Source organism: Bacteroides sp. OM05-10AA (genome assembly GCF_003439055.1).
In the GTDB taxonomy this organism is placed as follows: domain Bacteria; phylum Bacteroidota; class Bacteroidia; order Bacteroidales; family Bacteroidaceae; genus Bacteroides; species Bacteroides intestinigallinarum.
The window spans coordinates 1-51,572 of sequence record NZ_QSUR01000040.1; the positions used below are offsets into that span (position 1 = coordinate 1).

Annotated in this window: 38 protein-coding genes, 1 tRNA gene and 1 pseudogene; 30 read left to right on the forward strand and 10 right to left on the reverse strand. The window is 43.5% G+C overall.

The features are described 5' to 3' along the window. Positions 1–360: 360 nt before the first annotated feature. The 14 genes from mraZ (at position 361) to DXB58_RS23120 (ending at position 16,834) form a co-directional block, all read left to right on the forward strand. Positions 361–831 carry a division/cell wall cluster transcriptional repressor MraZ gene (mraZ, locus tag DXB58_RS23055; RefSeq protein WP_122138410.1) on the forward strand — a complete coding sequence of 157 codons (471 nt, stop codon included), beginning with the start codon at positions 361–363 and terminating at the stop codon, positions 829–831. Then, entirely contained in the window at positions 818–1,732 is a 915-nt protein-coding gene (gene rsmH, locus DXB58_RS23060; RefSeq protein WP_122138409.1) for a 16S rRNA (cytosine(1402)-N(4))-methyltransferase RsmH, read from the forward strand. Before mraZ ends, rsmH begins: the two co-directional genes overlap by 14 nt. A 6-nt stretch (positions 1,733–1,738) precedes the next feature. After that, on the forward strand, positions 1,739–2,095 hold the full coding sequence (locus DXB58_RS23065) for an FtsL-like putative cell division protein (protein ID WP_008649240.1): 357 nt from the start codon (positions 1,739–1,741) through the stop codon (positions 2,093–2,095). A 77-nt stretch (positions 2,096–2,172) separates the two neighbouring features. Further along, positions 2,173–4,299: a penicillin-binding transpeptidase domain-containing protein gene (locus DXB58_RS23070; RefSeq protein WP_122138387.1), complete on the forward strand. Its 2,127-nt coding sequence runs from the start codon at positions 2,173–2,175 to the stop codon at positions 4,297–4,299. A gap of 29 nt (positions 4,300–4,328) precedes the next feature. Next, the gene (locus tag DXB58_RS23075; RefSeq protein ID WP_122138388.1) at positions 4,329–5,777 is read left to right on the forward strand and encodes a UDP-N-acetylmuramoyl-L-alanyl-D-glutamate--2,6-diaminopimelate ligase; all 1,449 of its coding nucleotides are present in this window, start codon (positions 4,329–4,331) and stop codon (positions 5,775–5,777) included. A gap of 90 nt (positions 5,778–5,867) precedes the next feature. Beyond that, the gene (locus tag DXB58_RS23080) at positions 5,868–7,136 is read left to right on the forward strand and encodes a phospho-N-acetylmuramoyl-pentapeptide-transferase (RefSeq protein WP_004307345.1); all 1,269 of its coding nucleotides are present in this window, start codon (positions 5,868–5,870) and stop codon (positions 7,134–7,136) included. 141 nt (positions 7,137–7,277) lie between these two features. After that, positions 7,278–8,612, forward strand: coding sequence for a UDP-N-acetylmuramoyl-L-alanine--D-glutamate ligase (murD, locus tag DXB58_RS23085; RefSeq protein WP_004298208.1), 1,335 nt, complete (start codon positions 7,278–7,280; stop codon positions 8,610–8,612). A 32-nt stretch (positions 8,613–8,644) separates the two neighbouring features. Beyond that, complete coding sequence (locus DXB58_RS23090; protein WP_122138389.1) at positions 8,645–9,973, forward strand: FtsW/RodA/SpoVE family cell cycle protein; 1,329 nt, start codon at positions 8,645–8,647, stop codon at positions 9,971–9,973. Positions 9,974–10,004: 31 nt separating this feature from the next. After that, positions 10,005–11,123 (forward strand): undecaprenyldiphospho-muramoylpentapeptide beta-N-acetylglucosaminyltransferase, encoded by a 1,119-nt coding sequence (gene murG, locus DXB58_RS23095; RefSeq protein WP_122138411.1) that lies wholly within the window; start codon positions 10,005–10,007, stop codon positions 11,121–11,123. Between the two features lie 91 nt (positions 11,124–11,214). Next, positions 11,215–12,591: a UDP-N-acetylmuramate--L-alanine ligase gene (gene murC / locus DXB58_RS23100; RefSeq protein WP_122138390.1), complete on the forward strand. Its 1,377-nt coding sequence runs from the start codon at positions 11,215–11,217 to the stop codon at positions 12,589–12,591. A gap of 70 nt (positions 12,592–12,661) precedes the next feature. Then, a complete protein-coding gene (locus DXB58_RS23105) occupies positions 12,662–13,399 on the forward strand; it encodes a cell division protein FtsQ/DivIB (RefSeq protein WP_004298212.1) in 738 nt (245 codons plus the stop codon). Between the two features lie 80 nt (positions 13,400–13,479). Next, the gene (gene ftsA, locus DXB58_RS23110; protein WP_008998126.1) at positions 13,480–14,931 is read left to right on the forward strand and encodes a cell division protein FtsA; all 1,452 of its coding nucleotides are present in this window, start codon (positions 13,480–13,482) and stop codon (positions 14,929–14,931) included. Between the two features lie 57 nt (positions 14,932–14,988). After that, positions 14,989–16,299 (forward strand): cell division protein FtsZ, encoded by a 1,311-nt coding sequence (ftsZ, locus tag DXB58_RS23115; RefSeq protein ID WP_122138391.1) that lies wholly within the window; start codon positions 14,989–14,991, stop codon positions 16,297–16,299. Positions 16,300–16,384: 85 nt separating this feature from the next. Then, positions 16,385–16,834, forward strand: a complete 450-nt coding sequence (locus tag DXB58_RS23120) for a GatB/YqeY domain-containing protein (RefSeq protein ID WP_004298215.1) — start codon at positions 16,385–16,387, stop codon at positions 16,832–16,834. Between the two features lie 419 nt (positions 16,835–17,253). Here the strand turns inward: DXB58_RS23120 and DXB58_RS23125 are convergent, their stop codons facing one another. From DXB58_RS23125 to recO, 3 genes are all read right to left on the reverse strand, one after another. Continuing rightward, positions 17,254–18,483: an acyloxyacyl hydrolase gene (locus DXB58_RS23125; RefSeq protein ID WP_122138392.1), complete on the reverse strand. Its 1,230-nt coding sequence runs from the start codon at positions 18,481–18,483 to the stop codon at positions 17,254–17,256. After that, entirely contained in the window at positions 18,476–19,420 is a 945-nt protein-coding gene (locus DXB58_RS23130; protein ID WP_122138393.1) for a hypothetical protein, read from the reverse strand. Before DXB58_RS23130 ends, DXB58_RS23125 begins: the two co-directional genes overlap by 8 nt. Positions 19,421–19,584: 164 nt before the next feature. Next, positions 19,585–20,313: a DNA repair protein RecO gene (recO, locus tag DXB58_RS23135; RefSeq protein ID WP_122138394.1), complete on the reverse strand. Its 729-nt coding sequence runs from the start codon at positions 20,311–20,313 to the stop codon at positions 19,585–19,587. A 141-nt stretch (positions 20,314–20,454) separates the two neighbouring features. On the opposite strand from recO, the gene DXB58_RS23140 reads away from it, so the two are divergent. From DXB58_RS23140 to DXB58_RS23200, 12 genes and pseudogenes are all read left to right on the forward strand, one after another. Continuing rightward, the gene (locus tag DXB58_RS23140) at positions 20,455–21,414 is read left to right on the forward strand and encodes a tyrosine-type DNA invertase cluster 3b (RefSeq protein WP_122138395.1); all 960 of its coding nucleotides are present in this window, start codon (positions 20,455–20,457) and stop codon (positions 21,412–21,414) included. Positions 21,415–21,764: 350 nt separating this feature from the next. Then, on the forward strand, positions 21,765–22,436 hold the full coding sequence (locus tag DXB58_RS23145) for a DUF3575 domain-containing protein (RefSeq protein ID WP_117932390.1): 672 nt from the start codon (positions 21,765–21,767) through the stop codon (positions 22,434–22,436). Between the two features lie 25 nt (positions 22,437–22,461). Then, entirely contained in the window at positions 22,462–23,493 is a 1,032-nt protein-coding gene (locus DXB58_RS23150; protein ID WP_117932392.1) for a DUF3868 domain-containing protein, read from the forward strand. Between the two features lie 12 nt (positions 23,494–23,505). Continuing rightward, positions 23,506–24,075 (forward strand): annotated as a pseudogene (locus tag DXB58_RS23155) (DUF3575 domain-containing protein). A gap of 11 nt (positions 24,076–24,086) precedes the next feature. Further along, positions 24,087–24,278 (forward strand): hypothetical protein, encoded by a 192-nt coding sequence (locus tag DXB58_RS23160; RefSeq protein ID WP_158570829.1) that lies wholly within the window; start codon positions 24,087–24,089, stop codon positions 24,276–24,278. A gap of 48 nt (positions 24,279–24,326) precedes the next feature. After that, positions 24,327–25,742 (forward strand): DUF3868 domain-containing protein, encoded by a 1,416-nt coding sequence (locus DXB58_RS23165; RefSeq protein WP_122138412.1) that lies wholly within the window; start codon positions 24,327–24,329, stop codon positions 25,740–25,742. A 24-nt stretch (positions 25,743–25,766) separates the two neighbouring features. Beyond that, complete coding sequence (locus DXB58_RS23170; RefSeq protein WP_122138397.1) at positions 25,767–27,260, forward strand: Mfa1 family fimbria major subunit; 1,494 nt, start codon at positions 25,767–25,769, stop codon at positions 27,258–27,260. 31 nt (positions 27,261–27,291) lie between these two features. Continuing rightward, positions 27,292–28,266, forward strand: coding sequence for a FimB/Mfa2 family fimbrial subunit (locus tag DXB58_RS23175; protein WP_122138398.1), 975 nt, complete (start codon positions 27,292–27,294; stop codon positions 28,264–28,266). A gap of 531 nt (positions 28,267–28,797) precedes the next feature. Further along, positions 28,798–28,869 (forward strand) — tRNA-Glu (locus DXB58_RS23180). Positions 28,870–28,911: 42 nt separating this feature from the next. Continuing rightward, entirely contained in the window at positions 28,912–29,166 is a 255-nt protein-coding gene (gene rpsT / locus DXB58_RS23185) for a 30S ribosomal protein S20 (protein ID WP_004298235.1), read from the forward strand. 198 nt (positions 29,167–29,364) lie between these two features. Continuing rightward, positions 29,365–31,323, forward strand: a complete 1,959-nt coding sequence (gyrB, locus tag DXB58_RS23190) for a DNA topoisomerase (ATP-hydrolyzing) subunit B (RefSeq protein ID WP_117610775.1) — start codon at positions 29,365–29,367, stop codon at positions 31,321–31,323. Between the two features lie 210 nt (positions 31,324–31,533). Beyond that, entirely contained in the window at positions 31,534–31,743 is a 210-nt protein-coding gene (locus tag DXB58_RS23200; protein WP_004298238.1) for a hypothetical protein, read from the forward strand. Here DXB58_RS23200 and DXB58_RS23205 read toward each other — a convergent pair. Genes DXB58_RS23205 through gpmI form a run of 3 tightly spaced genes read right to left on the reverse strand, consistent with a single transcriptional unit; the run spans position 31,740 to position 34,274 of the window. After that, a complete protein-coding gene (locus tag DXB58_RS23205) occupies positions 31,740–32,321 on the reverse strand; it encodes a DUF3109 family protein (protein WP_122138399.1) in 582 nt (193 codons plus the stop codon). The two genes, DXB58_RS23200 and DXB58_RS23205, sit on opposite strands and share 4 nt — an antisense overlap. Positions 32,322–32,369: 48 nt before the next feature. Next, entirely contained in the window at positions 32,370–32,735 is a 366-nt protein-coding gene (locus DXB58_RS23210) for a four helix bundle protein (RefSeq protein ID WP_122138400.1), read from the reverse strand. A 24-nt stretch (positions 32,736–32,759) separates the two neighbouring features. Continuing rightward, positions 32,760–34,274 (reverse strand): 2,3-bisphosphoglycerate-independent phosphoglycerate mutase, encoded by a 1,515-nt coding sequence (gpmI, locus tag DXB58_RS23215; RefSeq protein ID WP_122138401.1) that lies wholly within the window; start codon positions 34,272–34,274, stop codon positions 32,760–32,762. Between the two features lie 172 nt (positions 34,275–34,446). On the opposite strand from gpmI, the gene DXB58_RS23220 reads away from it, so the two are divergent. Next, positions 34,447–36,897, forward strand: a complete 2,451-nt coding sequence (locus tag DXB58_RS23220; protein ID WP_122138402.1) for a thioredoxin-like domain-containing protein — start codon at positions 34,447–34,449, stop codon at positions 36,895–36,897. 230 nt (positions 36,898–37,127) lie between these two features. Next, positions 37,128–38,057: a magnesium transporter CorA family protein gene (locus tag DXB58_RS23225; RefSeq protein ID WP_122138413.1), complete on the forward strand. Its 930-nt coding sequence runs from the start codon at positions 37,128–37,130 to the stop codon at positions 38,055–38,057. Between the two features lie 127 nt (positions 38,058–38,184). On the opposite strand, the gene DXB58_RS23230 is transcribed toward DXB58_RS23225, so the two are convergent. The 4 genes from DXB58_RS23230 to DXB58_RS23255 form a co-directional block, all read right to left on the reverse strand. Further along, positions 38,185–39,726 (reverse strand): DUF5723 family protein, encoded by a 1,542-nt coding sequence (locus tag DXB58_RS23230; protein WP_122138403.1) that lies wholly within the window; start codon positions 39,724–39,726, stop codon positions 38,185–38,187. Positions 39,727–39,906: 180 nt separating this feature from the next. Then, positions 39,907–40,509, reverse strand: a complete 603-nt coding sequence (locus tag DXB58_RS23235) for a ribonuclease HII (RefSeq protein WP_122138414.1) — start codon at positions 40,507–40,509, stop codon at positions 39,907–39,909. Positions 40,510–40,598: 89 nt separating this feature from the next. Then, complete coding sequence (locus DXB58_RS23240) at positions 40,599–42,803, reverse strand: sodium-translocating pyrophosphatase (protein WP_008998147.1); 2,205 nt, start codon at positions 42,801–42,803, stop codon at positions 40,599–40,601. A gap of 865 nt (positions 42,804–43,668) precedes the next feature. Then, positions 43,669–46,497 (reverse strand): two-component regulator propeller domain-containing protein, encoded by a 2,829-nt coding sequence (locus DXB58_RS23255; protein WP_122138406.1) that lies wholly within the window; start codon positions 46,495–46,497, stop codon positions 43,669–43,671. Between the two features lie 242 nt (positions 46,498–46,739). On the opposite strand from DXB58_RS23255, the gene DXB58_RS23260 reads away from it, so the two are divergent. Together DXB58_RS23260 and DXB58_RS23265 are read left to right on the forward strand one after the other, a co-directional pair. Next, positions 46,740–49,109 carry a TonB-dependent receptor gene (locus DXB58_RS23260; RefSeq protein ID WP_122138407.1) on the forward strand — a complete coding sequence of 790 codons (2,370 nt, stop codon included), beginning with the start codon at positions 46,740–46,742 and terminating at the stop codon, positions 49,107–49,109. 82 nt (positions 49,110–49,191) lie between these two features. Then, a complete protein-coding gene (locus DXB58_RS23265) occupies positions 49,192–51,381 on the forward strand; it encodes an alpha-galactosidase (protein ID WP_122138408.1) in 2,190 nt (729 codons plus the stop codon). Positions 51,382–51,572: the final 191 nt, after the last annotated feature.

Genomic DNA, 51,572 nt, shown 5'->3' on the forward strand with positions numbered 1-51,572 from the left:
TACACCCATTAGAGTATAACTAAAAAATAAAGTTGTGCAACAGGCACCACATACAACACCCGGGTCTCAACCTATCTAACACCCGGGTGTCGGGTGCACTGAGACCCGGGTGTCAGATAAACCTCTATTGCATGAAAAAGAATCTCCCCCACCACATTATTTAAATTTTACCTATACAGACATTTTTTTCGTTCTGCGCCCACGGGCTCCCCACCAGTAAAGCATTCTCGGAGGCACATCATTTTCAAGCAAATAGACATTTAACATTCTGTTGAAAACTTCTCTGAAAGTTTTTTATGGAAAGTTGTGGGGAATTGTGGGGAATTTCATACTTTTACGGTCGCTTATTATAATAAGGTAATGATACGTTTTTTAGGAAATATTGAAGCCAGGGCGGACGCCAAAGGAAGGGTGTTCATACCCGCCACCTTCAGGAAGCAATTACAAGCCGCTTCCGAAGAGAGGCTTATTATGCGTAAAGACATATTTCAAGACTGTTTAACCCTATACCCCGAGAGCGTGTGGAACGAGGAGTTGAACGAGCTACGTAGTAGACTTAACAAATGGAATAGCAAACACCAACTTATTTTCAGGCAATTCGTGAGCGACGTTGAAATAGTGACACCTGATAGCAACGGGCGCATATTAATTCCGAAACGGTATTTACAGATTTGCAGTATCCATGGGGATATTCGCTTTATCGGCATCGATAACAAGATAGAGATCTGGGCGAAAGAACGGGCAGAACAGCCTTTCATGTCACCCGAAGAGTTCGGTGCAGCATTAGAAGAAATTATGAACGATGATAATAGACAAGATGGAGAAAGATGAATTGACATATCACGTACCTGTATTGCTGAAAGAGAGCGTTGACGGTATGAATATCCAACCGGATGGAACGTATGTAGACGTTACATTCGGAGGAGCGGGACATTCGCGCGAGATCCTTTCACGGCTCGGAGAAGGCGGACGCCTGCTGGGATTCGACCAGGACGAGGATGCTGAACGGAACATTGTCAACGATACTCATTTCATCTTCGTGCGCAGTAACTTCCGCTATCTGCACAACTTCCTGCGTTATCACGACATCGAGCAGGTAGATGCGATCCTGGCCGACCTCGGCGTATCTTCCCATCATTTCGATGATAGCGAGCGTGGCTTCTCCTTCCGTTTTGACGGGGCACTGGATATGCGTATGAACAAGCGTGCCGGTATGACAGCAGCAGATATCGTGAATACTTATGATGAAGAACGTCTCGCAAACATCCTCTACCTGTACGGGGAACTAAAGAATAGCCGCAAACTGGCTTCTGTCATCGTTAAAGCCAGAAGCGGACAGCATATCCGGACCATCGGTGAGTTTTTGGAAATCATCAAACCGCTCTTCGGTCGTGAACGTGAAAAGAAAGAGCTGGCAAAGGTGTTCCAGGCACTGCGAATTGAAGTAAACCAAGAGATGGAAGCGTTGAAAGAGATGTTGCTGGCTGCTACGGAGGCATTAAAGCCGGGCGGCAGACTGGTGGTTATCACCTATCATTCGCTGGAAGACCGCATGGTGAAAAACATCATGAAGACAGGCAATGTAGAAGGAAAAGCGGAAACCGACTTCTTCGGCAATCTGCAAACGCCTTTCCGCCTTGTCAACAATAAGGTAATCGTTCCCGACGAGGCAGAAATAGAACGAAACCCGCGGTCGAGAAGCGCCAAATTACGAATTGCAGAAAAGAAATAAAAAGATATGGAAGAAGAAGTAGTAAACAAGAAAGCAGAAGAGGACAAGAAGAAAAAACGTACCTCACTGAAGAGTATTCTGGGTGGAGACATTCTGGCTACCGATTTTTTCCGCCGTCAAACGAAGTTGCTGGTACTTATCATGGTATTCATCATCTTCTACATTCACAATCGTTATGCCAGTCAACAACAACAGATCGAGATAGACCGGCTGAAACAAGAATTGATAGACATTAAATATGACGCGCTGACACGCAGCTCGGAACTGATGGAAAAGAGCCGCCAGTCGCGCATTGAAGATTATATATCGAGTAAAGAAAGCGATTTGCAGACATCGACAAATCCTCCCTACCTTATTAAATAGGTGAGAGTGGATAGTTGATAAATGATAGTTAAGAGTTTTAAAGGACAAATGCTGTGGCAGTTAATAAAAAGAACATAATGACCCGTTACTTCTTCGTCATCCTGTTGATGGCGTTGATAGGAGTAGCTATTGTTGTAAAAGCAGGCATCACCATGTTTGCCGAACGACAATACTGGCAGGATGTGGCTGATCGTTTCGTAAAAGAAAATGTGACGGTGAAACCTAATCGTGGAAACATTATTTCTTCTGATGGTAAACTAATGGCCAGTTCTCTGCCCGAATACAGAATATATATGGACTTTATGTCCGGTGAAAAGGATGAAAAACGCAGACAGAAAGATCAGGCACGCCGGGATTCTATCCTCAACGCAAACATGGATTCTATCTGTATCGGACTTCACAAGATATTCCCGGACAAGAGCGCGGCACAATTCAAGGCACATCTCAAAAAAGGACGCCAGGCAAAAAGCCGCAATTATCTGATTTATCCGAAACGTATCTCCTATATACAATATAAAGAGGTAAAGAGACTGCCTGTGTTCTGTTTGAACCGTTATAAAGGCGGATTCAAAGAACAGGCTTACAATCAGCGTAAGAAACCGTTCGGTTCACTGGCTGCCCGTACACTGGGAGATGTGTATGCAGACACAGCCAAAGGAGCGAGAAATGGTATCGAGCTTGCTTTCGACACCATCCTGAAAGGACGGGACGGATTGACACACCGTCAGAAGGTGATGAACAAATACCTGAACATTGTCGATGTGCCACCGGTTGACGGTTGCGATCTGATTAGTACTATCGACGTAGGTATGCAGGATATTTGCGAGAAAGCGTTGGTGGATAAACTGAAAGAGTTGAATGCCAGTGTGGGCGTGGTGGTATTGATGGAGGTAACTACCGGAGAAGTGAAAGCCATCGTCAACATGATGCAAGGCAAAGACGGTGAGTACTACGAAATGCGCAACAATGCCATCAGTGATATGCTCGAGCCGGGGTCTACTTTCAAAACTGCCTCTATCATGGTAGCTCTTGAAGACGGAAAGATCACGCCGGACTATGTGGTAGACACCGGCAACGGACAGATGCCGATGTACGGACGTGTCATGAAAGACCACAACTGGCATCGCGGAGGATATGGAAAACTGACTGTTACAGAAATCCTAGGGGTTTCGTCCAATGTGGGTACCTCTTATATTATAGACCATTTCTACGGCAGCAACCCGCAGAAGTTTGTAGACGGGTTGAAACGGATGAGCATCGACCAGCCGCTACATCTGCAGATTGCGGGAGAAGGAAAACCGAATATACGCGGTCCGAAAGAACGTTATTTTGCAAAGACAACTTTGCCGTGGATGAGTATCGGCTACGAAACACAGGTTCCACCGATCAATATTCTCACATTCTATAATGGGATAGCCAACAATGGAGTCACCGTGCGTCCGAAGTTTGTCAGAGCTGCCATGAAGGACGGGGAAGTAGTGAAAGAATATCCGACAGAGGTAATCAATCCCAAGATTTGTTCGGATAAGACTTTGGCACAGATCCGTGAGATTCTCCGGAAAGTGGTTGGTGAAGGACTTGCCAAACCTGCGGGAAGCAAGCAGTTCCACGTTTCAGGAAAAACAGGAACGGCGCAAATTTCACAGGGAGCAGCCGGATATAAAACGGGAAGAACGAATTATCTGGTTAGTTTCTGCGGGTATTTCCCGTCAGAGGCACCTAAATACAGTATGATTGTCTCTATCCAGAAACCGGGATTACCGGCTTCGGGAGGTTTGATGGCAGGTAGTGTGTTCAGCAAGATTGCAGAAAGGGTGTATGCCAAAGACCTGCGGTTACCGCTGACCAATGCGATTGATACTAATTCCGTAGTCATTCCGAATGTAAAAGCCGGAGAGATGCGCGAAGCGCAACGGGTATTGGAAGAGCTGCAGATTAACGTACAAGGCAAAATCGCTGATTCGGGCAAAGAGGTTTGGGGAAATACCCATTCTGCCCCACAAGCTGTGGTTTTTGAGAGCCGGAGCAATATGCAGAATTTTGTACCGAGTGTGATAGGTATGGGAGCGAAAGACGCTGTGTACTTGTTGGAAAGTAAAGGATTGAAAGTCAATCTGGTCGGCGTGGGCAAAGTTAAAAGCCAGTCGATAGCCAACGGAACGATTGTTAAGAAGGGACAGACAGTGACGCTTACGCTTAATTAAAAATTAAAGATTAAAAATTGAATAGAGTGATGTTATTAAATGAGTTACTGAAAGCAATCCAACCGGTAGAGGTAGCCGGAGATTCAAACATAGAAATCACCGGTGTCAACATCGACTCCCGTCTAGTGGAAGCCGGACAGCTATTCATGGCAATGCGTGGCACACAAGCCGACGGCCATGCTTATATACCTGCTGCCATCGCAAAAGGAGCAATCGCCATCCTTTGCGAGGATATGCCGGAAGAACCTGTAGCGGGGATTACCTATGTACAAGTAAAAGACAGCGAAGATGCGGTAGGAAAGATTGCCACTACTTTCTATGGAGACCCGACTTCCAAATTGGAACTGGTCGGCGTTACCGGAACGAACGGAAAAACAACGATCGCTACCTTATTATATAATACATTCCGTTATTTCGGATATAAGGTGGGATTGATTTCTACCGTTTGCAATTACATCGATGATGAACCGATTCCGACAGAACATACTACTCCTGATCCAATCACGTTGAACTGTCTGTTGGGACGGATGGCAGATGAAGGATGCAAATATGTTTTCATGGAAGTCAGCTCCCACTCGATTGCACAGAAACGTATCAGTGGACTAAAGTTTGCAGGAGGGATCTTTACCAATCTGACCCGCGACCATCTCGACTATCATAAAACAGTAGAGAATTATCTGAAAGCGAAGAAAAAGTTCTTTGACGATCTGCCGAAAAATGCATTCAGCCTGACCAATCTGGACGATAAAAACGGACTGGTAATGACGCAGAACACACGTTCGAAGGTCTATACTTATTCATTGAGAAGTCTTAGCGACTTTAAAGGACGGGTATTAGAGTCTCATTTCGAAGGGATGCTGCTCGACTTCAACAATCATGAACTGGCAGTTCAGTTTATCGGAAAGTTCAATGCTTCCAATTTGTTGGCGGTATTCGGGGCGGCAGTTCTGTTAGGCAAGAAAGAGGAAGAGGTGCTTGTAGCTCTTAGCACACTTCATCCGGTAGCCGGACGCTTCGATGCGGTCCGCTCACCGCAGGGAATTACGGCGATTGTAGATTATGCACATACCCCGGATGCTCTCATTAATGTACTGAACGCTATTCATGGAGTGCTTGAAGGAAAAGGAAAAGTGATTACCGTGGTAGGCGCCGGCGGTAACCGCGACAAGGGCAAACGCCCCATCATGGCAAAGGAAGCTGCCAAAGCGAGTGACCGCGTCATCATCACTTCCGACAATCCGCGCTTTGAAGAGCCGCAAGACATCATCAATGACATGCTTGCCGGACTGGATGCGGAAGATATGAAGAAAACACTAAGCATTGCCGACCGTAAAGAAGCAATTCGCACGGCTTGCATGCTGGCAGAGAAAGGAGATGTAATTCTCGTTGCCGGAAAAGGACATGAGAATTACCAGGAGATAAAAGGAGTGAAACATCATTTTGATGACAAAGAAGTACTCAAAGAAATTTTTAAATAATGAATAGACTGTGCTAATATGCCGACCGGCTTCGTTATCTATCCGACAGCAACCGGCATAACAACACATCAATAAATTGGCAAATTATTTATGTTATACTATCTATTTGAATGGCTACATAAGCTCAATTTTCCAGGAGCGGGAATGTTTGGATATACTTCATTCCGTGCTTTGATGGCGGTTATCCTCGCGTTACTGATTTCAAGTATCTGGGGAGACAAGTTCATCAACCTACTCAAAAGGAAGCAAATCACAGAAACGCAGCGTGATGCTAAAACCGACCCGTTCGGCGTCAACAAGGTGGGCGTACCGAGCATGGGTGGCGTTATCATCATTGTAGCCATCCTGATACCTTGTTTACTGTTAGGTAAACTGCATAATATATACATGATACTGATGCTAATCACTACTATATGGTTGGGATCACTCGGATTTGCAGACGACTATATCAAAATCTTCAAAAGAGACAAGGAAGGTTTGCATGGTAAATTCAAAATCATCGGGCAGGTTGGTTTAGGTTTAATTGTCGGCATGACTTTGTACCTAAGTCCGGACGTAGTGATCCGTGAGAATATCGAAGTGCATAATCCGGGAAGGGAGATGGAAGTGATACACGGAACGAATGACCTGAAATCTACCCAGACAACGATTCCTTTTTTCAAGAGCAACAACCTTGATTATGCCGATCTGGTTTCGTTCATGGGAGAACATGCGCAAACAGCCGGATGGATATTGTTCGTCATTGTCACAATCATTGTAGTTACCGCCGTATCAAACGGTGCCAACCTGAATGACGGTATGGACGGAATGGCGGCCGGGAACTCGGCAATTATCGGTGCAACGTTGGGGGTACTGGCCTATGTATCATCGCATATCGAATTTGCAGGCTACCTGAACATCATGTATATTCCGGGCTCGGAAGAACTCGTAATCTATATCTGCGCCTTTATCGGTGCACTGATCGGTTTCTTATGGTACAACGCCTATCCGGCACAAGTATTTATGGGAGATACAGGCAGTCTTACTATTGGCGGTATTATCGCAGTGTTTGCCATCATCATCCACAAAGAGTTGCTGATACCGATTCTTTGCGGTGTATTCCTGGTAGAAAACCTGTCGGTAATCCTGCAACGGGCTTATTATAAGGCGGGAAAACGAAAAGGTGTGAAACAGCGATTGTTCAAGCGCACACCGATTCACGATCACTTCCGCACTTCGATGAGCCTGATTGAACCGGGATGCACGGTGAAATTCACCAAACCCGACCAACTGTTTCATGAATCAAAGATTACCGTCCGGTTCTGGATTGTAACGATTGTATTGGCAGCAATAACGATTATAACGCTTAAAATAAGATAACCGGCAAGGTGCCGGAGCCAAGTTTCCATACGGGAAACATGTTTTATAGATAGAGAGTATTAACCCGATTATTAACTTTTAAAGATGTGCACAGCTAATAGATAAATCAATCAATTAGAAAATAAGGGCACATTATTGTAGATGAAAAGAATAGTAATTTTAGGAGCTGGCGAAAGCGGCGCAGGTGCAGCCGTACTCGCTAAAGTCAAAGGATTTGAGACGTTTGTTTCGGACATGTCCGCTATCAAGGACAAGTATAAGGAACTTCTCGACAGCCATCAGATTGCCTGGGAAGAAGGACACCATACCGAAGAACTCATTCTGAATGCCGACGAGGTAATCAAAAGCCCCGGTATCCCGAATGACGCCCCGATCATCCTGAAACTGAAAGCTCAAGGCACACCGGTGATCTCCGAGATAGAGTTTGCCGGACGCTATACTGATGCCAAAATGATCTGTATTACAGGTTCTAACGGGAAAACCACAACAACTTCCCTGATCTACCATATTTTCAAAAGCGCAGGTCTGAACGTAGGTTTGGCAGGCAACATCGGCAAAAGCCTTGCTTTGCAGGTAGCCGAAGATTACCACGATTACTATATTATCGAACTTAGCTCTTTCCAGCTGGATAATATGTATAACTTCCGTGCGAACATCGCCGTATTGATGAACATCACTCCGGACCATCTTGATCGCTACGACCATTGTATGCAGAATTACATCGACGCTAAATTCCGCATCACCCAAAACCAAACACCGGACGATGCTTTCATCTTCTGGAACGATGACCCTATCATCAGACAGGAACTGGCAAAACATGGTCTGAAAGCTCACTTGTATCCTTTTGCCGCTGTAAAAGAGGATGGAGCAATTGCATACGTAGAAGATCACGAAGTGAAAATCACCGAACCGATTGCCTTCAACATGGAGCAAGAGGAACTGGCCCTGACAGGACAACACAACCTGTACAACTCTTTAGCCGCCGGTATCTCGGCAAACCTTGCCGGCATCGCCAAAGAAAACATCCGGAAAGCCCTCTCCGATTTCAAGGGAGTGGAACATCGGTTGGAAAAGGTGGCACGTGTGCGCGGAATTGATTTTATTAACGACTCTAAAGCCACGAATGTCAACTCCTGCTGGTATGCCCTGCAAAGCATGACTACCAAAACGGTATTGATTCTCGGTGGTAAAGATAAAGGAAACGACTATACTGAAATTGAAGACCTGGTACGCGAAAAGTGTTCAGCACTGGTATATCTGGGACTTCATAACGAAAAGCTTCACGAATTCTTCGACCGTTTCGGTCTGCCGGTAGCCGATGTGCAAACCGGCATGAAAGATGCCGTAGAAGCAGCCTATAAACTGGCAAAGAAAGGTGAAACGGTATTATTAAGTCCTTGCTGCGCTTCTTTCGACCTCTTCAAGAGTTACGAAGACCGTGGCGACCAATTTAAAGAATGTGTCCGTGCCCTTTAATTTCTAATTATTAATTTTTAAATTCTGCAAGATTGGATTTATTAAAGAACATATTCAAAGGTGACAAGGTAATCTGGATTATCTTCCTCTGTCTCTGCCTCATCTCGATCATCGAGGTGTTTTCGGCAGCGTCGACGCTGACTTACAAAAGTGGCGACCATTGGGGGCCGATTACGCAACACTCCATCATCCTGATGGTGGGAGCTGTGGTAGTCGTATTTCTGCATAATGTTCCCTACAAATGGTTCCAGGTATTTCCGGTCTTTCTATATCCGGTATCTCTGGTTCTACTGGCATTTGTCACGCTGATGGGTATCATCACAGGCGACCGTGTCAACGGGGCAGCCCGCTGGATGACCTTTATGGGATTGCAATTCCAGCCATCGGAATTGGCAAAGATGGCGGTAATCATTGCCGTCTCATTCATCCTGTCCAAAAGGCAGGACGAATATGGGGCCAATCCGAATGCATTTAAATATATCATGATCCTCACCGGACTGGTATTCCTGCTCATCGCACCGGAAAACCTTTCAACAGCAATGCTGCTGTTCGGAGTGGTATGTATGATGATGTTCATCGGACGGGTATCTTCCAAGAAACTGTTCGGGATGTTGGGGATATTGGGGCTTGTAGGCGGTGTTGCTGTAGGCATACTGATGGCTATTCCCGCCAAAACACTGCACAACACTCCGGGACTTCACCGTTTCGAAACGTGGCAGAATCGTGTTTCCGGTTTCTTTGAGAAAGAAGAAGTGCCGGCAGCCAAATTTGATATTGACAAAGACGCACAGATTGCACACGCGCGAATCGCCATTGCTACCAGCCATGTAGTAGGCAAAGGTCCGGGAAACTCGATACAACGTGACTTCCTTAGCCAGGCATTCTCCGATTTTATCTTCGCGATTGTGATTGAAGAAATGGGATTGGTAGGAGGAATATTTGTGGTGTTCCTCTATTTATGGTTGCTGATGCGAGCCGGACGAATCGCCCAGAAGTGCGAGCGAACCTTCCCCGCCTTTCTCGTCATGGGTATTGCGCTGTTGTTGGTATCACAGGCAATACTGAATATGATGGTTGCTGTCGGGTTATTCCCCGTCACAGGACAGCCCCTGCCTCTGGTCAGCAAAGGAGGTACAAGTACGTTAATCAACTGCGCTTATATCGGAATGATATTAAGCGTAAGCCGATATACCGCTCATCTGGAAGAACAGAAAGCGCACGATGCACAGATCCAACTGCAAATAGAGGCGGATGCCGCAGCCAATTCCGAAGCACAGGCCGCAGCCGAACCGACAGCGCAGATTCTGAACAGCGACGCCACATTTGAAGATGAGCATGATAGCAGAAACAACGAACGGTAAATGTTGAGAAAGGACAGAAGAAAACAGTATGATGGAAAAAGAACTTAGAATTATCATCAGCGGTGGAGGAACAGGAGGACATATCTTTCCTGCCGTCTCTATCGCAAACGCTATAATAGAGCTACGCCCTGACGCAGAAATTCTCTTTGTAGGCGCTGAAGGACGTATGGAAATGCAACGGGTTCCCGATGCAGGCTACCGGATTATCGGACTTCCGATAGCCGGATTCGACCGCAAACATTTATGGAAAAATGTATCCGTATTGATTAAACTGATGCGCAGCCAATGGAAAGCGCGCAAAGTAATCAAAAACTTCCGCCCGCAAGTGGCGGTAGGTGTAGGCGGATATGCAAGCGGGCCGACACTAAAGACTGCCGGAATGATGGGAGTCCCCACATTAATCCAGGAACAAAACTCGTATGCCGGAGTTACCAATAAACTCCTGGCACAGAAAGCTCGTAAGATTTGTGTAGCTTATGACGGAATGGAAAAGTTCTTCCCTGCCGACAAGATTATCATGACGGGTAATCCCGTCCGCCAGAACCTGACAAAGGATATGCCGTCAAAAGAAGAAGCGTTACGTTCTTTCCACTTACAGCCCGGCAAAAAGACAATCCTGATTGTAGGTGGCAGCTTGGGTGCACGCACCATCAACAATACGTTGACAGCCAGTCTGGCAACCATCAAGGAAAACACGGACGTGCAGTTTATCTGGCAAACGGGCAAATACTATTATCCGCAAGTGACAGAAGCCGTAAAAGCGGCAGGAGCACTTCCGAATTTATATGTAACGGATTTCATCAAAGATATGGCAGCCGCTTATGCCGCTGCCGATCTGGTTATTTCCCGTGCGGGAGCAGGTTCCATTTCTGAATTCTGTTTGCTGCACAAGCCTGTTATCTTAGTGCCCTCGCCCAACGTAGCGGAAGATCACCAGACGAAGAACGCCTTGGCGTTGGTAAACAAGCAGGCAGCTATCTACGTCAAAGACAGTGAAGCGGAAACCACTTTGATGGACGTAGCCCTGTCCACTGTCAACGACGAGCAGAAACTGAAAGAACTAACAGAGAATATCGCCAAACTGGCTTTACCCGATTCAGCGAGAATCATCGCACAAGAGGTCATTAAGCTGGCGGAAGCAAAGAACTGATAAATGGACGATCGGATTACGCAGATTGAAGTAACGGCACAATGCTCGTATCAAACAACGTGATCCGCACTAAAATAAAAAGACAGAAGAAATGAATATAGAAACGATAAAATCAGTCTATTTCGTAGGTGCCGGCGGCATCGGTATGAGTGCACTTGTACGCTACTTCCTTTTCAAAGGAAAGGTAGTGGCAGGATATGACCGTACTCCTACTCCATTGACTGAAACGCTGATCGCCGAAGGCGCACAAATACATTATGAAGAAAACGTCGACCTGATTCCCGGAGCCTGCAAAGACAAGGAAAGTACGTTGGTCATATACACTCCGGCCGTTCCGCAGGAACACGAAGAACTCGTTTATTTCCGTAACAGCGGATTCGAAATACAGAAACGCGCCCAAGTATTGGGAACGATTACCCACTCGAGCAAAGGTCTGTGTGTGGCAGGTACCCACGGGAAAACAACCACATCGACTATGACAGCTCATCTGTTCCACCAGTCGCATGTGGAATGTACCGCTTTTCTCGGAGGAATCTCTAAGAATTACGGCACCAACCTGCTGCTCTCTCAAGCAAGCCCTTACACAGTGATTGAAGCAGATGAATTCGACCGTTCTTTCCACTGGCTGTCACCCTATATGTCTGTAATCACGTCTACCGACCCCGATCATCTGGACATCTACGGAACAGAGCAAGCCTACCTGGAAAGTTTCGAACATTACACCACGCTAATCCAACCGGGTGGTGCACTGATTATCCGCAAAGGCATCTCTCTGCAGCCCAAAGTGCAGCCGGGCGTTCGTGTCTACACTTACTCACGTGACGAAGGAGACTTCCATGCAGAAAACATCCGTATCGGAAACGGAGAGATATTCATCGACTTTGTTGCTCCGGACACCCGTATCAACGACATCCAACTGGGAATCCCGGTAAGTATCAACATAGAAAATGGCGTAGCCGCCATGGCATTGGCACACCTCAACGGGGTGACCGATGAAGAGATAAAAAGAGGTATGGCAAGTTTCCGCGGAGTAGACCGCCGGTTCGACTTCAAACTCAAGAACGACCGGATTGTCTTTCTAAGTGACTACGCACACCACCCCTCTGAAATCAAACAGAGCGTGCTGTCTATGCGCGAACTTTACAAGGACAAGAAGATCACAGCCATCTTCCAGCCTCATCTCTATACCCGCACCCGCGACTTCTATCAGGATTTTGCCGATAGTCTGTCGTTACTCGACGAAGTGATTCTGGTAGACATCTACCCGGCACGCGAAGCACCAATTCCGGGCGTCACCAGCAAACTGATTTATGATAATCTCCGTCCTGGTATCGAAAAAAGTATGTGCAAAAAGGAAGAGATACTGAACATTCTGAAAGATAAAAACATTGAAGTATTAATTACTTTAGGAGCCGGAGACATCGATAACTATGTCCCCGAAATAAAGGAACTATTAGAAAAAAGATAAATGAATAATCACCCGGCAGCCTGTCCGAAACAGTGCAAGCATTTTAATTTTTAATCTTTAATTTTTGATTATGATTAAAAGAATCCTTCTATCCATCGTCATGCTGGTGCTCATAGCTTACCTTGCCGTAGCTATCACCGCTTTCAACCGCAAGCCTGCCGACCAGACCTGCCGTGACATGGAATTGGTTATCAAGGATACCGCATACGCCGGCTTCATCACCAAAGAAGAGCTGAAAGGTATCCTTCAGCAGAAAGGGATCTACCCCATCGGGAAGAAGATGGAACGCATCTCCACCAAGTCACTGGAACGGGAACTAAGCAAACATCCGTTGATTGACGAAGCCGAGTGCTACAAAACACCCAGCGGCAAAGTATGCGTGGAAGTGACACAGCGTATTCCTATCCTCCGGGTCATGAGCGCCAACGGCCAAAACTACTACCTTGACAACAAAGGAACCATCATGCCACCGGAAGCAAAATGCGTCGCTCACCGGGTAATTGTCACCGGAAACGTAGAAAAGTCGTTTGCAATGAAGGATTTATATAAGTTTGGTGTATTTTTGCATAATAATAAATTCTGGGACGCCCAGATAGAGCAGATCCATGTGTTGCCCGACCAGAACATCGAATTGGTGCCGCGTGTGGGAGACCATCTGGTCTATCTCGGAAAACTGGAGAACTTTGAAGATAAACTGGCACGTTTGAAGGAGTTCTACAAAAAAGGACTCAACCGGGTAGGCTGGAACAAATATTCACGCATCAATCTCGAATTCAGCAACCAGATTATCTGTACAAAACGAGAGTAGTTGATAAGTGATAGATGATAAGTAAACAGTCTCTCTATATAGTAAATTGTAAATAGTAAAATAGTAAATTAAATAACCCTATGGCAACAACAGAATTTATCGCCGCTATTGAACTTGGTTCATCGAAGATAACCGGTGTGGCCGGAAGAAAGAACAGTGACGGAAGCATGCAGGTATTAGCGTATGCCCAGGAAGACTCTTCTACGTTCATTCGTAAAGGAGTAATCTTTAACCTGGACAAGACAGCGCAAAGCCTGACTTCAATCATCAACAGACTGGAAGGTGAGTTGAAAAACTCAATTGCCAAGGTATATGTAGGCATCGGCGGACAATCACTCCGCACCGTCCGCAATGTAGTAAGCCGCGACCTGGAGGAAGAAGCTATCATATCCGAAGAGCTTGTAAGCGCTATCGGTGATGAGAACATTGCCATCCCGGTGGTCGATATGGATATATTGGACGTAGCTCCACAAGAATATAAGGTAGGTAATAACCTGCAAGCCAATCCGGTAGGTCTGGTAGGAAGCCACATCGAAGGACGTTTCCTCAATATCGTTGCCCGTGCTTCCGTACGTAAGAACCTGGAGCACTGTTTCCAGCAGGCAAAAATTGATATTGCCGACCAACTGATCGCTCCGTTAGTAACCGCAAATGCCGTACTGACAGAAAGCGAACGCCGTTCGGGTTGTGCACTGATCGACTTCGGAGCAGACACAACTACCATCTCTGTATATAAGAATAATATTCTCCGCTTCCTGACTGTATTGCCTTTGGGAGGCAACAGCATCACGCGTGACATCACCACCCTGCAAATGGAGGAGGAAGAAGCCGAACGCCTGAAAAAAGCCTACGGTGACGCCCTCTATGAAGAGGACCCCGAACAGGAAGAAGCAACCTGCAAACTGGATGATGACAACCGTATCATCAAAGTGGCGGATCTTAACAATATCATCGAAGCCCGTGCCGAGGAAATCGTTGCCAACGTATGGAACCAGATACAACTATCGAGCTACGAGGACAAACTGCTGGCAGGAATCATCCTGACAGGAGGAGCCGCCAACCTGAAGAATCTGGACGAAACCTTGCGCAAACGCAGTAAGATAGAAAAGATACGGATGGCGAAACTCCCACGCAATACGGTTCATGCGCCCAACAACATACTGAAGAAAGACGGTTCGCAGAACACTTTGTTCGGGCTCCTGTTTGAAGGTAACCAGAACTGCTGCCTGACGGAAACTGCTCCGCAAGCCGCTCCTGCACCATCAGTCTCCAAACCGGAGCCGGAAGTGCATAAGACAGTGGATATGTTTGAGGACGATCAGGAACTGAAAGAACAGGCCCGCATCGCCCGTCTCAAGAAAGAGGAAGAAGAGCGGGAAGCCAAGCTAGCCGCCAAAGAAGCGGAAAAACTTCGCAAGCAAAAGGAAAAGGAAGAGAAAGAAAGACGGAAAAGAGAAGCAGGTCCGAGTTGGATTCAACGCAAGATCGATTCGTTGACGAAAGAAATCTTCTCCGACGACGATATGAAGTAACCTTCAGCAGCTTGTTAATCAATATTCATAATTCGTAATTCATAATTCAATCAAGATATGGACGAGATAGTACAATTCGATTTCCCGACAGATTCGCCGAAGATCATCAAAGTGATTGGTGTAGGTGGTGGTGGTGGTAACGCTGTAAACCACATGTACCGGGAAGGCATCCATGATGTAACGTTCGTTCTTTGTAACACGGACAACCAGGCATTAGCCGAATCACCTGTCCCGGTGAAACTGCAACTGGGCCGTAGCATCACGCAAGGGCTTGGAGCCGGCAACCGTCCCGAACGGGCACGCGACGCCGCCGAAGAAAGTATAGAAGATATCAGAAACCAGCTGAACGACGGCACCAAGATGGTATTCATCACCGCCGGAATGGGAGGAGGAACCGGAACGGGAGCTGCTCCGGTCATCGCCCGCATTGCGAAGGAAATGGATATTCTGACTGTCGGTATCGTCACCATCCCCTTTATCTTCGAAGGAGAAAAGAAAATTATCCAGGCACTGGACGGCGTAGAGCGCATCGCCCAGCATGTTGATGCCTTGCTGGTTATCAACAACGAACGCCTGCGCGAAATATACGCCGACCTTACCTTTATGAACGCTTTCGGCAAAGCCGATGATACTCTTTCCATTGCTGCCAAAAGTATTGCCGAGATTATCACCATGCGGGGTACGGTCAACCTTGACTTTGCCGATGTGAAAACCATCCTGAAAGATGGTGGAGTAGCAATCATGAGTACCGGGTTCGGCGAAGGAGAAAATCGTGTGACGAAAGCAATCGACGATGCCCTGCATTCTCCGTTGCTCAACAACAATGATATCTTCAATGCCAAGAAAGTAATGTTGAACGTATCTTTCTGCCCGTCATCGGAACTGATGATGGAGGAAATGAACGAGATACACGAGTTCATGAGCAAATTCCGCGAAGGGGTGGAAGTGATTTGGGGCGTTGCCATCGACAACTCACTGGAAACAAGAGTAAAAATCACCGTATTGGCAACCGGATTCGGTGTGGAAGACGTTCCCGGAATGGACAGCCTGCACGCTGCACGCAGCCAGGAAGAGGAAGAACGCCAACTGCAACTGGAAGAGGAAAAAGAAAAGAACAAGGAACGTATCCGCAAGGCATACGGCGAAAGTGCCAGCAACATCGGAAGCAAGAGCCTCCGCAAACGCCGCCACATCTATCTTTTCAACACGGAAGATCTGAACAACGACGACATCATCGCCATGGTAGAAGATTCTCCCACTTATATGCGTGATAAGACTACTCTTACCAAAATCCGGACGAAAGCCGCTCTGGAAGAGGAAGTAGCCACGGAAGAAGCTACAGATGACAACGGTGTGATTACGTTCTAAACAAAGAACTAAGAACGAAAATTATAAACTCGCAAAATCAGGCTTCAGTTATAATTTTTAATCTTTAATTTTTAATTATAATAGTATGGATTTATTCGATCAAGTCAGCGAAGACATTAAAACCGCAATGAAGGCGAAAGACAAAGTAGCCCTTGAAACTTTGAGAAATATAAAGAAGTTCTTCCTGGAAGCTAAGACTGCCCCGGGAGCTAACGATATATTGACAGATGATGCTGCTCTGAAGATTATCCAGAAACTTGTGAAACAAGGAAAAGATTCTGCTGAAATCTATATCGGACAGGGTCGTCAGGATTTGGCTGACGTAGAATTAGGCCAGGTAGCCGTTATGGAGAAATACCTGCCGAAACAAATGACTGCCGAAGAACTGGAAGCTGCATTGAAGGAAATTATCGCTGAAACAGGTGCTACAAGCGGTAAAGATATGGGTAAAGTAATGGGAGTTGCCTCCAAGAAGCTAGCAGGTCTTGCAGAAGGACGTGCCATTTCTGCAAAAGTGAAAGAGCTTTTGGGATAACCTCCGGGACTTCCACAGAAAATTTTATTTCGATTTTATCTTACACCCTACACTAACCAGAGTTTATCTATTTGATTAATAGCAGTATAAACCTGTGCAAGATGCCGTTGCAGATGCGTGCAAGATGTTTTATCTTACACACATCTGCAACTTTCTTTTATAGTAGCAACACCTCTTATCTTTTGTATAGAGCATTAGTTCACAGTATAAGAACACATTGTTTCAACGTCAAAAACACTTTGTTTAGAGCCTAGAAACAAAGTGTTTCGATATAGCAAACAGCCTGTTTCAAGGCATGAAACAGTTACTCTTCCATTGTATACGACCCATTCTGTGTAGTATAAGTTGATTTTAAAGCGTAATTATTCGATTTTATCACGAAATATCGGTGTAATAACGTGCAAACGAAGATTATTCTTTCATCGTTTGTCATGAAATCTATATCCAAGCCCCAACATCAGGTTATTAGGATCTTTAAATTTGCTCAACTGATATCCCACATGCAAAAACAAATGTCGGGTGACATAGGTTTTGAGAGCCAAAATCTGGTAAAACCCTTTTGTATCATCCCCACTGCATATCAGATTTCGCCCAATACCTGCATTGATTGAAAAAATAGGCATCACCCATTCTGCCCGGAGAGACAAACCAACGGCAAATTGTTCCCGGAAAGGAGGACGATGAAACTTTAAATCGTCCATAAAGCTTCCTTCCAGCTTATAGTCTTTAATATTGGCACTCTCGTCATACTGTGCATCCAGAGAAAGCCCGGCACGAAAATAGTTGTTGAAATTATACATCGGAGCGAAATTGAGCCCGGCAATACCAAATGAACCGGGCACCAAACTTGGTACGCCATCTTTTACAAACCCTCTTTTACGTGTAGCTCCGTATATCACCAAGTCATAGCTGATATGCGGCTTCACATAAAGGCGTTTGGGAACATCTGTGGATGCATCCTCTTCACCGAACGTACGTACCACTCCGATTCTTCCTCCAATAACATTAAGTCCCCCATTAGGATAATGTGTATTTCCATTGGAAAAATGTGTGAGATCTACACCTGCTGCCAGTTTCCACTGCGGATGAAGTTGCCAATTCAATACCAAACCTAAATTGATATATGCATTGATTTTAGAACCAATAACTTCATTCTGCGGATAGTATTGCCCGTCATATTTCTTCCAACCGAAAGATGCACCGAAATTCCACTCATAATCAAATGACAGACGAGGTGAAACTTGCATAATACGTGCGCCCTGAAAGGCATATACCGCCACGGGATTCCCCAATTCAGCGGGACAGTAGAAAGTATTATATGAAATACCTATCCCCTGATAAGCATGAGGATACAATCTACCCAAATTGGAGTCTTTGCTAAACCGGAAAGCATATTTCAAATGCAGGGAAAGTGATTGGTTAATCCTTTTCTGTTGCGCATTATCTCCTTCGAGGAAACTATTTGTCGGAGCCACATAACCGGGACGAATGTCAAAACCTATCTGATGGATAGGCGCATATTTTATGCTGTCGTGTTGCTGTTCGACTGGTTGCACAACTGTCTGTGCCTCTAACTTTCCGCCAACTACCGAGAAAGCTAATAAGCAAATCATATACAGCAATCGTCCGGTATTCATATTTCTATTCATTGATGTTCTCGCGTTTTATGTGATAGTCTACAGGCATTTTACTTTGCAGCATACCGGTGATGATTCGTTGCTTTTTGGTTTTAGGATGGAAAGCATAGAGAGTGTATTGCGTTTCAAACCGCTCATACTCTAACATCAAGGTGATTCTCTGAATAGTAGAAGGCGGAATGAGGATTTCTTTCTGTTCTGTATTATGGTAAGGAAAGGATTGTTTTGTAGAGATATATTGCGCCTTTTTACCATTCATCTCCAAATATCTACTCTTAATGCTCGGTATCTCTACTGTCAGATTACTTTCTCCCAATAATTGAAAAGCCTCGGGCATATAGCTTGTGAATATCACTTCATGTTGAACATCCTCATAAGGAGATAACAGATAGGGGTATGGAATGTCCCAATAGTTAGGTTGTACAAAACTATTTTGTGTCTCTATCACCTTTCCGTAAGAATACATATCTAAAGAATAAGTGATATGATCGAACACATACCTGTCTGACGGTGAAATTTCAACATATATATCTTGCGACTCATATTCGTTGCCTACTACAAGCATTAATCGAAAGTGAGTAGAACGAGCGTTCTCGTCCACCGTTATCTTCAATTCTTTAGGATTGCTGCGATCGACGGTGAAACCTATCAACTCCTCGTCGCATACAATCTTGCCCAATCCCTTCAAGTATGGGATTTGATCCGTCATTATCAGATTACCATTCTCATCAAAAACTTTATATGGATAGGAAAAGCTTTCATCGTAATTATACATCCCAAATAAATCCCAATTGGAAGATGCAAATCGGATCGTTGCGACATCACCGTTTCCGTCCAAAGTAAGTTCTGAATCGGAAGACCGGAAATCATCAACAAATACATCACCGTTACAACTATAGAGTCCCAATAGAATAAGAAAATAAGTCGTGAAGTTTATGAATGTTTTCATGTTGTTTTCTCTCTTGTCATTTCATAAGGGACAAAAGTAACATATATTTTTAGAATTCAGTATCTTGTCTGTAATCAAAAGCATCGCCGCACTGAAAAACGCCGTATTGGCCTTTCTGGATTGGAAACGAATATAAGCAGGATAACCGTAAACGATTAAAAGCACTAATCAAACAGTTCTTTCAATACCTCCAATGATTTCAATGCCGGGAAGTCAGGCAGATGCAAACGATAATAATCATTCATAATCGTCAGGCAACGGGTACGCTCCGCACGGCTCATACCGAAAAGATGCATGGTCTCATAATTCATGCGCATCAATTGACGGAGACGGGCAGCCTCTTCAGGATTGATATAGGAAGAATGTAGTTGGGGACGAATGGAAGTGAAACAGGCATTCAATAAATCGAAGTAATCGCCGGTATGATAATCTTCCAGGTTCGGGTAAAGCCCCAGAAAACGCGAAAGACGCATCAGAAAAACCAGATGAAAATTGGCAAATCCCTCTCCACACTCATCCAGCCAAATGATAGAATGTTGCAGATAGGCGAATAACGGACAGTTCTCTGCCTCCTCCCGGATAGCCCTGTAAAGAAACTCCGACAAGAAAAGTGCCATCGAAGACTTATACGGATCATAAGGTATGGAAGAAAATGGATAAAAAGATTTCGCTTCCTTCACACGATAAAGTGTCGCATTAGGCCGATAGTCAGCCTCGAACTCAATAAAAGATAACGGTTGGAAAAGTACGGATTTCACAGCCGCTTTTCGCGAACGAGGCACTGTTACAAGGAAAGAAGCTCTGCCGGACAACTCCGTATACATATCTACAATGATAGAAGTATCATTGTATTTCAACGTATGAAGAACTATTCCTTTCGTTTTCTGCAGCATAACTGAATAACCTCATTTCCAAATCCGAAGCAAAGCTACAAAAAATACAAGGTAATCGGAGAGATTTTAAAGGCATTAACAACAAAAAAGATAACTACTTTTGTTATAGTCCCTGAATAACAAGTAAAGATAAACAAGCTTATGAAACGAAAAAGTAATAAAAACGGATTTACCGGATGCGCCAAAGCATACATCCGGAATTTACAGGAAGAAGGTCGTTATTCGACAGCACATGTGTATAAGAATGCAATTCTGTCATTCACAAGGTTCTGTGGTACTCCCAGCATAACTTTCGGGCAGATCACTCGCGATAGTTTGAGACGATACGGACAGCACCTCCACGAACATGGGTTGAAGCCAAACACTGTTTCGACCTATATGCGTATGTTGCGCAGCATCTATAATCGTAGTGTAGAAGCAGGGGTAGCCCGCTTTATCCCCCGACTGTTTCGTGACGTATACACTGGCGTAGATGTACGACAGAAAAAGGCGCTCCCGGTCAGCGAACTGCATACACTTCTCTACAAAGCCCCTCAATCCCAACACTTAATCCGTACGCAAGCTATCGCACGGTTGATGTTCCAATTCTGCGGTATGCCGTTCTCTGATTTCGCACATTTAGAGAAATCGGCATTGGAAGACGGAATCCTTAGATACAATCGTATAAAAACAGGCACACCAATAAGTCTTGAAATCCTGGACACCTCCAAGAAAGAAATAAACAGGCTGCGTAACAGCAATCCACCGAGAGAAGATTGCCCAGACTACCTATTTAATATAATGAGAGGAGATAAGAGACGAAAAGAAGAAGGCATATATAAGGAATATCAGTCAGCCCTCCGCCGATTCAACAATCAATTAAAAAGCCTGTCAAGAGAACTAAACCTAAAATCACCTGTCAGTTCATATACCATTCGGCATTCTTGGGCAACAAATGCCAAATACCAGGGAATCCCTATTGAAATGATCAGTGAATCACTAGGACATAAATCTATAAAAACCACGCAAACTTATCTGAAAGGTTTTGGTTTGAAGAAAAGAACAGAAGCCAATCAATTGAATTGTTTTTACGTAGAATCTTACAACACAAGTCATCAATAATACATAAACAACTATCTATCAGCAATCTGCCTTATCCATTACTTCTTAGGTAACGGATATAAATACTGCACAAAGATATATAAAAAGAGTATTACATTCCAAATTAATTATACATTATTTTATTCAACTTCTTTCGAAGAATAAAATAAGATATGAGAACACGAATCACTTTTAGTTCATGTTCCAACTATCTATTGCCAATCATCGGACCACTTTTTTCTGTCCGAAAGCTTCCAGAGACATATATCAATAAAAGACCACCGTCTTTTTTACTTTTCCCCCATGTGTTCCTGTCATTAAACAGGAGTTCCGTTACCTAAGAAGTAACAGATACACATAAACAAATAATTATGACACACAAACCCAATATCAGCAAAAATGAAAGGTCTGCTGCCAGCAACAGGTGGAGACATGCGGCAAACATTAAACATGGGCTAGCTATCATTGCCTTTGTTGCATGTATTCTGCCTGCTTCGAACCTTTGCGGACAAAATATAGCCATTAAAAGCAATCTGCTTTACGATCTAACCACTACTCTCAATATGGGAGGAGAAGTGCGATGTGACGATACGCATACCATCAGCCTTTCCCTCAATTACAACCCCTGGAACTTCGGAGGGAACAAAAAGATGAAGCATTTCCTGTTGCAGCCAGAATACCGTAAATGGTTTAATGAAGCATTCACAGGAAGTTTTATCGGCTTTCAGCTACACTATGCTTTGTTCAATTTTGGAGGAATGCTCCCCTGGGGATTCAGCGATGGGAAAATGCTGGGTATTGAGAACAGGCAGATTGCTCACAACAGATATCAAGGCAATCTGGCGGGTTTCGGCATTTCCTACGGTTATCAATGGATAATCAGCCCTCAATGGAATCTGGAAGCAGGAATCTCACTCGGATATGCACACCTTAACTATAAACGCTACGGACAGTCTGAAGGTGCAGCCCTATTGGAAAAATCAAGCTGCAACTACTGGGGACCTACACAAGCAGGGATATCAATTATATATTTCATCCGATAAATCAACCTAATAATAACCACATAAAATGAAAACGAAAGCATTCATATTTTTCAGCTTATTGATATGCAATCTACTCCCGGCACAAAACATTAAACTGGATATTACTCCACACTTTCTCGGAGTGCGGGCAGATTCATTACTACTCTCCATGGATGTATCGGTAGAGATAGAAAATATGGAGTCTAAAAATGCCGTCAGACTAACGCCCGTCTTAACCGGACAGGAAAGAAAAATCTTACTACCTTCCATCTTATTGAACGGCAAACAAAAACAGAAATTATATCTGCGTAACCAGATATTACGAAAAAAAAGCGAGCATAAGGAAGAGGACGCAACCTACCTCGTTGCCGGTATCGACGAAAGTCATTCCCGCACCATCGCTTACCGGACTTCGTTGCCCGCAGAAGATTGGATGAACCATGCAACTCTCCTCCTTCGGAGAACAATCATCCGTCCTGAAGGTGAACAAGCGTTGAAAGATACTTTACTCATTACATCTCAACCTGCTGCACTCCCATCCTCCCAAAAGAATCCGGACGAGGTTACATCAACAGCAGAAAACACGTCGCCAACTGATACGACAACCACAAAAATGAAATATAAAGGTTCGTATGTTTCCCCGGCTACGGATGATGTAGATATACGAAATCAGAAAGAGTTGAATTTTAATCTTGAAGAGGCTAAGATTATGGCTGACGTCAATCCACAAATGTTGTCGCTCCGCGAACTCTATACCGTAGCTCTGTCGTATGCAGATAACAAAGCTAAGTTTTACCAAATTATTAACATTAGTGTCAAACTGTATCCTGTACACCCCATCGCCAACCTAAACGCTGCCGCTGCTGCCATCGAACAAGGAGACACTCAATCAATAAGCAAGTTTTTATCGATGGCTCCTCATGACAGCCTTGCTTATAAGAATTGCCGGGGTGTATATGAGCTGATGACTGGAAACACATACGAAGGCATTCGCATGTTAAAGGCTGCTAAGACAGAAGGTTCCGAAGAGGCTTCTTACAATCTGAATGTATTTTTTGAAAATAATAAACGTCCTTAACGAACAGACACAATGAAATATTTCTTATTCTTATTCCTGTTCTTATCTGTTGGTTGGCTCCACTGTCGCTCACAGAAAGTAGCAGTCAGCGTGAATACGCTTCCGGCAATAGATGGGGCTTTCGAAGCCTGAGTCTCCTATGCCATAGGAAATAAAAGCACAGTTGAACTGACCGGCAGTCTACGACCATGGAAACGGGAAGAGAAATATGTGAACCGCTATTGGCTGATACAGCCAGAATATAAATACTGGACTTGCCAGAAGTTTAACGGCTTTTTCTGGGGTGCTTACCTCAATGGGGCACAATTCAATATCGGAGGGAAAAAACTGCCTTTCGGTATATTCGCCGGGTTGAAAAAATACAGATATGAAGGATGGCTGGCAGGTGGAGGTATCAGTGCCGGATATCACTGGATGCTGGATAATCATTGGAATATAGAAACAAGTCTGGGAGTAGGATACGATTTTATCCGCTACAAGCAGTACAACTGTGTCAAGAAATGCGCCGGATTACGAGACAAAGGTGATTATCATTACATAGGGCCTAGTAAGGCTTCAATAAGTTTAGTTTATCTATTTTAAAATAAAACAGGATGAAAAGTTTATGGAAAGTCTGGTTCTCCAGAAGAAGAAGTATCTATATACGAATAGCACGTCAATGCCGTTCTACCCCATGGAGAGTATATTATCTAGGGCATGGAGGCATCAGCAGATCAATAAAGGACATAAAGATATTGAAAGCATTGCAACAGCAAGGAATCATCTCACGAATTTATCCATGGTGAGTTATGATTGCTTTTGTTACAGATAAGGAGTCATTTAGTTATAAAATTATGAAAACAGGAGGAACTTTTATCATTGCAACCATCTTATCTCTTTTTCTTCAGGCACAGACACCTGTAGCAGGAGATGATGGCACTGTTCGAGCCACTTCCTCCAGCCTGCACAAGGCCGGGAAAGAATTACTGGTTTCTATTGAAATAGAAATCACCCGTGACTTCCTGCCCAATGAATCAATGACATTGGTACCTGTTGTCAGTGACAGTCTGGAACACCGGTTGGAATTACCAGCTATCTATATCAACAGCCGAAAACAACACATCATATTTTTGCGCGAAGCCGGCAAGAAGGAAAAAGAAGCCGAAGCATTGCAAAGAAAAAACGGAAGTCGGCAGACAATGCATTATCTGCAATCTGTACCTTTCGAAAGTTGGATGAATCATGCCACTCTCTCACTCGTTGAGAAAAGCTGTGGCTGTGGGATTCCGGGTGAAGAAAATTTCACTTGTATCGCCCGTTTACACCCACAGCCAACCCCTATTCCACAACTCGTATTCTTGACTCCCCAAGTGGAAACCTCGAAAATCAGAGAAGAAAAAGGGTGCGCGTTTATTGATTTTCCTGTCAATGTGACTGCTATATACGAAACGTACAGCAACAATACAGTAGAACTGAATAAAATTATTGAAACAATCAACACCATTAAAAATGACACCAACGTTACCATCACACACATCAGCATTCACGGCTACGCTTCACCCGACGGACCTTACCGACTCAATGAGAAGTTGGCCCGTGAACGTACTCAATCTGTGAAAGAGTATGTAAATCAGCTATATGCATTCGACGGAGCGCATATCCAGACAGACTATACTCCCGAAGATTGGGAAGGATTTGAAGCTCTTCTCTGTGATACGACTTTTCAAGAGAAAGAAGCGATAATAAAAACCATAACAAGCGACATTCACCCCGACAGCAAGGAGAGAAAGTTAAAAAAGCACTTCCCTGCATTCTACGATTTTGTCCTGAAGCATTGGTTTACTCTACTTAGACATTCCGACTACACTATTGAGTATCGTGTACGCCCGTTTACTCTTGCAGAATCCCGGAAAGTCTTTACTACAAACCCTAAAAATCTGAGTCTTGAAGAAATGTTTCGTCTCGCACTTGCCAGTACACCTGGAAGCGAAACTTATAATCAGATTTTCATGACTGCCGTACAACTATTTCCCGATAATCCCACAGCCAACCTGAATGCCGCCTGCATAGCCTTGATGCAAAGAGACGTCCAAACAGCTGCCACTTATCTGGAAAAAGCTCCGGAAGTACCGGAAACAATATTAGCAAAAGGAGTTCTATGCTTTCTTAAAAACAACTATGAAGAAGCAGAGTACTTATTCAGACAAGCTCAAAAAGCAGGACTATCACAAGCGGATAATAATCTGCAATTAGTCCGTGCACTAAAATAAACACTCATTAAAACCAAATGTAAAATGAAAAGATTCAGTAAATTAATGTCACTGCTTTTATTCGCAGCAGTCACACAGTACAGTTGCATCAATGATGCAGATGTTGTCATCGCCGATGATACTCATTCGGAGTCAAATGGCAATCTCGCCTTGTTCTTCGAGATTCCAAACGTTGCTACCAGTCGAAGTGCCGAATCGTCCGGCGTTACCACCGAAGGTTCGAAAGAAGAATATGCGGTAAAGAGTCTCACTGTTTATCTATTTGACGCGACCACAAAAACGCTCAAAGATCAGCAGGAACTGAAGAACATCAACCGGACAGTTACGAGCGGTCAAAACATACAGTACACCGCCGACAAAATCACTGTAAATCCGGGAACTTATAACATCTTTGCCATAGCTAACGGAAAAGCAATCACAGGAAATATCAGCACACAAGAGGCTTTTCTGAATGCAGTTGATGCCGTTACTTACAGTGCAGGAAAAATTCCAAGCGTACCCGAAAACGGTTTCGTTATGACCAATCGTGGAGCTGCCAATCTGAACGTTGAAGTGAAGAAACCTACAGACTCCGATAAAGTGACTAGTGTATCCATCGGTCTCGAACGCGTGGTTGCCAAAGTTGAACTGACTCAAACACAAGAAACTTTCCCACTAACAGACCCATCCGGAAAGACCTACTGTACAATCAAACTGAACAATTTCAGAATGTTGAACTTGGCAACCCAGTTTTATACTTTCCGCCATACAGCAGTACTGAACAGTTTTCAGGAACCAGATTCATATACTGATGAAAACTTCGGTGATATCAACGACAACAATGGTTATGTTATCGATCCTTATTTCTTCAAGAAAACAGTGGAGAACGCCGGGGACTTTACAAACGCCGACGGTTTCTTTGCACAAGCTCTAGTACAGTTGGATATCAACGACGGCAACTGGGCAGGCATGGCTCAAGCTAACAGTTGGTCACATATCTACTGCCTGGAAAACTGTATGTTCCTTGACGCCCAACTGAATGCATACAGCACGGGAGTTATGTTCAAAGCCAACATGGATATTGCCCCCGACCGCGTTTTCAATGAAAATGGCGATGTAGTTAGCAATCAGTCCAACTGGCCGACTAATATGTTCTACTTCAATTACAACTTTTATACCAGCGTAGATGCAATCCGTAAACTAGTTCTTAATAATTTGCCCGACGATGTCACTGACAACTCGACAACAGAAGAGCTAGCTCGATATAGTATCAAACGTTTCAAGAAAACGGAAAACTACTCTTGTTATTACAATTACTGGATCAAACACCTTGATAATAATTCTCCGGAAATGGGTGTCATGGAATTCGGTATCGTACGCAACAATATATACAGATTGTCAGTCAACAAAATTGCAGGACTCGGTAGCGGCGAACCTTTCATCGACCCGGATCAGCCGGATGAATATAAAGCCGAACTAGACATCAATTTCAATGTTTTTCCGTGGGCCGTACGTAATCAAGATGTAGAACTTGAATAAGTATTGGCCACCCGAACTAAATTTATTATAAATGCGTCCATTTTTACTCTATATTATCAGTGCCATCGCCTTGTTCTCATCCTGCAACTGGGTGAACGACGACTTGTCAGACTGCCCTTCCGGGACTTGGCTGAAAATCTCGTATACCTATAATATACTAGATGTGGACGCTGCCTCCACACAAGTAAGCGACATTACCATCCTTGCTTTCGACAAGGATGATAAATATGTGGATCGAGTGGACGTAGACAGCATTACATTACATCAAGGCTACTGTATGGTAAGAGTACCGTTTCCCGAAGGAACTTATCGTTTGCTTATATGGGGAGGGACATCCAACCACATGTACCAGCTCCCTAATCTCAAAGCTGGACAAACGGAACGAAGGTCCCTGAATATATCACTGGCATGCGATAATAAGAATCAGTCGAACAAGAAACTGAATGCACTCTTTTACAGTAGCCTTGAAAATATTACTATTAGTCAAAAATATCAGGTTATTACCGCCAATTTAGTGAAAGATACTAATTATTTCTCATGCATTCTTCAAGATGAAGCAAATGCCCCTCTACACCAAGAGGACTTTTCCTTTACGCTGGAATCTGCCAACGGAATAATAGACTACACAAACACACCGGTCGGTACAACTCCAGTCTACTATCTTCCATACCAGAAGGAAGTGGCTGTAATGTCCGAGCAAACTCCGGTCATCCATGCGAGATTAAATACATTACGTATCATGAAAGGAGATCAGACAACCTTATCGATCAAACATATACCAAGCGGCCAGAACATTCTTCGTCTCCCACTCACTCAATATCTGTTGTTATCCAAAATCTACAATGATATAGGTGAAATGAGTGACCAGGAGTATCTCGACCGTCAGGACTCATATACGCTTTTGTTCTTTATCCAGCCATCAGATACCGGAATTCCGCAGATATGCCCAAGAATGCAAGTTAACGGATGGATTATACGCCTGAACAACTCCGAACTGGAGTCTTAAAAACGTGTGACGAAATAGTATGTAAACAATATTTAGGTGAGATGTATTTACAAAGGCTACTGCGAAGTACCCTAGTGGGCTCTTTTGCCCTCTGCTCATGTAATGTTTCCCACTACATGTAGCGTCTTAATAAAACGATTTTTCAAAGAAAATATCGTTTTATTAAAATTGTTTGTTTTGTTTGTGTTTAGTGCATTCTGTCCAAGCGAGGAGAGAATGCACTTTTTTTTGTTACAAGAGAAATCACAAAAATAAGCAACCTTTTTATTCCATTATAATATAATAAGGTAGATGGAAGAGAACACCTTCCAGTATTTTTCACTGGGGAGATTTTTTTTTATAAAAACTGGAACCATCTATTTTATTGAATATCAATATAAAAGAATGGTCACTTTGAAAAAAAACACATATTCAACGAAAAAAATCCTATAAATCATTTGTCAGTTTCAAAAAAGTTCCTACCTTTGCATCCGCAATCGAGAAACAAACACAGATTCGAGAAAGCAAAATGCAGAAATGCAACAACAGGATGGCCCGTTCGTCTATCGGTTAGGACGCAAGATTTTCATTCTTGAAAGGGGGGTTCGATTCCCCCACGGGCTACAAGTTAAAAGAATAAAGAACTAAAAAAATAGATTAGTCGAGATGGCAAATCATAAATCATCACTGAAAAGAATCAGACAAGAAGAGACAAGAAGACTTCACAACAGATATTATGGCAAGACCATGAGAAATGCTGTTAGAAAGCTTCGTGCAACTACTGATAAAGCAGAAGCAGTTGCAATGTACCCAGGCATTACAAAGATGTTGGATAAGTTGGCTAAAGTGAACATCATTCACAAGAACAAAGCTAGCAATCTGAAATCTAAGTTGGCTCTTTACATCAACAAGCTCGCTTAATAATAAGAATTTAACAATTCTATATAGCATCCAGGCTGAACTTTTAAGTTCGGCCTTTCTTGTTTATAACCAACTGAATATCAAACTTATCAAGAAAGCGGAGAATCAACCCGCATTCTTTATTTTTCACTGATTATTCTTCGCCAAGTCGACAATTTTCACTATATTTGCTCTGTTATTAAAGTTAGAAAGGCAATTATGAGCGAAGAACAAATCACTCCCAATAACGGGTCTTATTCTGCGGATAGCATCCAGGTATTGGAAGGTCTTGAAGCAGTAAGAAAACGCCCTGCGATGTACATTGGTGACATCAGCGTCAAGGGACTTCACCATTTGGTATACGAAATCGTTGACAACTCTATCGACGAAGCATTGGCCGGCTATTGCGACCATATCGAAGTAACAATCAACGAAGACAATTCAATCACAGTACAGGACAACGGACGTGGTATTCCGGTGGACTATCACGAGAAAGAAAAGAAGTCGGCACTGGAAGTTGCCATGACCGTACTGCATGCCGGAGGTAAATTCGACAAGGGTTCTTACAAGGTATCCGGAGGTTTGCACGGTGTAGGTATGTCTTGCGTAAACGCGCTGTCTACCCACATGACTACGCAAGTATTCCGTGATGGTAAAATCTATCAGCAGGAGTACGAGATCGGTAAACCGCTTTACTCTGTAAAAGAAGTCGGTACAGCCGACATTACGGGAACCCGCCAACAATTCTGGCCGGATGATACTATCTTTACTGAAACGGTATACGACTACAAGATTCTGGCTTCACGTCTACGCGAATTGGCTTATCTGAACGCCGGTCTTCGTATCTCCCTGACTGACCGTCGGGTTGTGAATGAGGACGGAAGCTTCAAGGGTGAGCAGTTTTATTCAGAAGAAGGTTTGAGAGAGTTTGTACGTTTTATCGAGTCTTCACGCGAGCACTTGATTAACGACGTTATCTATCTGAACTCAGAAAAACAGGGAATTCCTATTGAAGTGGCTATCATGTACAATACCGGATTCTCCGAAAACGTTCACTCATACGTTAACAATATCAACACCATCGAAGGTGGTACACACCTGGCAGGTTTCCGTCGTGCACTGACCCGTACGTTGAAGAAATATGCTGAAGACAGCAAGATGCTGGAAAAGGTGAAGGTTGAAATCTCGGGAGATGACTTCCGTGAAGGTTTGACCGCTGTTATTTCTGTAAAAGTAGCTGAACCGCAGTTTGAAGGACAGACTAAAACGAAGTTGGGTAACAACGAAGTGATGGGTGCTGTTGACCAGGCAGTAGGTGAAGTATTGGCATATTATCTGGAAGAACATCCGAAGGAAGCAAAAACGATTGTAGACAAGGTGATTCTCGCAGCTACCGCACGTCACGCAGCAAGAAAAGCTCGTGAAATGGTACAACGCAAGTCACCGATGTCAGGTGGCGGTCTGCCGGGTAAATTAGCTGACTGTTCGGATAAGGATCCTTCAAAATGTGAATTATTCCTCGTCGAGGGAGATTCGGCAGGTGGTACTGCCAAGCAGGGACGTAACCGTATGTTCCAGGCTATCCTCCCATTACGTGGTAAGATTCTGAACGTAGAGAAGGCCATGTATCACAAGGCTTTGGAAAGTGATGAAATCCGCAATATCTACACAGCCCTCGGTGTGACTATCGGAACAGACGAAGACAGCAAGGAAGCCAACATACAGAAGTTACGCTATCACAAGATTATCATTATGACCGATGCCGACGTCGATGGTTCTCACATCGACACACTGATTATGACGTTCTTCTTCCGCTATATGCCACAGATTATCCAGAATGGCTATTTGTATATCGCCACTCCCCCGCTCTACCTCTGCAAAAAAGGTAAAGTAGAAGAGTATTGCTGGACAGATACACAGCGTCAGAAGTTTATCGACACTTACGGCGGTGGTTCGGAAAATGCAATTCATACACAGCGTTACAAAGGTTTGGGTGAAATGAACGCACAGCAGTTGTGGGAAACAACTATGGACCCCGAAAACCGTATGTTGAAACAAGTAAATATTGACAACGCTGCTGAAGCCGATTATATCTTCTCTATGTTGATGGGTGAAGATGTAGGACCACGCCGCGAGTTTATTGAAGAAAATGCAACGTATGCAAATATCGATACATAATTAAATAATTACGTTTTATAAACCAACCTCACATCTTACAACGAGGAAACGCCGATGGCAAAGGAACATCCTTCGATCGGCGTTTTTCTTTTGCCCAAAGGGGCTTTATGTTCGAATAGTTCAACTACCTATCTCTTAATAAAAGCTAACAGCAGAAACGTTTTCCATACAAAATCACTATCTTGCATAAAAAGCAAAGAAAACATAACTATGAAAATGAAAACTACTGCTCCTAATCCGTTATTTGCAAAGATCAGGTTGTTTCTTATTGTATTGACTTCCTGCGTGATCGCCACTTGTATTTTCTTGATTATTATTCATCCGGAAGTATGGATGATACCGGCATGCGGAATTATTATCGCATTGTGTATTTTACTATATCAGGTATATTGCATACGCAAGAACCGAAAGAGAATTTAAATGTACTGTTGCTTTTTCAGTTCTTCGGCAACAGTAACCAATTCTTTGTACCATTCTTCACCGAACTTACGGATTAAAGGCTCTTTTAAAAACTGATATACGGGAAGATTCTCTTTTTTTCCCAGCAAAACCGCTGCTTTGCATACGTCCCAACGATTATAATTCACCGCTTTATAAGGTCCGTAATCTCCAATCCGGATAGGATAAAGATGGCAGGACACCGGTTTATAGAAGGCAGTCTTCCCCTCTCGATAGGCCTTTTCGATCGCGCAATAGCAGCAACCATTCTCATCATAACAAGTAAACACACAGTCCTTATTATTGACAATAGAAGTCACCAAATCACCTTCCTCATCCGTATATACCACCCCTTGCTTTTCAATCACCGCACGTGCTTCCGGAGCCAGTTCGTCCCAGATAACCGGCAAAACCTCTTCCAGCTCCATCACCTCATCCAGCTCTACCGGAGCACCGGCATCACCTTCAATGCAACAAGCACCCTTACAGGCACCCAGGTCGCAAAGAAACTTCTCCTGAAATACATCAAGAGATACTACTACATCACCTATTTGTATCATTTTAAATTGAGAATTGAGAATTAAAAATTGAGAAATAAATGTTTTGGTTTATTTTTTAAGTGAATCTTTCATAGACTTAACAATGCAAACTAAAAGTGCAATCAATTCATTGCAATCTGAAGAAATAGATTGATAGACTATTTCGTCCATATAATGAGTATCCTTCAATAAAGAAAGCCAATAAGATGTTTCATTTGCTTCTTTCAGTGCAACATTCATTTTATTCAAGAAGTCTGCACCACTCTGCGCATGATGAGCTTCAGCAACCAAAGCTCCGATAGCAGTTCCACTGCGTAATAACTGTTTTGATAAAACAAACTCTTTTTCAGATTCTGCTAAAAACTTGTATGCGTTTACTATACGAATAGCAAACGCATACGATTTAATATGAATAGCATTATTCTTAGCTATCATTTTTTAATTTTTAATTCTCAACTCTCAATTTATTAAAACGTTTCCGTCCATTTCAGCCGGAACAGCCAGCCCCATAATCTTGAGAATAGTCGGAGCAACATCTGCCAGACGACCGTTTTCTACTTTCGCAGCTTTGTTCTCTGTTACATAAACACAAGGAACAGGGTTCAAAGAGTGAGCAGTGTTAGGAGTACCGTCTTCGTTCAAAGCATGGTCAGCATTACCATGGTCGGCAATGATAATTGCTTCGTAATCCTGTGCTTTGGCAGCTTCGATTACATCTTTCACGCAAGCATCTACAGCAATAACAGCTTTCTCGATTGCTTCATAAATACCGGTATGACCTACCATGTCACCATTAGCGAAGTTCACTACGATGAAATCATATTTGTTCTCGTTGATGGCAGCCACCAATTTGTCTTTTACTTCGAAAGCGCTCATTTCCGGCTTCAAGTCGTAAGTAGCCACTTTGGGAGAAGGAACAAGGATACGATCTTCTTTGTCAAACGGAGTTTCACGTCCACCATTGAAGAAGAATGTTACGTGCGCATACTTTTCTGTTTCAGCGATATGAAGTTGGCTCAATCCTTTAGAAGCAAGATATTCGCCTAATGTATTAGATACATTATCTTTGTCGAACAGGATATGAACGCCCTTGAAAGAAGCATCGTACGGAGTCATACAGTAATATTGCAGCCCTGGGATGGTGTGCATACCTGCTTCCGGCATATCTTGTTGAGTCAATACAACAGTCAACTCTTTGGCACGGTCATTACGATAGTTGAAGAAGATAACTACATCACCTTCTTTGATTGTTCCGTCGCAGTTGGCATTCACAATCGGTTTGATGAATTCATCTGTAACACCTGCATTATAAGACTCCTGCATAGCCTGAACCATATCGGTAGCTTTCTCACCTATGCCGTTTACAAGCAGGTCATAAGCTTCTTTTACACGTTCCCAACGTTTGTCGCGGTCCATAGCGTAATAACGGCCGATGATAGAAGCAATCTTGCCTGCTGATTTCTCACAGTGTGCAGAAAGTTCTTCGATAAAGCCTTTACCACTCTTCGGGTCAGTATCACGACCATCCATGAAGCAGTGAATAAATGTATTGTCGATATTATATTCTTTAGCGATATCGCAAAGTTTGAAGAGATGAACGAGTGAGCTATGTACGCCACCATTAGAAGTCAGCCCCATAAAGTGAACACTCTTTCCGTTTTCTTTTGCATAAGAGAAAGCAGAAACGACTTCAGGATTTTTCAGGATGCTATTGTCAGCACATGCACGATTGATTTTTACCAAATCCTGATAAACTACGCGTCCGGCACCGATATTCAAGTGACCTACTTCCGAGTTACCCATCTGTCCGTCGGGCAAACCTACGTTTTCACCGCTTGCCTGAAGTTGAGAGTGAGGATAAGTAGTCATCAGATAATCCCAGTAAGGAGTGGGAGTGTTGAAGATTACGTCGTCTTTCTTTTGGTCACCTAATCCCCAACCGTCGAGGATCATTAAAAGGGCTTTCTTACTCATAATATTTCAATATTTAAATTATCACTCTGATTTTCGGGCGCAAAGGTACAAAAAAGATGGTTACGTAAACGTTTAATCTATGTTAAGTTACAGGGCAGAAGTGCACCAGACTACGGATATTTTTCTTACTTTGTAAAATTACTTTCAATATGTTGATCGAAAAACTATTATTATGAAAACAACTTTATTTTGTATCTTACTTTTGTTATCCGGTATAGTATCCGCACAAACAATCGACCATCCTTCTTTCAAAGCCCGATCAGGAAGTATTTCCAACATCACTCGCATAGAGCGCACTGCCGAAAATACAAGAGTATATATTCATGCCATCTTCCGCCCGCATTGGTGGATCATGGAAGATGGAGATACCTATCTGGAAGATGCCGCAACCGGCAAGAAATATCTGTTCAAAAGCGCTGAAGGCATCGAACTCAAGAAAGAAGTCTATATGCCGGATTCAGGAACAATGGATTATGTGCTGGTTTTCGAGCCGTTACCGTCAGAAACACAGACCATTCATTTTCTCAATCCTACTGACCCCGAAGGCAATATCTATGACATATCGCTGGCCCCGCAAAAGAAGAAAGATTCTTTTCCACTAGCCACCATCAAAGGCAATTGGTTCAAAACAGATGGTTCCGGTTCATGGGAATATGGAGTTTACGACTCCATCAGCATTCTGAATAACCGGATATACACCAATGAAAATATCCGAAAAAAGGGAAAGCGGATTGAAATGATTTTAAAAGATAGAGAGAGTCAGGAGGAAATGACTTTATCATTCGCCCCGCAAAAAGACGGCACGTGTAAGATTCAGCAGAAGGGAGCGGAAGAATTAGTGTACAGCAAGGAGAGAACTCCGGTTACACTGGTTGCTGCTGAACCTGATTTTAAGCAGTTCTTCCGTCAGGATTCAACTTATCTGCAAGGGTATATAAACGGATACGATCCCCGTTTAGGATTTGACACCGGTCTTATTTACCTGTCAAATGAACTGACCCGTGAAGATTGTCCGACTGTCATCCAGATAGCTCCGAACGGCAGTTTTAGCTGCCGATTTATCATTAATCATCCGATAGAATCATCGGTAGTACTGGGACACAACTGGATTCCATTCTATATTGAACCCGGACAAACTCTCACCATGTATATCGACTGGGAAGCTGTAATGGCACGCAGCCGTGCACGAGATCGTTACTTCCCTATCAGGAACACAGCATATATGGGACCATCCGCCTCTCTCTCCTACCTGCTGAAAGACTTTGATAACCTGATTACCTATCGCTATGAGGACTTATCGAAATCGCAAAAGACATTAACTCCCGACCAATACAAGGAACACATGAAGCCTATCATTGCACAATGGAAACAGATTGCAGACTCTGTAAGCCAAATCTATCAGCCCTCTCTCAAGGCAGTTCATCTCATAAAGAACAAGGTAGATTTGCAAGCCGGAAGTATGCTTTTTGATTTCTTGATGAGTAGGGATTATTATGCGAAGCAAGATAGTACCAATCAGGCACTGAAAGTAAAGGAAAACGATTCCTATTACAGTTTCTTGAAAGATATGCCACTCAACGATGTAACCGTACTTGCAAATACAAACGCAAGCACATTTATCAACCGTTTCGAATACATGGACCTGTTCCGGAAAGCATATTCCGACCAGTCTTTTTCTCCATCAGACAGCATTGATTATACTTATCCGAAGAAATCTCTATTGACTTTCCTTAAAGAAAAAGGTGTGAAACTAAATAAGGAACAGGAAGCAATAAGACTTAGACAGGAGAAGTTGGCCGGAACTACTGCTAAAATTATAATGAGGCAGTTAATTGCAGAGAACGAGAAGATGGCATCGCTCTATGAAAAAGAACAAAAACTCATACAAGAATATGTGGCATTATATTCCGAGAAAAAGGAAGAATCCCAGCAGGATAAGGATAGAATCTTTATAAAAATGAACCAGAAATATGATTTCAAGAAAGATTCCATCATTGCACAATTATATCCTACTCCCAATCCCTTGCTCTGGCAAATAGCCAAAGTGCGGAGCCTTAATTTTAATTTAGGAAATATCAAAGACAGCCAAATAGCCCATGAATATGTGGATAGCATCAAACAAATATTCACCGAACCGTTTCTCGCAGCAGAAGCTGAACGAGTGCTGGAAAAAGCACACCCGAAAGATAGGGCGAGATCTTATCAGTTGCCTGAAGGAAAAGCGACTGAAGTATTCCGCAACATCATAAAAAATCATTCAGATAAGGTTCTATTTGTCGATTTCTGGGCAACGACTTGTGGCCCTTGTCGTGCAGGAATAGAGGCAACTGCCGATTTACGCAAAAAATATAAAGATCATCCGGAGTTTCAGTTCATCTATATCACAAGTCAGAAAGATTCGCCCGAGAAAGACTACCAAAAATATGTAGAGAAGAATCTAAAAGGAGAAGCCTGTTATTATGTTTCGGAGGCAGAGTTCAATTATCTGCGTCAACTATTCCAGTTCAATGGTATTCCACACTATGAACTTGTTGAAAAAGATGGTAGCATATCCAAAGAGCGTTTAAGCAGTTACAATATCAGGAAATATCTGGATAATCATTTCGAAGGAAAAACAGAATAGTAACGGAGCCTCTAAATAAAGGGCACGAATAAAAGAATATCAAAAAAAGCGATACAAAGGGCGGAACCCTCTTCATTTTTCCGTACCTTTGCATCGCTTTTAAATTAAAATCATAGAAATATGGACGATTCAAACCCGCGAACGTGCACAACTAGTATTAATTAAAGCGAACAGAGTCATTGAAACCTGATGCCTCTGCTCGTATCAAACAAACGAAAGGAGGCAATAAGATGAGAACGTATCTTTATTGTGAAGCTGGCTTTGTGGAAAAAGCTCAATGGCTTCCTAACAGCTGGGTAAATGTAGTATGCCCGAATAATGATGACTTTGAATTTCTAACTCAAACTCTCAACGTACCCGAATCATTTCTTAATGACATAGCCGATACGGACGAACGTCCGCGTACGGATACGGAAGGTAACTGGTTATTGACCATTCTTCGTATCCCTGTGCAGATTGCGCAAAACAGCACTCTGCCTTTCAGCACCGTACCAATCGGTATCATCACCAATAATGAAATCATTGTGTCCGTCTGTTATCATAACACTGATCTATTACCGGATTTTATCGAGCATACCCACCGAAAAGGGATTGTTGTGCGCAACAAACTGGATCTGATTCTCCGGATCATCTATTCTTCTGCCGTATGGTTCCTGAAATACCTAAAGCAGATAAACATAGACATCAGCGCCGCAGAAAAGGAACTGGAACGAAGCATCCGCAACGAGGACCTGCTCCGACTGATGAGACTGCAGAAAACATTGGTCTACTTCAATACTTCCATCCGTGGAAATGAAGTGATGATAGGAAAATTAAGGACTATTTTCCAGGATACGGATTATCTGGACACTGAACTAGTGGAAGATGTGATTATCGAATTGAAACAGGCACTTAACACGGTGAATATTTACAGTGACATTCTCACGGGAACAATGGATGCTTTTGCCTCCATTATCTCCAATAACGTGAATACGATCATGAAACGCATGACAAGTCTGTCCATCGTCCTGATGCTCCCGACATTGATTGCCAGTTTCTATGGTATGAATGTGGATATTCATCTGGAAGAGGTACCCTTTGCTTTCTCCTTGATCGTACTATTTTCCATCGGATTGTCAACTCTTGCGTTTGTGATATTCCGGAAGATAAAATGGTTCTAATACAAAAAACAGCTTACCATCTGTGATCCTTTAGAGGATTCTAAGACGGTAAGCTGTAAATTATACGTTTTTTATTCTATAGAGAATTAATTAAAAGAGAATGTTTAGAGAGAGAAATTAAAATATCTTATCCTTCTTTGCTTGCTTTTCTTCCGCCCAACGGAATAGAAACTCCAACGAATCCGTTCACAGAGTTAGAGTTCTTGCCTAAGAACATATAGTCAGTTCCGACAAACAGAGGACCTAATTTCAGACCCAGACCGAAAGATTTACCTGCTGACTGGATAGCTGAGTAACTAAGTGCTACATTGAACCAGCTTTTCGGGCGGTAGTTTGCAGAGAATGTTAATTCTGTAAGAGCATCAGGCTGTACAAAACGAGTTGTTGACAATACACCTACTGCTAATTTGTTATTGAAGAATCCATATTCTGCACCTAATACTAGGGTAGAAGCAAGACGAGATTTACGAGATTCTTTAGCATCACCTACTTCAAGCTGCAACATGTCATAGTCAAGTACATCACCATTTGTTACACGGTCCATATATCCTTGAGCATCAGTTTGCAACTGATTTACAGCATTCATAACTGTCTGTGGATCATTGACATTAATCATTCCAGTATAAGTACTTCCTTTAATATCAATCGGATCTGGGTTAGCAGATGCAATCTTTGTACTTGATTTTGACCAAGAGATAAAACCTAAGTCAAGAACAGAAGCAGATACAGTCAGATTATCCAATATTTTATAAGAAGCTCCTAAATCGATACCAAAACCGTACCCAGCTATACCCAATTTACCACTATCGAAATCAAAGTCAGTTACATAATCTTTACCCTCTTCTTCTTGCAATTCCAAGCCTTTGAAAGAACTTTTCAGTTCGGCACCAACAGTCAAGTTTGCATGATAGTTATTAAACTTATCCTTTAATTCTTGTGCTGCCTGTGCTGCCTGTGAAGGGCTCATAGAATTCCAGTAGCTCTCACTTGACCACTGATTTATTTGTTGATCACTAGGCAAATTAGCGCTCATTGCAACTCTATTAAGTTTCAACTCCATGTTACCAATACCCAATAAAGCTTTCACCCTAGCACCAACTGTCAAACGGCTATTAATCTGACGTGAAAGTCCTAAACCAATTTCAGTATAAGCGTTAATGTTCAATTGCTGACCACTAATATCATAGTTACTATTTCTCCAGTTTTCTTCAACTGTTTCCATCTCATTCAAGAAGGTAAACATATTCTTTGTCAAGTTAGCACCGATATCTGTACGAAGACCGATATTGAATGACCAAAAGTTTTTTCCTTTATACCATCCTGCAGAAAGAATTTCTGTACTGAAGTTCACATTCAGTTTATTATTATCTTTCAGACGGTTCATGAAATCCGGTTTAGTATAGAAATCATCGCCATCATCAATAATGTCAATGATATCCTGATAGCCTAACGAAGTAGAACCAACCGTTGCATTAACAGCACCGATCACCGGAAGATTGAAGTAACCTTTAGTCGGTGTTAAAGCCGGATTCAGTTGTTGACGATAGTGAGTACCTTCCATGAAATAGGAAGTACGTAAAAACTGTGCATTTGCAGAAAGAGTGCAAACCAACATAATAAAAAATACCCCAATGAGCTTAGAAGACCATAATAGCTTGTTCGTTGCCATGATTTTAAACTTTTTAATTCTTATTATTGTTCGCAAAGATATAGCATTTCAATAACAAATAAAAGCACTAGGCAACACTTTTTTAGCCTAAACGGAACAATTTCACGGTTATCCGTAACAAAATCGTGCTTATTCTGCAAAAAAATGTAGAAAATGTATGTAAAATGAAACAAAGCGACTTTAGAAGCTCAAAGTCAACTGGCCATCTCCCAACAGATTGAACGTCATGCGATGGTAAGGAGTAGTGCCACGTTCGGCAATGGCGGCACGATGTTTTTTAGTTGGATAACCTTTATTGTGGTCCCAGTCATAATATGGAAATTCTTCGTGAAGACGGTTCATATAATCGTCTCGATATGTTTTGGCTAAAATTGAAGCTGCTGCTATTGAAAGATATTTCCCGTCTCCTTTCACTACTGTAGTATGGAGAACACCGGGGTATTTAGTGAAACGATTACCGTCGATCAGTAAATGTTGGGGACGGGTGGACAACTGGTCCACTGCACGATGCATCGCCAGAAAAGAAGCCCGCAGGATATTTATTTCATCAATTTCTTCCGGTGACACAATGCCAACCGCCCAAGCAATCGCTTCTTTCTCTATTACCTCACGTAATGCATAACGTTGCTTTTCCGTCAGTTGTTTGGAATCATTCAACAGTTCATTCTTAAAATCCTTCGGAAGAATAACCGCAGCAGCATATACCGCTCCCGCCAAACACCCACGACCGGCCTCATCACATCCGGCCTCAATCAGATTCTCGTTCAAATAAGGTAATAACATATTTATCGCTTCTATTTTGATACAAAGGTAATTCAAATTAAAAAAGGAGACTTGTTTTGTCTCCTTTTTCTTATTTCTCTTCTGCTTTTTTAGAATAAACTCCAGGCAACAGTCAGTCCTGCCATCACAATGGCGACCATGCTCATAAGCTTTATCAAAATATTCAAGCTCGGACCGGAGGTATCTTTAAACGGATCACCTACTGTATCTCCTACTACGGTTGCTTTATGCACTTCACCGCCTTTTCCACCAAAGTTACCTTCTTCCACATATTTCTTTGCGTTATCCCATGCACCTCCGGCGTTAGCCATAAAGATAGCCAACACGAAACCACTACTCAAGCCACCAATCAGCAGACCGAGTACGCCGGGAACACCAAAGATAAATCCTGTAAGAATCGGAGCAACAATAGCAATCAAGGAAGGAATAACCATCTCACGCTGCGCACCCTTTGTCGATATTTCAACACAACGTTCGTAATCCGGCTCGGCTTCTCCGGTCAGAATACCCTTTATGTCACGGAACTGGCGGCGCACTTCGTCAACCATGTGTCCTGCCGCACGCCCTACTGCATTCATTGTCAAACCACAAAACAGGAAAGCCATCATTGAACCGAGGAACATGCCCGAAAGTACTTTCGGATTCATCAAGTGTACTTCGTAATAATCCATGAAGTCGATAAAAGTGGCATTTGCTACGCTGATAGAACTTCCATCTGCAAAAGTCAGGTCCACATTACCAAGACGTGTCAGACCGATTCGGATTTCTTCAATATAAGAAGCCAGCAAAGCCAGACCTGTCAGTGCAGCGGAACCGATTGCAAAACCTTTTCCCGTGGCGGCAGTTGTGTTACCCAATGAATCGAGCGCATCAGTACGTTTGCGAACTTCAGCACCCAGGCCGGACATTTCCGCATTACCTCCCGCATTATCCGCAATCGGACCGTAAGCATCCGTTGCCAATGTGATACCTAAGGTAGAAAGCATACCAACAGCTGCAATACCGATGCCATACAATCCCATGCCTACATTACCGAAATCACCTGCGGAAGCCAACAGATAGGAAGCAATGATACCAATCACTACTGCAACTACAGGAATAGCTGTAGAAAGCATACCCAAACCAATACCGGAAATAATGACGGTAGCAGGGCCAGTCTTACCGCTTTCACTTAGTTTCTGGGTAGGACGATAAGATTGAGAAGTATAATATTCCGTAGAACGTCCGATGATAATACCTACTACCAGTCCGACTACTACGGCACAAGAAATCCAAATCCAGTTATCTAGTTGCAAGAGCCACAGGATTAAGAATGTAGCTGCAACAATAAGCACGGAACTAAGGTTCGTACCGAAAGCCAATGAACCGAGCAAGTCTTTCATGGTCGCATTCTCTTTAGTACGGACAGCGAATATCCCTATAATAGAAAGGATAATGCCAACAGCTGCAATCAACATCGGAGCAATAACTGCCTTGAATTGCATCACCGTATCTGCCGAATGGATAAAAGCAGCAGCACCCAGCGCAGCTGTTGCCAGAATCGATCCACAGTAAGATTCATATAAGTCGGCTCCCATACCGGCCACGTCACCTACATTGTCACCTACATTATCGGCAATAGTAGCAGGATTACGAGGGTCATCTTCCGGAATTCCGGCTTCTACTTTACCTACCAAGTCGGCTCCAACATCGGCTGCCTTCGTATAGATACCGCCACCTACACGGGCAAAGAGTGCTTGTGTAGAAGCACCCATACCGAAAGTCAGCATGGTAGTAGTAATCACACAGAGTTTATGAGTAGGTGTCAGCGCATCAGCAGGAATCACTGCGTTCAACAACAGATACCAGAAAGATATATCGAGCAATCCCAGACCAACTACAACTAATCCCATCACCGCGCCGCTTCGGAAAGCAATCCTCAACCCTGCATTCAGAGAATTACGGGCGGCATTAGCGGTACGAGCCGACGCATAAGTCGCCGTCTTCATCCCTAAAAATCCGGAAAGCCCGGAGAAAAATCCGCCTGTAAGAAAAGCAATGGGAACCCATGCGTTCTGTACATGAAAGCCATAGGCCATAATTGAAAACAAAATAACCAACCCCAAGAATACCCAGCCTACTATTTTGTATTGCTGTTTCAGATAAGACATAGCTCCTTTGCGCACAGCAGCAGCTATCTTTATCATTTGGGGTGTACCTTCGCTCTCTTTCATCATTTGCTTATGAAAGTAATAAGCAAAGCAGAGGGCTAACACGGAAGCGACTGGAACCAGCCAGAAAAGAATGTTGTCCATAGGATCAATTTTTAAAGGGTTTACGGAGGCTAAAAGTATGGAAATCAAATGAAATAAGCAAGTAAAAAAGAAAGAATTTATAAAGCTGAATTATTCTATCTTTTATACATCTCTTTAAACAAAATGGACACACTGTAGTTATTTACTTCATTCCCTCATTTCTATACGGTTTTGAAATAAGTCAAGTCATAAAAAAATAAGCTGAAATATAATCCCAGCGAGCATCTACTAGAGAATTAAAAAGTGAAAATTTGCTGTCATCTGTCACATATTTGTATTTAAACTTCTGACAATGAATGAGTAGTGGTGTGACGGCAGCATGTGACAGCACAGTGACAGTACTTTTGCTGTCACATGTTCTCCCACGATTCTTTCTTCTCTTCCTTTTCTGTTTCTTGAAAATCACAACCTGCATAGCTTCATATTTTTTAACCATAGGAAAAACATTCGTTTCATACCTTCAAACCATTGGTTTCATGGGATGGAACTTTAGTTCCATAAGCTTGAAACTCTAGTTCCAATTGCTTGAAACCATTAGTTTCAAGGCTGGAAACTCTAGTTTCTCTTTGTTGAAACTTTAGTTTCAAACAAAGGAAACTTGCTTGGAACTTGCTTCTAAAAGAAGGAGTGAGAAGAGGTGACAGCAAAAGTGCTGTCACTGTGCTGTCACATGCTGCCGTCACGCCACTACTCATTCACTGTCAGATGTTTAAATACAAACATGTGACAGGTGACAGCAATTTTTTACTTTTTAATTCTATAGTAGATTATTAAGAGATTATATTTCGGCTCATTTCTGTACCGGAAAGGAGCTAAAACCTGTTCACCACCCCATGATAAAATAACGAATAATAGTCTATAGTTACTAATCCTCTGCCATTCTCTGCTTATTTTGTTGGGCAAACTCTGTAGGAGTAACTCCGAATTGCTTCTGAAATATCTTTGCGAAGTAAGAAGGCGACTGGAAACCTACTCTGTCAGAGATTTCGTTGATGCGCAATTCTCCCTCCTGCAATAGCTCTGCCGCACGTTTTAATCGGATGATACGGATAAAGTCGAGTGAAGAAAGATCGGTCAGCGCCTTAATCTTACGATGCAGGCTGGAGCGGGACATATTCATGGCTGCAGCCAATGCTTCCACATTATAATTGGCGTCGGAAAGATTCTCACGCACTTTGGCTATCAGTTGGGACATCAGTTGTTCATCAGCCCGTGACATCGCACCCCCTTGCGGAGTACAAGCTCCGTAAGTGATCTGATTAATAAACATCTCATGCGTACGATGGGATTCACGCTCACGCGCCAGTTCTGCCAATAATTGCTGCTCACGGATCTTTTGTACTTCCCGGCGGCGATAGGCGCGAAGAGTCAAGATAAAACTGCCGGACACTACAATGATATAGATAAGGTAAGCCCACACTGTACGCCACCAAGGTGGAAGAATACGCACTGATAAAGTAGCTTCTTCCTGATTCCAGACACCATTATTATTACTACCCCGCACACGGAACAGGTAGTCTCCCGGCGGGAGCTGGGCATAAGACGCTGTATGCACATCAGATGTATAGTTCCAGTCATTATCTATCCCTTCCATTTTGTAGGCATAACGATTTGCACTTGGTGAGGTATAACTTAAAGCAACAAAATCAAAGCTGACGTTAGAACGGTAAGGCAGTTGCACACCATCCGCCGTGAAAGGAGTTTCACGTCCCTGCACGTACATTCCGGTGATATAGACTGGAGGCACAAAAGTATTCGGGTGGACAATTTGTGGATTAAAAGAGACCAATCCATTGATAGTTCCCATCCAAATAGTACCATCAGAGGCAGCCAAGGCCGATTTATAGTTAAACTGGTTATCAGGTAACCCGTCATTTCGGTTGAAAACTTGCAGGCTGTCTGTTTCCGGATGAAGACAAACCAGACCACGGTCTGTTCCGAACCAGATACGATGTTGCCGGTCTTCCACGACTTTATATGTTACGTTGTCCGGAAGCCCGTTTGCTTTGGTGTATGTCCGGAATCTTCCGGTTTCGGGGTTAAAACGCAACAATCCACCCCGGTCTGTAGAAAACCAGATAAAGCCTTTACTATCCTCCGAAATACCTGTCACTTCATTTGTTCCGATAGAAGTGCTGTCCTCCGGCATACATTTATAGCTGACCATCTGATTTGTCTGCGGATGATACCGGAATATTCCACTGCCCATCGTTGCCACCCATATATTACCGGATTTATCTTCGAGAATATCACGCATATAAGCATACCCGAATTGCTCCATTTTCTCAAAAGTCCGTCCTTTGTCGGCCGAACGAAAGATGTTCCAGCCATCACCCAACCAGATTGCTCCCCCACGATCGCGGTAAAGGGCAAACACGGAACCTTCACTGATACCAAGTTGTGCGGGATAGAACGTCTGAACCTGATCTTGAGAAACAATCAGGTCGATGCCCCCTTTAAAGTAACCTGCACCAACCAAATCATCCGAAGCGAACAGGCTTAATACATTCTGACGGTCAGGCGACTGGGGAATTTTAGTGAAAGTCTGTGTTCCCGGATTCCAGTAGCAAACACCGCCATCCTGCGTACTGACCCACACCACTCCGTCTTTTCCTTCCGCCAATTCACTGATGCGTCGTCCGCTGACTGTACCGGGCGCTCCCGGAAGATAAACCGAAAAATCGAGCGTACGTACAGGCAGATAGCTGGCCCCTCCAAATTGCGTACAGATCCAGGTTCCCCCTTCACGATCACGATAAATCTTATCGACGATAGCATCTCCAAGCCCATACTTTCCTCCGGCATCGGCAGGAATATGTTGCACACTGTTGTGTTTCTCATTAATCACATAAACGCCATTCTGCGTACCCACCCACAGCTCGTCTCCGAAGCAAACAGCGTAGCGGATAATTTTTCGATGTACTTCGGGTGCAGGGAATATACTCACTTCTCCGGTCTTTTTGTTGAACCGTTTCAGTTCCTCTTCATGCACTCCGACAATCAGCTCATCGCCATAATCACACAGAGTAAAGATGAAATCCCCTTTAAGTGCTTCTGTTGCATAGGGCACAAACTTATCCTGCTCCGGACTGTAACGGTAGATTCCCGCTCCATACGTACCCACCCAGACCGTACCTTCTTTATCTACGCAGATAGACTGCGGAAAGTCCTTGCTTTTATCCTTACTGGGACAGGGAATATAGCGGAACAGTTTACCCGTCTCCACCTGATAGCGGAAAACTCCCTGATTCGGCGCATTCACCCAGATATTTCCCGAATGATCTGCCAGAATATCTTCAATCCAGTTGTATCTGATTTGTTCTCCGTTCTCTGTGCGGGCATCAAAGAACGAAAACTTCCCGGTAGCAAGCTCCTGAATATAAACACCATCATCCGTACCTACCCATAATTGACGGTGATTATCCTCAAAAAGAGCGGATATGACCTGATTGCCATGCTGCAAAGTTTCGTCATAGCAGTTATAAAGCTTCATCGACACGCCGTCATAACGATTAAGACCGTTGCGCGTACCCAGCCAGATAAAACCGTAACTATCTTGAATAATGGACTTGACATGACTGTTCGAAAGACCGCTTCCTCCATCTACACGGATAAAGTTATACTGTCCCGTCGCGGCAAAATCCGGAAGGAAAAAACAAATAGAAAGGAGAAAAAGCAGCAATTTCCTTTTCATACACAGATATTAGATAGCGACAAATATAGTTTTTTTTACGCTAAATGCATAGGAAGGATGAAACATTTGTTGCACGGATGGCAATAAATGTCGCACTGCAAAGGGCTATCGCACACTTGAAACATTTCTTGCACATCTTGACAAAAAAGAGTATAGCCACTTGTTTCTCCTCCTCCTATCTTTGCCTTCGTCAAAATGACACAACCGATGTGAACTTCCAAATCTTTAAATGAATACAAGTGATGAAAAAAGTAACCTTTAGTTGCCTTACTCTAGCAACCCTGTTGCAACTGATTCCTTCCAACGGGAATGCAGCGAACATTCAGGTGAACAAGAAAAAGACGAACCGAATCGAAATGAAGCAGGATACGATTCCTGCCAACTCTACTAAAAAAGAATCAGAAGAAGGCGAACGCAATGTGATGCTGAATGCTTCTGATGCCAACAAACCCCGCGAAATTCAAATCGGACTTCCCAGCGAGGACGTTAATGTCTATGAGAATGGACTTCCTGCCGTATATTCCTCTACCGTTCACAAACTTGCCGCCCATTGGCGTAGCGACAGCAGCCTGGGAGAAGTAGGACTTTTATCTCCTTCCGAGTCGGCCATAACGACCGGTAATATTGCTTACTCCGTCAACTCATTCAGCAAACTGGGGCAAAAGGATTTCCAAGGTATATTAAACTACCGCACCAATCATTTCGGTATGCAGAACTTCGATTTCAATGTTTCAGGAGCCATCAATGACCAATGGCTTTACACGGCAAGCATCTACCAGAACTTCGACCCGGGAAGTTTCGACCTGAAATTTACGAACTATGCAGACCGCACAGAAATTTATCATGCCGGCCTGACACGTCTCTTCAACAACGGACGCGGCAAAATATCTTTGCTCTACAAACATTCCCGCAGTGAAAATCCGGCCAGCTATGCCAATGCAGCTCCTTTTATCTATGTCGGCGACGGCTCGGTTAAAGAGATAGACGGTTTCAAATTGGGAACAAATTCTTATGTTCCGCAGAGCGGTTCTTTCCCATACATGGACGTAAGAGACGGAAAGATGAAAACATGGAACTTGGGCAATGGTTCTGAAAACCGTGCCAATGAGATTGCATTAATCTCCGATTATCGTTTCAGGAACGATCTGCTATGGAAATTCAATCTGAAATATATGGATGCTCCACGTGCCAACTATGTCGACTTCGGAGGCAGCACCATCAGCGAAGTAACCGCCAACGATGGTTTTACGTTATCAAACGGTGATCCGTATGAGGGACTGGCAGAAGGTCGCCGCACCTGGTTGCACGTAGGCAAAGTGAAAAACTTCCTAATCACTTCCGAGTTGAACAAGACCTTTGGCAACCATGATCTGCGTCTGGGAGTGAACGAATGGTATTACCATCTTGATTATTATTCCTCTTCTCTGCAATGGATGGCCACCGTACAGAACTATCCACAGTTGCTGACTTCCACAACTACAAGTTCCCTGGACCCCACTCTGACTGGTCAGCGCGTACAGACATACGGGTACAACGAACTTAGTCCCGAATATACAAAGGGATATGAGAACAAACTCGCCCTTTACTTTACAGACAACTGGCAAGTAACTCCCCAATTCAATATCTATTATGGCGGACGCCTGGAATATTACCGGATGAGTGCCGATCAAATATCCGCTTCCCGTTTCCCGGGTTTCCACATCGGCGACTTTACCACTTATAGCAAAGAGGAAGAAACAGGAAATATCATTGCCACACAACGCAGCATTCATCCCGCCAAAGTGGTAAAGGATAAACTGAACTATGCCGCCACGCTCCGCGCCACTTACAACGTAACCGGGCAATTCGGCCTGACTGCCGACGGAACAGTAGCCACCCGCTTCCCACGTATCAACGAATATGCCGGAACAGGTCCTACGGAAGAGCAATACAAACGTGTCACCATACCGTTAATCCGTGGCGGTTTGTTCTACAAGAACAAGTGGATCAACCTCACCTCTATGGTTACCTATATCTCCAAATCCAATAATATTGACCAGCAAAACCTGACGAAACCGGGAACGGAAGAAGGAAAGACCGTATTGCTTATTTATAATATCAAAACACTGGGATGGACCACATCTGCCGAAATCGACCCGTTCAAAGGTTTTCACCTGCACGCTCTGTTCACGTATCAGAAACCTGTTTACAAGAACTATAATGCAAGCGTCACATTCAACGATGGTTCGGAAATGTCTGTCAACGCCAATGGGATGATTGTAAAAGAGATTCCGCAGATTCTTGTCGAACTCGACCCAAGCTATAATATCACGAAGGACTTACGCCTTTGGCTTAGTTTCCGCTATTTCGGCAAGACTTACGCCAATCTCCAGGAAGCCCTTTATTTCAACGGTCGCTGGGAAACTTTCGGGGGGATCAACTGGAACGTAAACAAGCATCTTTCTTTAGGGGCAACAGTCATCAACTTCCTGAATCAGAAAGGGGCCAGCGGAACCATCAACGGTTCGGAACTGATTACCAAAGAAGAAACTGCCCAGTATGCCGGCAACTATATGAGTGGAAATTATTTACGCCCATTTACCGTAGAATTTAGCGCAAGCATTAAATTCTAGTTCATTCCTGACGAATTATAATTATCTTTGCGGCATTCTATGCCCACAAACTAACTAATACCTAATTAATTATTAAAAAACCATGAAGAAACTTTTCGTATTACTTATGGCATTGTTTACCCTGGCGCAAGTGGACGCCCAGGAAAAGAACGTTATCCGCATCGCAACGGACAACACAGACTTAATTCTCCAAGTAGCTCCTAACGGACGACTCTATCAGGCTTATCTGGGCGATAAGTTACTGAACGAGAAAGACATCAACAACTTTTCTCCTTACGTAAAAGGAGGAAGTGACGGTAGCGTATCCACCCGAGGATGGGAAGTATATCCGGGCTCCGGCGCCGAAGATTATTTTGAACCGGCTGTAGCTATCACGCACAATGACGGGAACCCGAGTACGATTCTCCGCTATATATCCTCCGAGCAGAAGGCAGTGGCGGGCGGAACGGAAACGATCATTCAACTAAAAGATAATCAGTATCCGGTAGAAGTCACACTGCATTACATCGCTTATCCGAAAGAAAACGTCATCAAGACGTGGAGCGAAATCAAACATGCTGAAAAGAAGCCTGTGACCTTATGGCGTTATGCTTCCACCATGCTTTATTTCTCCGGAAACGAATATTACCTGACAGAATTCAGCAGCGATTGGGCAAAAGAAGCACAAATGAGCACACAACCTCTGTTGTTCGGTAAAAAGGTGATCGACACCAAACTGGGAAGCCGTGCTGCCATGCACACCCACCCGTTCTTTGAGCTTGGTTTTGAACAACCGGCACAGGAAGCGCAGGGACGTGCCATGCTAGGTACTATCGGATGGACAGGAAACTTCCAGTTCACTTTCGAAGTGGACAACGTAGGTAATCTCCGTGTAATCCCCGCCATCAATCCTTATGCATCTGATTATGAACTGAAGCCGAATGAAGTGTTTACAACTCCTGAATTCATCTTTACTTTCAGCAACAACGGTACGGGCGAAGCCAGCCGCAACCTTCACGCATGGGCACGCAACTATCAGCTGAAAGACGGACAAGGGGATCGTATGACTTTATTAAACAACTGGGAGAATACTTACTTCAAATTCAATGAGGAACTGCTTGCCGAACTGATGAAGGAAGCTAAACACCTTGGTGTAGATATGTTCCTGCTGGATGACGGCTGGTTTGGCAACAAGCATCCACGCAACAGTGACAATGCCGGACTGGGTGACTGGGAAGTGATGAGATCCAAACTGCCGGGCGGTATTCCTGCCCTTGTACAGTCTGCCAAAGAAGCCGGAGTGAAATTTGGTATCTGGATTGAACCGGAAATGATTAACCCTAAAAGTGAGTTGTTCGAAAAGCATCCCGACTGGGCTATCCAACTGCCTAACCGCGAAACATATTATTACCGTAATCAGCTGGTACTCGATCTTAGCAATCCGAAAGTACAGGACTTTGTATATGGTGTAGTGGATAAGATCCTGACAGAGAATCCGGAAGTGGCTTTCTTTAAATGGGACTGTAACTCTCCAATTACAAATGTTTATTCTCCATATTTAAAAAATAAACAGGGACAGCTTTATATCGACCATGTACGTGGTATATACAATGTATTGAAACGTATCAAAGATAAATATCCGAACGTGCCAATGATGCTCTGCTCCGGCGGTGGCGCCCGTTGCGACTACGAAGCTCTGAAATATTACACAGAATTCTGGTGCAGCGACAACACAGACCCGATAGAACGTCTGTTTATCCAGTGGGGATTCTCACAAATCTTCCCGGCAAAAGCCATGTGTGCACACGTAACCAGCTGGAACAAGAAGACGAGCGTGAAGTTCCGTACGGATGTGGCAAGTATGTGCAAACTGGGCTTTGACCTCGGACTGAAGGAACTGAATGCAGACGAACAGACTTATTGCCAGAACGCAGTTGCCAACTGGACGCGTCTGAAAAAAGTGATTCTGGACGGCGATCAATACAGATTGGTTTCTCCCTACGATGGCAATCACATGTCTCTCATGTATGCCTCACCGGATAAGAACAAAGCTGTGCTTTATACCTACGATATCCACCCACGTTTCGGTGAGAAACTGCTCCCGGTAAAACTTCAGGGACTGGATGCGAAGAAAATGTATAAGGTGAAAGAAATCAACCTGATGCCGAATTCCAAATCGAATCTGGCTGCCAATGAGAAAACTTATTCAGGAGATTATCTGATGAAAGTGGGAATCAATGCTTTCACAACAAATCAGGCTTTCAGCCGCGTAATTGAGCTGACTGCCGAGTAAAAAGGAAGGAAGTTATCAATAAAAAAGGGGATTCGCTGTTATCAGCGTTTCCCCTTTCTTTTTACATACAATAATATTCAATTCATCTTCAATCGCAACAGCTGTTTCAATGGTTACAACTATTCTATTAGACGGGGAAGTCCCTAAAATCGAGTAGGAGGAAAACGAAGTAGTTTTCTTCCTACTTTCGC

Bases quoted from the DNA above. Each gene is read 5' to 3' on its own strand.
- murC (WP_122138390.1), top strand. From the start codon at position 11,215: ATGAATATAGAAACGATAAAATCAGTCTATTTCGTAGGTGCCGGCGGC.
- DXB58_RS23265 (WP_122138408.1), top strand. From the start codon at position 49,192: ATGAAGAAACTTTTCGTATTACTTATGGCATTGTTTACCCTGGCGCAA.
- DXB58_RS23070 (WP_122138387.1), top strand. From the start codon at position 2,173: ATGACCCGTTACTTCTTCGTCATCCTGTTGATGGCGTTGATAGGAGTA.
- murD (WP_004298208.1), top strand. From the start codon at position 7,278: ATGAAAAGAATAGTAATTTTAGGAGCTGGCGAAAGCGGCGCAGGTGCA.
- DXB58_RS23175 (WP_122138398.1), top strand. From the start codon at position 27,292: ATGCGTCCATTTTTACTCTATATTATCAGTGCCATCGCCTTGTTCTCA.
- DXB58_RS23260 (WP_122138407.1), top strand. From the start codon at position 46,740: ATGAAAAAAGTAACCTTTAGTTGCCTTACTCTAGCAACCCTGTTGCAA.
- DXB58_RS23150 (WP_117932392.1), top strand. From the start codon at position 22,462: ATGAAAACGAAAGCATTCATATTTTTCAGCTTATTGATATGCAATCTA.
- DXB58_RS23235 (WP_122138414.1), bottom strand. From the start codon at position 40,509: ATGTTATTACCTTATTTGAACGAGAATCTGATTGAGGCCGGATGTGAT.
- DXB58_RS23075 (WP_122138388.1), top strand. From the start codon at position 4,329: ATGTTATTAAATGAGTTACTGAAAGCAATCCAACCGGTAGAGGTAGCC.
- DXB58_RS23105 (WP_004298212.1), top strand. From the start codon at position 12,662: ATGATTAAAAGAATCCTTCTATCCATCGTCATGCTGGTGCTCATAGCT.
- DXB58_RS23200 (WP_004298238.1), top strand. From the start codon at position 31,534: ATGAAAATGAAAACTACTGCTCCTAATCCGTTATTTGCAAAGATCAGG.
- DXB58_RS23240 (WP_008998147.1), bottom strand. From the start codon at position 42,803: ATGGACAACATTCTTTTCTGGCTGGTTCCAGTCGCTTCCGTGTTAGCC.
- murG (WP_122138411.1), top strand. From the start codon at position 10,005: ATGGAAAAAGAACTTAGAATTATCATCAGCGGTGGAGGAACAGGAGGA.
- gpmI (WP_122138401.1), bottom strand. From the start codon at position 34,274: ATGAGTAAGAAAGCCCTTTTAATGATCCTCGACGGTTGGGGATTAGGT.
- DXB58_RS23125 (WP_122138392.1), bottom strand. From the start codon at position 18,483: ATGAATAGAAATATGAATACCGGACGATTGCTGTATATGATTTGCTTA.
- DXB58_RS23255 (WP_122138406.1), bottom strand. From the start codon at position 46,497: ATGAAAAGGAAATTGCTGCTTTTTCTCCTTTCTATTTGTTTTTTCCTT.
- DXB58_RS23065 (WP_008649240.1), top strand. From the start codon at position 1,739: ATGGAAGAAGAAGTAGTAAACAAGAAAGCAGAAGAGGACAAGAAGAAA.
- DXB58_RS23220 (WP_122138402.1), top strand. From the start codon at position 34,447: ATGAAAACAACTTTATTTTGTATCTTACTTTTGTTATCCGGTATAGTA.
- DXB58_RS23230 (WP_122138403.1), bottom strand. From the start codon at position 39,726: ATGGCAACGAACAAGCTATTATGGTCTTCTAAGCTCATTGGGGTATTT.
- DXB58_RS23160 (WP_158570829.1), top strand. From the start codon at position 24,087: ATGAAAAGTTTATGGAAAGTCTGGTTCTCCAGAAGAAGAAGTATCTAT.
- mraZ (WP_122138410.1), top strand. From the start codon at position 361: ATGATACGTTTTTTAGGAAATATTGAAGCCAGGGCGGACGCCAAAGGA.
- rpsT (WP_004298235.1), top strand. From the start codon at position 28,912: ATGGCAAATCATAAATCATCACTGAAAAGAATCAGACAAGAAGAGACA.
- gyrB (WP_117610775.1), top strand. From the start codon at position 29,365: ATGAGCGAAGAACAAATCACTCCCAATAACGGGTCTTATTCTGCGGAT.
- DXB58_RS23080 (WP_004307345.1), top strand. From the start codon at position 5,868: ATGTTATACTATCTATTTGAATGGCTACATAAGCTCAATTTTCCAGGA.
- DXB58_RS23165 (WP_122138412.1), top strand. From the start codon at position 24,327: ATGAAAACAGGAGGAACTTTTATCATTGCAACCATCTTATCTCTTTTT.
- DXB58_RS23170 (WP_122138397.1), top strand. From the start codon at position 25,767: ATGAAAAGATTCAGTAAATTAATGTCACTGCTTTTATTCGCAGCAGTC.
- DXB58_RS23205 (WP_122138399.1), bottom strand. From the start codon at position 32,321: ATGATACAAATAGGTGATGTAGTAGTATCTCTTGATGTATTTCAGGAG.
- DXB58_RS23210 (WP_122138400.1), bottom strand. From the start codon at position 32,735: ATGATAGCTAAGAATAATGCTATTCATATTAAATCGTATGCGTTTGCT.
- DXB58_RS23130 (WP_122138393.1), bottom strand. From the start codon at position 19,420: ATGAAAACATTCATAAACTTCACGACTTATTTTCTTATTCTATTGGGA.
- DXB58_RS23225 (WP_122138413.1), top strand. From the start codon at position 37,128: ATGAGAACGTATCTTTATTGTGAAGCTGGCTTTGTGGAAAAAGCTCAA.
- DXB58_RS23140 (WP_122138395.1), top strand. From the start codon at position 20,455: ATGAAACGAAAAAGTAATAAAAACGGATTTACCGGATGCGCCAAAGCA.
- recO (WP_122138394.1), bottom strand. From the start codon at position 20,313: ATGCTGCAGAAAACGAAAGGAATAGTTCTTCATACGTTGAAATACAAT.
- DXB58_RS23120 (WP_004298215.1), top strand. From the start codon at position 16,385: ATGGATTTATTCGATCAAGTCAGCGAAGACATTAAAACCGCAATGAAG.
- ftsZ (WP_122138391.1), top strand. From the start codon at position 14,989: ATGGACGAGATAGTACAATTCGATTTCCCGACAGATTCGCCGAAGATC.
- DXB58_RS23145 (WP_117932390.1), top strand. From the start codon at position 21,765: ATGACACACAAACCCAATATCAGCAAAAATGAAAGGTCTGCTGCCAGC.
- rsmH (WP_122138409.1), top strand. From the start codon at position 818: ATGGAGAAAGATGAATTGACATATCACGTACCTGTATTGCTGAAAGAG.
- ftsA (WP_008998126.1), top strand. From the start codon at position 13,480: ATGGCAACAACAGAATTTATCGCCGCTATTGAACTTGGTTCATCGAAG.